35 protein-coding genes and 1 tRNA gene (1 of these 36 running past the window's edge) are annotated in these 57,671 nt (G+C 40.5%); 26 read left to right on the forward strand and 10 right to left on the reverse strand.

Annotated features, from left to right (window positions below):
* Nucleotides 1–1,000 precede the first annotated feature (1,000 nt).
* Nucleotides 1,001–1,303, forward strand: a complete 303-nt coding sequence (locus FA048_RS06465) for a hypothetical protein (RefSeq protein ID WP_136839431.1) — start codon at nucleotides 1,001–1,003, stop codon at nucleotides 1,301–1,303.
* Between the two features lie 276 nt (nucleotides 1,304–1,579).
* Here FA048_RS06465 and FA048_RS06470 read toward each other — a convergent pair whose 3' ends face one another.
* Nucleotides 1,580–1,984 carry a hypothetical protein gene (locus FA048_RS06470; protein WP_136839432.1) on the reverse strand — a complete coding sequence of 135 codons (405 nt, stop codon included), beginning with the start codon at nucleotides 1,982–1,984 and terminating at the stop codon, nucleotides 1,580–1,582.
* A 178-nt stretch (nucleotides 1,985–2,162) separates the two neighbouring features.
* On the opposite strand from FA048_RS06470, the gene FA048_RS06475 reads away from it, so the two are divergent.
* The 7 genes from FA048_RS06475 (at nucleotide 2,163) to FA048_RS06505 (ending at nucleotide 8,389) form a co-directional block, all read left to right on the forward strand.
* Nucleotides 2,163–3,329 (forward strand): CHASE2 domain-containing protein, encoded by a 1,167-nt coding sequence (locus tag FA048_RS06475; protein WP_136839433.1) that lies wholly within the window; start codon nucleotides 2,163–2,165, stop codon nucleotides 3,327–3,329.
* Complete coding sequence (locus tag FA048_RS06480) at nucleotides 3,322–4,188, forward strand: hypothetical protein (RefSeq protein ID WP_136839434.1); 867 nt, start codon at nucleotides 3,322–3,324, stop codon at nucleotides 4,186–4,188. Before FA048_RS06475 ends, FA048_RS06480 begins: the two co-directional genes overlap by 8 nt.
* 139 nt (nucleotides 4,189–4,327) lie before the next feature.
* Nucleotides 4,328–4,401, forward strand: a tRNA-Arg gene (locus tag FA048_RS06485).
* A gap of 411 nt (nucleotides 4,402–4,812) precedes the next feature.
* Nucleotides 4,813–5,493, forward strand: a complete 681-nt coding sequence (locus FA048_RS06490; protein ID WP_136839435.1) for a hypothetical protein — start codon at nucleotides 4,813–4,815, stop codon at nucleotides 5,491–5,493.
* Between the two features lie 322 nt (nucleotides 5,494–5,815).
* A complete protein-coding gene (locus FA048_RS06495; RefSeq protein WP_136839436.1) occupies nucleotides 5,816–6,100 on the forward strand; it encodes a hypothetical protein in 285 nt (94 codons plus the stop codon).
* 243 nt (nucleotides 6,101–6,343) lie between these two features.
* Nucleotides 6,344–7,126: a hypothetical protein gene (locus FA048_RS06500; protein WP_136839437.1), complete on the forward strand. Its 783-nt coding sequence runs from the start codon at nucleotides 6,344–6,346 to the stop codon at nucleotides 7,124–7,126.
* A gap of 333 nt (nucleotides 7,127–7,459) precedes the next feature.
* Nucleotides 7,460–8,389: a hypothetical protein gene (locus FA048_RS06505; protein WP_136839438.1), complete on the forward strand. Its 930-nt coding sequence runs from the start codon at nucleotides 7,460–7,462 to the stop codon at nucleotides 8,387–8,389.
* A gap of 237 nt (nucleotides 8,390–8,626) precedes the next feature.
* Here FA048_RS06505 and FA048_RS06510 read toward each other — a convergent pair whose 3' ends face one another.
* The 3 genes from FA048_RS06510 to FA048_RS06520 form a co-directional block, all read right to left on the reverse strand.
* Nucleotides 8,627–9,196, reverse strand: coding sequence for a PAS domain-containing protein (locus FA048_RS06510; protein ID WP_136839439.1), 570 nt, complete (start codon nucleotides 9,194–9,196; stop codon nucleotides 8,627–8,629).
* A gap of 345 nt (nucleotides 9,197–9,541) precedes the next feature.
* Entirely contained in the window at nucleotides 9,542–10,354 is an 813-nt protein-coding gene (locus tag FA048_RS06515; protein WP_136839440.1) for an MOSC domain-containing protein, read from the reverse strand.
* A 107-nt stretch (nucleotides 10,355–10,461) separates the two neighbouring features.
* Nucleotides 10,462–10,977 (reverse strand): hypothetical protein, encoded by a 516-nt coding sequence (locus tag FA048_RS06520; RefSeq protein WP_136839441.1) that lies wholly within the window; start codon nucleotides 10,975–10,977, stop codon nucleotides 10,462–10,464.
* A gap of 355 nt (nucleotides 10,978–11,332) precedes the next feature.
* Between FA048_RS06520 and FA048_RS06525 the strand changes: the two genes are divergently transcribed.
* Entirely contained in the window at nucleotides 11,333–13,165 is a 1,833-nt protein-coding gene (locus tag FA048_RS06525; RefSeq protein ID WP_136839442.1) for a phospholipase D-like domain-containing protein, read from the forward strand.
* Nucleotides 13,166–13,521: 356 nt separating this feature from the next.
* The gene (locus FA048_RS06530; protein ID WP_205943443.1) at nucleotides 13,522–14,271 is read left to right on the forward strand and encodes a diguanylate cyclase; all 750 of its coding nucleotides are present in this window, start codon (nucleotides 13,522–13,524) and stop codon (nucleotides 14,269–14,271) included.
* Nucleotides 14,272–14,466: 195 nt separating this feature from the next.
* On the opposite strand, the gene FA048_RS06535 is transcribed toward FA048_RS06530, so the two are convergent.
* Nucleotides 14,467–16,818 carry an outer membrane beta-barrel family protein gene (locus FA048_RS06535; RefSeq protein WP_169306822.1) on the reverse strand — a complete coding sequence of 784 codons (2,352 nt, stop codon included), beginning with the start codon at nucleotides 16,816–16,818 and terminating at the stop codon, nucleotides 14,467–14,469.
* 176 nt (nucleotides 16,819–16,994) lie between these two features.
* Between FA048_RS06535 and FA048_RS06540 the strand changes: the two genes are divergently transcribed.
* The 12 genes from FA048_RS06540 (at nucleotide 16,995) to FA048_RS06595 (ending at nucleotide 46,023) form a co-directional block, all read left to right on the forward strand.
* Nucleotides 16,995–17,228 carry a hypothetical protein gene (locus FA048_RS06540; RefSeq protein ID WP_136839445.1) on the forward strand — a complete coding sequence of 78 codons (234 nt, stop codon included), beginning with the start codon at nucleotides 16,995–16,997 and terminating at the stop codon, nucleotides 17,226–17,228.
* 341 nt (nucleotides 17,229–17,569) lie between these two features.
* Nucleotides 17,570–18,502, forward strand: coding sequence for a helix-turn-helix domain-containing protein (locus tag FA048_RS06545; protein ID WP_205943444.1), 933 nt, complete (start codon nucleotides 17,570–17,572; stop codon nucleotides 18,500–18,502).
* A 247-nt stretch (nucleotides 18,503–18,749) separates the two neighbouring features.
* On the forward strand, nucleotides 18,750–19,328 hold the full coding sequence (locus FA048_RS06550) for a phage tail protein (RefSeq protein WP_136839447.1): 579 nt from the start codon (nucleotides 18,750–18,752) through the stop codon (nucleotides 19,326–19,328).
* 9 nt (nucleotides 19,329–19,337) lie between these two features.
* Entirely contained in the window at nucleotides 19,338–19,844 is a 507-nt protein-coding gene (locus FA048_RS06555) for a phage tail protein (RefSeq protein ID WP_136839448.1), read from the forward strand.
* A gap of 24 nt (nucleotides 19,845–19,868) precedes the next feature.
* Nucleotides 19,869–20,402, forward strand: a complete 534-nt coding sequence (locus FA048_RS06560) for a phage tail protein (RefSeq protein ID WP_136839449.1) — start codon at nucleotides 19,869–19,871, stop codon at nucleotides 20,400–20,402.
* A 69-nt stretch (nucleotides 20,403–20,471) separates the two neighbouring features.
* Nucleotides 20,472–35,270: an MBG domain-containing protein gene (locus tag FA048_RS06565; RefSeq protein WP_136839450.1), complete on the forward strand. Its 14,799-nt coding sequence runs from the start codon at nucleotides 20,472–20,474 to the stop codon at nucleotides 35,268–35,270.
* A 23-nt stretch (nucleotides 35,271–35,293) separates the two neighbouring features.
* Nucleotides 35,294–36,172, forward strand: coding sequence for a PorP/SprF family type IX secretion system membrane protein (locus tag FA048_RS06570; protein WP_136839451.1), 879 nt, complete (start codon nucleotides 35,294–35,296; stop codon nucleotides 36,170–36,172).
* Between the two features lie 467 nt (nucleotides 36,173–36,639).
* Nucleotides 36,640–39,714, forward strand: coding sequence for a SusC/RagA family TonB-linked outer membrane protein (locus tag FA048_RS06575; protein ID WP_136839452.1), 3,075 nt, complete (start codon nucleotides 36,640–36,642; stop codon nucleotides 39,712–39,714).
* A gap of 10 nt (nucleotides 39,715–39,724) precedes the next feature.
* Nucleotides 39,725–41,344 carry a RagB/SusD family nutrient uptake outer membrane protein gene (locus FA048_RS06580; protein ID WP_136839453.1) on the forward strand — a complete coding sequence of 540 codons (1,620 nt, stop codon included), beginning with the start codon at nucleotides 39,725–39,727 and terminating at the stop codon, nucleotides 41,342–41,344.
* Nucleotides 41,345–41,367: 23 nt separating this feature from the next.
* Nucleotides 41,368–42,507: a SusE domain-containing protein gene (locus tag FA048_RS06585; RefSeq protein ID WP_136839454.1), complete on the forward strand. Its 1,140-nt coding sequence runs from the start codon at nucleotides 41,368–41,370 to the stop codon at nucleotides 42,505–42,507.
* Nucleotides 42,508–42,547: 40 nt separating this feature from the next.
* Entirely contained in the window at nucleotides 42,548–43,705 is a 1,158-nt protein-coding gene (locus FA048_RS06590) for a glycoside hydrolase family 76 protein (protein ID WP_136839455.1), read from the forward strand.
* Between the two features lie 92 nt (nucleotides 43,706–43,797).
* Nucleotides 43,798–46,023, forward strand: a complete 2,226-nt coding sequence (locus FA048_RS06595; RefSeq protein ID WP_136839456.1) for a GH92 family glycosyl hydrolase — start codon at nucleotides 43,798–43,800, stop codon at nucleotides 46,021–46,023.
* A 134-nt stretch (nucleotides 46,024–46,157) separates the two neighbouring features.
* Here the strand turns inward: FA048_RS06595 and FA048_RS06600 are convergent, their stop codons facing one another.
* A complete protein-coding gene (locus FA048_RS06600) occupies nucleotides 46,158–47,291 on the reverse strand; it encodes a PAS domain-containing sensor histidine kinase (protein WP_169306823.1) in 1,134 nt (377 codons plus the stop codon).
* A 547-nt stretch (nucleotides 47,292–47,838) separates the two neighbouring features.
* On the opposite strand from FA048_RS06600, the gene FA048_RS06605 reads away from it, so the two are divergent.
* Both FA048_RS06605 and FA048_RS06610 read left to right on the forward strand, forming a co-directional pair.
* On the forward strand, nucleotides 47,839–50,571 hold the full coding sequence (locus FA048_RS06605) for a PAS domain-containing sensor histidine kinase (RefSeq protein ID WP_136839458.1): 2,733 nt from the start codon (nucleotides 47,839–47,841) through the stop codon (nucleotides 50,569–50,571).
* 54 nt (nucleotides 50,572–50,625) lie between these two features.
* Entirely contained in the window at nucleotides 50,626–51,174 is a 549-nt protein-coding gene (locus tag FA048_RS06610) for a biliverdin-producing heme oxygenase (RefSeq protein WP_136839459.1), read from the forward strand.
* A gap of 29 nt (nucleotides 51,175–51,203) precedes the next feature.
* Here the strand turns inward: FA048_RS06610 and FA048_RS06615 are convergent, their stop codons facing one another.
* The 4 genes from FA048_RS06615 to FA048_RS06630 all read right to left on the reverse strand — a co-directional run bounded on the left by FA048_RS06615 (nucleotide 51,204) and on the right by FA048_RS06630 (nucleotide 54,878).
* Nucleotides 51,204–53,441 (reverse strand): ATP-binding protein, encoded by a 2,238-nt coding sequence (locus FA048_RS06615; RefSeq protein WP_136839460.1) that lies wholly within the window; start codon nucleotides 53,439–53,441, stop codon nucleotides 51,204–51,206.
* 104 nt (nucleotides 53,442–53,545) lie between these two features.
* A complete protein-coding gene (locus FA048_RS06620) occupies nucleotides 53,546–54,010 on the reverse strand; it encodes a DUF892 family protein (RefSeq protein WP_136839461.1) in 465 nt (154 codons plus the stop codon).
* A 2-nt stretch (nucleotides 54,011–54,012) separates the two neighbouring features.
* A complete protein-coding gene (locus FA048_RS06625) occupies nucleotides 54,013–54,597 on the reverse strand; it encodes a PRC-barrel domain-containing protein (RefSeq protein WP_136839462.1) in 585 nt (194 codons plus the stop codon).
* A 26-nt stretch (nucleotides 54,598–54,623) separates the two neighbouring features.
* On the reverse strand, nucleotides 54,624–54,878 hold the full coding sequence (locus FA048_RS06630) for a hypothetical protein (protein ID WP_136839463.1): 255 nt from the start codon (nucleotides 54,876–54,878) through the stop codon (nucleotides 54,624–54,626).
* 231 nt (nucleotides 54,879–55,109) lie between these two features.
* Between FA048_RS06630 and FA048_RS06635 the strand changes: the two genes are divergently transcribed.
* A complete protein-coding gene (locus FA048_RS06635) occupies nucleotides 55,110–55,814 on the forward strand; it encodes a FadR/GntR family transcriptional regulator (RefSeq protein ID WP_225872497.1) in 705 nt (234 codons plus the stop codon).
* Between the two features lie 176 nt (nucleotides 55,815–55,990).
* Nucleotides 55,991–57,671 carry the 5' portion of a SusC/RagA family TonB-linked outer membrane protein gene (locus FA048_RS06640; protein ID WP_136839464.1) on the forward strand. Its footprint extends 1,559 nt past the window's final position, so the window shows 1,681 of its 3,240 coding nt (coding positions 1–1,681); its start codon is at nucleotides 55,991–55,993; its stop codon lies off the right edge, out of view.

Consider the following 57,671-nt stretch of genomic DNA (forward strand, 5'->3'; position numbering starts at 1 on the left):
TTTCCTGCCCTCAAAGCCTTCATTTGCCAGTTTTTCTTCCGTTGCTGGATAAGCCTTGCGTGCTATCAATGTTAGAAGAAGGGAGGAGTTGCTACATTAAACAGCAGACTACAGGTTGAACCCACAGTTCATTGCAGGAGCCGTATGGTCCGTAAACTAAAGTACCAATTATCCTATTCCCCACTGCCCCAAGAGCGTTGGATGAAAGAACGGCGGGCCATGCGTAGGCCTGTGGGCGGAAGCATCGTTCTTTCTTGATGTTTTTGGTACTTTTTTCATCAAGAAAAAAAGGACTAGGGSTTTCGGCGCCCAWGAGCCGAGGCAAGGCTGTGCGTTGGTGTTTTAACAAAAAGAGTGCTTCGACAGGCTCAGCATGACAACTAAATAACAACTCTAAACGCTCTTTGCCGCGAGGCAACCTTCTTTGAGGGGCAAAGAAGGCAAACCCTTCGGCTTCTCCTAGGCAACCTTGCGCTCTAGCCCTCTCACAAAACTGGCAAACACAGGCTACGGTTTTGCTGAAGGGCAAAACAGCTATGCCTTTTCCTGCCCTCAAAGCCTTCATTTGCCAGTTTTTCTTCCGTTGCTGGATAAGCCTTGCGTGCTATCAATGTTAGAAGAAGGGAGGAGTTGCTACATTAAACAGCAGACTACAGGTTGAACCCACAGTTCATTGCAGGAGCCGTATGGTCCGTAAACTAAAGTACCAATTATCCTATTCCCCACTGCCCCAAGAGCGTTGGATGAAGGACTAGGGGTTTCGGCGCCCAAGAGCCGAGGCAAGGCTGTGCCTTGGCATAATAAAAAGTGCTTCGACAGACTCAGCATGACAAACTATAACAGCAAGAATGAGATTGCGAAGCCGATGAAAAATCGGCTTCGCAATGACGGGTAATGGGAGCGGAGGAATACTTAAACCAACAGCACCAAAATTACCCTATTTAGCACTGCCCCAAGAGCGCTGGGCTGAAAGAACGGCGGGCCACGCGTAAGCCTGTGGATGGAAGCATCGTTCTTTCTTGATGTTTTTGGTAATTTTTCATCAAGAAAAAAAGGATTAGGGGCTTCGGCACCCATGTGCCGAGGCAAGGCTGAGCGTTGCCATTTAACTAAAGAATGCTTCGACAGGCTCAGCATGACAAACTATAACAGCAAGAATGAGATTGCCACAGCCGATGAAGAAATCGGCTTCGCAATGACGGGTAATGGGAGCGGAGGAATACTTAAACCAACAGCACCGAAATTACCCTATTTAGCACTGCCCCAAGAGCGCTGGGCTGAAAGAACGGCGGGCCACGCGTAAGCCTGTGGATGGAAGCATCGTTCTTTCTTGATGTTTTTGGTACTTTTTTCATCAAGAAAAAAAGGACTAGGGGTTTCGGCGCCCAAGAGCCGAGGCAAGGCTGTGCCTTGGCATAATAAAAAGTGCTTCGACAGACTCAGCATGACAACTGAATAGGAGAGAGCAGAGTCAAGCCTGTGTTGATTATAGTGACTGATGAAGATGTAAATTAAAAACAACCCATAAAAAAAGGCTACTCAATTGAGCAGCCCTTATATGTTGAGAACGATTTAGTAACTATCTCAATGAATAAGTGTAACCCCCTTCGCAGTTGCCGCTAGCATTCCACTCTCTAGTACCACCAGCACTTACACAATAAATTTTAGTATAACCACCAGCTACAGTTACAGTTCCAGCACCCCAAGCATCTAAAGTGCCTTTGTAATAACCATCAACATAAACTTTAATGTAAAGACCAGTATAGTTGTCAAATTTAACTGTACAAGCAGCACCACGAGCTTTAGCTACTGGTTTAGCATCTGAAGTAGGAGCATCCATTTTAATGTTTGGATTAGCGCCCCTAGTTTTAACAGCTGCAGTAGATTTTACGTCTACTTTCTTTTGAGCAAAAGCACTGGTTGATGAGAATGCTACTGCCATAAATGCGATCATTGCGCACACAATTAAGTTTTTTGTTTTCATTTTTTTAATTCTTTAAAGTTTAGCTAAAACTACATATCATTTATACTCCAAAAAATACCAACTTATAGGTATTTTTCTGAAAAAAAAATAAGGTACTTTAGCTTAAATTTGGTTGTAAAGCGCATATCTCTATCTTTCAGTACTTCTTAAATTTAATAGCCTCCTAAAAATAAATACCATGTTTAAATACCTATTTAAAAGAGACACTTTATTTGCTACCATCGCTGTATTTTTGGTAATGGGAATGTTCTCTTTTATTCCAATTAACACCCACTTTTTAGATCCCATACATTTAGCGCTTGCCGATTTTGATTACAATGATCTAGCTTATGCCAAAATGCATAAAAATGAAAGCACACCAGCAGATACCAACATTGTTGTGGTAAATATTGGCTATGGCAATAGACAAGATCTTGCAGCCATGATTAATAAGGTAAATAACCAAAACCCGAAGGTAATTGGAGTAGATGTTTTCTTTAAAGCGCAAAAGGATGCGGTAGGCGACAGCTTGTTGTTAGACTTGTTTAGTACCAATAAAAAGATCGTAACTGCATTTAATTTCGGTTCAGATAGCACCAAAGGATATTTTTACAAGCAAAGTTTAAGTAAAGGTTATGCCAATTTTGTGGGCGAAGAAGAAGGTGTAATTAGGCAATTTAGTCCGATTTTAAAAGAAGGTGACCAGTTTATAGCAGCATTTGCAGTAGCTGTAATGAGAAAAGCTGACGCTAAGAGCTACAACAACTTTATTAAAAGGAAACAGCTAACTGAAATTATCAATTACACCCGCAAAGCAGATAAGTATTTGGTAATTGATGGAATGGATTTAATTAACGGCAAAGCCGATAGCTCTATTTTAACTAATAAAATTGTACTGTTGGGCTATGTATCAAATACTGTTAATGATATAGAAGATAAACACTTCACTCCGATGAACGTAAAGTATACTGGTAAGTCATTACCAGATATGAATGGAATTTTTATCCATGCCAATATCATCAGCATGATTAAAGACCATAATTATATCCAAAAAATGCCAATTTGGTTAATGTGGATTATTGGATTTGTGCTGTGCTGGTTACACATGGCGCTGTTTATTAAAGATTACTTAGAAAATCACATCTGGTTTCACTTGTTAGCTAAAATAGCGCAGATTATTTCAGCAGTATTTTTTGTATACCTAGGTTTGTTGTGCTTTCATCAGTTTGATTTGAAGGTGAACATGACAGCAACATTGGCAGCAATTATTTTGGCTGTGGATGTACTCTATTTTTATGAGGCTTTTGCCATTTGGATGCATAAGAAAAACGGATTTAAAACAATTTTTACGCATAAACATGATTAAGTTGATCAAATTATTATCGATACTGTTGCTTGGTTTTGGCCTAAAAACTTTTGCAGCCGATCCAGCTTTTATTGTTTTTTACAATAGCGGTAAAGCAACTAAAACTGTTGCAGGTAAAGCTGTAGTATTAAAGAAAGGCGATCATTTGCAAAGCACTGATCAAGTTGTAATTCCAGAGAAAACCCAATTGGTATTGGTTTGTGCCAACTTCGCGGTAGTACAATTAAAGACCAAGGGCACAAAAGAATTAAAAACACTCTTAGCGCAATGCAATCAAAAAGCTGTATCTGCTTCATCAGCTTATTTTAAGTATGTATGGAATTCATTTTCTCATGCACATAAAGCTCCAGAAAAAGACCCAAGAGCCTACATGAAAACATACGGAGCTGCAAGTAGGGGAAAAGGCAGTTTAATTACCAAACTATATGTTGATACCATTCATTACTATACCGGGGCATTAACCATTGCTTGGACACCTATCAAAACTGTACCTAGCGAATTTTATAAGGGTGCTGTTGATGGTGATGCGGTATTAGTAGGTAAAGCCTCCAAATATGCTAAAATAGACTCTATTTCCACAAAATTAAAACCAGGCGTTTATTACTGGGACATGCAGGGGCAACAAAGTGCCAGAAGAAAGTATTTAAAATTATGGACGAAAGATGCTTATCAGGCTGCGGTTACTAAAATTTTAAATGGGATTGTGGCTACAACACCTGCTGAAAAGGCCTACCTAACAGGTTTTATTTTAGAGGAGCAACACTTTTTAGCAGAGGCGGCAAAATATTACCACCAAGCTGTAAACATGGCGCCTGCTAACCAAATTTATGTAGCTACGTTAACCAGGTTTAAACCGTAATCGCTTAACAATCAATAGTAATTGCTTGTTTACATTGTTTTAAGTAGGATAATTTAAAAAATTATTCCAATTATCCTTAGGAAATTATATCTTTGCACCGTTAAGTAGAAATGATTAATCATATCTTTTTATTTGATATGCATCCATAGCTCAGCTGGATAGAGCACCGGTTTTCTAAACCGTAGGTCATAGGTTCGAATCCTATTGGGTGTACAAATATTGTTAGTGCTTGTCAACAGGATTGTCAAGTAAATAGAAAAGCCAATAGAGATATTGGCTTTTTTGGTTTTTAATTATTTAAAATGTATATAGTGCTGGTACAAATAGTTTTGATTGTGGAAAGGATTATATCTAAAAATACTAGGAATTCGCTCCTCCTTCACGAGCAATTCTCGGAAACTATTTTCTAAATGCCCCTCAATCATTACTGTTACTGGCTTTGCCTTTTTTGCCCTTCAGCCTGCCTTATGGATTGCCTGATACTGATGGTTTAAATGCCATATATGGGGTTCCTATTGTTTTTTTATTGATAATCAGAAATAGATATAGAGGGGTGGATGCCGTAGTCTTGTGGCTTACTAGAATTAGTTAGTATATTGTCGGCTTTATTTTAAAGATAAATTAATGGATAATAGACTTCAATTCTTTACCGAATGGTATCATAAGGAAAATGAGCGACAGCAATCGCTAAATGAATCAATTAGTATTCCAACTGGGATTGTTTCTGCTATTTCGGTAGCATATTATTTTTTGATTTCTGAGTTCAGATTCGAAAGCAAAATTGATAATTTCATTGAATACTTATTTATTGGATTAATATTTACCTCAATTATTACATGGTCTTATACTGTTTACAATCTTTTTAGAGCATATAACGACCTATTTAAAGGATTCACTTATAAAGCAATTAATTTTCCAACTGTACTTAATACTTATTATGATCAATTAAAAGATTATTCAGATGATTATAATAAGCTTTATGAAGAATACTTATTGAAAGTAATTTCTGAATCGTTAGAACAAAACATTATTAATAACGATAGCAAATCAGGGTATTTACATTTGTCAAAAAGATATTTATTAATTACCTTGGTTCCATTGCTCATATCATTAGGGCCATTTGTATACAATTTTTTTAATACAGAAAAAGAACCTTATAATATTTCAATTGTTAACCACCAACCCAATAAAATAAAAATAATGGCAAAACAAACAACCAAACCAACTACCCCGCCTGCTCAACCAGGCATAAGACTTGTTAAGGAAGGGTCTCAAAAGCCTAGCCCTAAAGGAGGTAATAAATAAAGTCTTGAAGTCTAAATACTTCCTACTTTATTAGAATGACTCTAAATCGGCAAGACTGAACACAATGATTTTTTCTTGTTGATGCAGGCTAGGTATTTATTTTCAAAGTTGTGGGTTAAACATAAGAAGTCAACAACAATCCAGAAGGTAAGTATGTAATTGGTATAAACAAATATTCGCACTATATCGGATATTCGAGTGTAAACTTATAAACCAAAAAATTTAAGTAAGAATCTATTTTTCAATAAATTACAAGTTTTCCACCTACTCAAATAATTGATTTAAAGTTACCTACTTTCGACCTAACAAATAAAAATTAATTATGGAAGATAGTAATAGGGCATTACGAATTCTTCTCAAAGGAGAGAAGTTTGTAAATATGGAAGATGAATTTAATGTTCGTATGGGCGAAATCGAACTGGAACACTCCGATTGGTTTGAGAAAAATGAAAACTTTCATTCATCTTCTGAACTTGACACTTTAGGCAACCATTGGGTGTTGTATGATGATGGAAGTCGCTTAATGTTTAGCTTCATGCCTGAATCTAATCTTCCTGCAGTGATAAGGAACAAGTGTCAAAATGCCTTTTCTGACACATATAAATAAAGGCTAAATATCCCCTTAATTGAAATAAACAAGGGTTATGTGTGCAAACTGTTTTTATAAATCATAATTAGCTTTTTAACCAAATAAAATCCTTATTTACCTCTCTTAAGTTTAAAGCAGCCATCAATGCATTGTTTAGGCAATACTTTTGAATGATTTTACTTAGTTACTGAAGTGCAGTTGGACGAAATATTAAAGAAGTATACCGACGTAAAAATTAACATAATTAAACGAGAATTAATTATGTTTGGAAACAACCTTACTAATCTCAGTCTTCTTAGTTACAATATGAGCTATTTTAAGAAAATTGTAAAAGATAATATTTGGCTTTTTATTAAAGTGTCAACCCTTACCTTAATTGTTGCAACTGCGCTGTATTTAAAAGGTTGGACGTTAGCTCCTGAGGTTTGGGGTACAGTTGCAGACTGGATAATGATTATCGTTACTGGATTAACTGCAATTTTTCTTTACCAAAGTTTGAAGTCTCAACAAGACGTTCAAAAAATGCAGCAGTCGATTACCGTATTGGAACAGTATAGCCACATTCTCAATATCAGACCAGATTTTAAATGTTCAGTGAAGTGGTTGGATCAATCCAAAGAATTTTATATTGCAGACTTAACATTAGAAATTACTGAGAATATTCCTTTTAAGTTGAAACATAAATTTGTACAGACAAGTGAGGATTTTGAAGATATATCTGGTCACAAAGGGATGATTGATTGGCAGTCCACTCAAGTAGGATCGACAATACCATTTAGAATTAGGCTTAAAACTTTATCAGATAAAAATGGCTTAGTCTGTTCACTTGACTTATTCTTTGAAGATGCGATTGGTACAGGATATCTTACAAAGTTTATGATACTTTCAAATTCGCCAAATGGCACAAAAGCTGGTCCAATGATAGAGTATTTTCCAGAATTTATTATTTCTGACAAGTTAAAAAACCTATTAAGGGGGAATACACCTGAACAATTAGCTCAAGCTAAAAAGATAGAGGCCGAACTTAACGAACGTTTAAAGTAATCAAAAAGCAAGTTTTGAGGTATATAAATCGTTTCAGTAACCTGTAGCTAAATTATAATAGTATTAGATTGCATATTGAGAGGGTTAGTTAAACTGAACCAATGTATTAAATATAAAATTAAACTGAGAAAATGTTAAAAGAAAGAACATCTTGGATATCCAATAACTAAAAGAGTTATACGTTGACAGCTCTTTTCTCTCATCTAATAGCATCATATTCTAGTATTATATACTCTAGTCTTGTTCCTGTATGCCATTCCACCTCGGACAAGGAATTGAATAATGTTAATTAAAGCCATTTTTGATATTTTAGTTAAATAATAAGACCTATTAATGAATGAATTTATAGATTGGCTCTCAAAGTATCTTGGAATTGAAAAGAATCCAACTGCGACAATTATTGTTTCACTATCTGTTTTTTGTTTAGGTATCGTAATTAACGAGCTTCTAAAAGCAATAGGCAGATTTAGAGAAAGACGAGCTATTAGAGAACTAGTGCGAAGAAATTATCTGATTTTCCATAAATACCTATACCAGCAATCTCAAAGTTTAAAATTATTTGAAAGCCTTGTTACTGTTAAGGGTGGTCCAAATTTTAATGTGTATGTAAGACCTTGCTCAGCATTGGATAACTTTAAAGATATTTCATATAGTAACAGTTTCAAAGCTTTCTTCGTGGGCTTTGAGAATATTAAGCTTAAGGGAAGAATCAAACGTATACAGGCATTTGATAATCTTTATCATTGCATATCTACAATTAGAAAAGAGCAGGAAAAAATGTTTCCTATTATTGGTAGTTTTAAGGACGAAGCTGTTCAAATTATTAATAAATTGAACAAAAGTTTGAAAGAAGCATTTGAGGTAACAGCAGACGTTGCAGTTGAGTTAAGTAGCAAGCCCCCGAACCTAGAATTAAATAAATGGTTAAGTCACCGCCATAAAATATATCAAGCTTGTTTTTCTAAGGGAGATCCAAGTGATGTAAATGAAGTAAGAAAATACTTTATAGAAATTCTTGATTTCGAAACGGCTAATAGTAAGCCCATTACCACAATTATGAATTCGAAAGAATTTTGGTATTATCATAAAAAAATCCATAGCGCTTTGGGCGATATAGATTCATTGAATACATTAGTAAGCAACACAAAATCGTATTGCAAAACAATAAGTGATAAATTCGAATACACAGCTCAAGACCTCAAACATATTATCAACCGCTATTTAACTGAAAACTTAAATAAAAAGTACATTAACGTTGATTAAAAAAGTCGTTCAAAGTTTGTTCACCTGTGATATTCAAAATGTGCCTTCAGGCTTTCTCAAGGCCGAAATTCTCTGTAAATCTGAAATCAAATCCGCTAGATTAAAGTTTCCGGGGGTACCAAACCGGACAGGGATTTCCGCAAATCTTTCAATAATTGGTTTGAAGTGGGTTTTCCTTCGAGTACAGATTAGTTGGTGCTTGTCAATAGTATTGTTAAGTAAAATAAAAAGCCACTTTTAGAGGAATGGTTTTTGTTTTGATGGCTTGATGAATTCATCCAATTCAGAAACTCCAGTTCGTATCATTTCAATAATGTTTTGTGTTTCCAATGGAAGGGAGTGGTCATGGAGCAGTTCGGTCAATCCTAGTAAGTTGGCGATTGGTTTTCTGATCACATGTGACTGGATATGTTCCATCTGTTCAAGAGCAGCGGAGCTAAGCATAAACGCTGTGATGTCATAGCCAATGCAAAATACTCCCGCAGGATGGCCTTGCTGGTCGAACATGGCTTTGTAGTCCCACTGAGTGGCTATATAGCCACCCTTGCCGTCATGTTTTCGGATGGTTGCCGGAAAAATCTGCTGAGGGTTCGCAAAACATTGTGCAGAAACCTCGGAGCAAATGGCCATATCTTCCTGGTGCATGGTGATGGCATAATGCTGGTTTATCAAATCCCCATGCTGGGCTTCAAAAATTTTTTTATAATGACCGTTGAGGTAGCCGTATCTACTGTCCATCTTAACCGAAATCAGGTAGAAGGTGGTGGAGTTATCCAATAGTTCTTTTATAGCACTGAAATTTTTCATCGGAAAGTTAATAGACAGGTTTAGGGTTGTAGGTGTGCGGTAGTTGCTTTGATAACACGATTAAACCGAATATTGTTTAGATTTAAATAAAGGGGGCGTTTTATGGGAGTAATGAAAATAATGGGTCATCCATTTTCACACTATTACTGTAGCTAGAATTGGATTCAATCGTTCAAAATTTGTTCGCCTGGGATATTTACAATATGCCTTTAGGCTTCCCTAAAGCCGAAAATCGCTGTAAATCTAAAATCAAATCCATTAAATTCAAGCTCTCCTAGAGTACAAATAAGAAAAAAGCTTCCCGTATTGGAAGCTTTTTTAGTTTTAAACCGCATGTCGGCTTAATTATCTCTTTTTACTGATCTTTAGCTCATCGCCAATGCGTAATAAACCTAGATTAGTATGCATTATATTTTGCCCGAATAGTATTTTTTGACCGAAATTCCTGTAGGTAGAAAGTGTTTTTAATGGCTCTTGACTTTTTTCTCCTGTCTGTTGATCTACGGTAATCATTACACACCGGGTACAAGGTTTAGCGCTATAGAATTGAACCTCACCGATAGAAAATTCAGTAAACTCATCTTCAAGATGTGCATCACCGCCAGTAAAGACTAGATTAGGGCGAAAACGGTCCATGCCAATTCGATGTGCTAATTTTGTGTTCAATAGGTCTAATGAAGATTGGCCAATCATAAGGCTAGGGTATGCATCTGCAAAACCTACAGTCCCGTCATGAAGGGCATACCTCGGATCAACTTTACGCTTTTCTATTTGTGGCATTTTTACCAGTTTAGCATCCATTTGCAAGTAGGCCGAAAACCATTTGCTCACTTCGTTACTAACTTCCAAACCTGTGCAATGGTCATCCCATATATTTACCGCAATTGGTAAATCGAGGCTTTCAGTTATCGAAAAAGAGATGCTTTGATTTGGGTTGTGTTTGTGTTGAACAGTAATTGTGGTAGCAGTAATGCTGGTTTGAAGGAGCGCAAGCTGCGGGTATTTTCGTTGACTAATGAACGTTCCTACCCGGTCAATTAGCATCCATTCTCGGTCATGTTCAAGTCCACGGTTACTGATATAGCCCTGCTGAAGCGCAATGCCCCCAAGCGATTTGATGGGGTAAATGAATAGCTGTGAAAGGTGAAGTTTATCCATTTTTAAAGATAACAAGATTTAGCAGATATAGCTCGTCAGATGAAACTCAATAGATGAGCAAGCTAAAATAAGCCTTATTTATGGGTTTTAAGCTCAGGGTTGAAAGACTAAAGCCTAAAGGGGTGTATAAAGGATTTAAGTTTTTCAAAAAGTCTAGTGGAGTTTTTGAATTCTGTTTCATCTGATTCGTTTACAACCCAACTACTAGCTCTATGTTCCATGAAAATATGATGATTTCTTTTTTTGATAGCCTTAATTGCTCGCTTGCAATCTTTTTGTGTTTCTAAATCTGGGTGGTTTAAATTTTTCTTCAAATATGGAATGGCGTCTTCTCTTAGCGAATAAGCTAAAATGCAGGCACCTCGATATCTAACCAAAGTTGCTTTATCGCTCAATGCCAAAATTCCAAGTTTAAATGCGTTTTCATTAATACGTGCATACCTAATGCAAGAAAAGACTAAATGAACTCGACCCTGCCATTTTCTGAATTTAGGGTACGCCTGAAGGAAATATTTGGTAAAATCTATATTAAGTTCATGAATTTCTGACCAATATTTCTCTTGTTCTAACAAGTTTGACGTGTCTAATTTAAAGATTTGTGAGAATATAGAGTCATCAGTCATAAATTAATTCATTACACGATCTAAGGTATTGATTTTAGAGCAATTTTAAAATTGGTTCGAAAACTGTCCTACTGGGTTACATTAAAACTTCTCAAACGAAGCAATAAGCATTAAATCTCCTAAATAATTGGTTCGAACTTGATCCTTATCCTTTTATTTAAAGAGAATCTCGAATTTCCCCCTATAATCCATTCGCTTATTTGTTTTAATTATTTGATTTTCAATATTTTAACTTTTAATGTTCTTAGTCATTTTATAATAAAGTGTTCAATCTTTTTACATCTTCACTCTTTTCAATATTTATAACTAGCTTTAATAAAGCTATTTAAGTCGTTAACCTCTCAAATCTAAAAAAATGGAAAGAAAAGCTGTTGCTTTCTCCAACAATGATGTAATTACCATTGCATGGAGCTTTGATAAAAAGCCTACAGGATGCCTAGGCTTCGCTATTTATCGCATAGACCACCAAGGAACTGAAACTCCTTTGCCCAATAAGGCTACATTTCCTGACACTGAAAAAGACGTAAAGGATAAGTCATCTAGAAAATTTCCGATCCAGAAATTCTATTGGAAGGATGTATATGCCAGAATGGTAGCAGATAGTACTCAGAACCGTCTTTTCAGCTACAGGATTGTGCCGTTACAGGGTACTCCAGATAATTTGGTAGAGATGGACTTGGGGTCTTTAGTTTCTAATGTAGTGGAAATTTCTCCGGAAGTAGGGAGTAACATGAAAGCATATTTTAACCGTGGACTAATCTCTACACAAAAGGTAGCTAACTTTCTTGACGGCAATCTTGACGTTGATGGACTGAGAGCTCGTGTGGAAGATTTTGAAGGAGACGCTCGGCTACGCAATGATCTTTCTGGCGATATGGTTGAAGCGCTTACAGGGTTTATGAAAAAGGCAGAAAATTCAGGACGAATTTATGCAGGCCTGTATGAACTTGGCGACAAAGAACTGATCATGAACCTGGTAAACTTAGGTAGCAAGCTGAGTATCATACTTTCTAACTCGGTAAAAAAAGAAGATGATCTTGATAGGGAAATGTACATCCCAAAAGGCAAAACTAAGCCTGTATATCATAAAAAAAGTACCGATGCGAATGATAGTGCAAGAGAAAAGCTTAGGGCAGCAGGGGCAGAAGTCTATAAAAGAAATATGCCAGATGGGCATATCGGGCATAATAAATTTCTTATTTATGTAGATGGAGCCGATGTTCCAAAAGCGGTATTATTTGGTTCTACCAACTGGACACCTACTGGCCTTTGTACCCAAACAAACAATACCGTGGTAATTGAAGATGAAGCCTTTGCCCAGCGTTACCTAGATTATTGGGTTCAAATAAAAGCTGACAACAATGCTGCGGGAGAAGATAGAAAAAAACTACAAGCAGCTGATTTTAGGAAATGGAATTCTTCATCTGGTTCATTTGATATTGGTGGTGCGAAAGTGCAAAGCTGGTTTTCTCCAAATACACCAAAGGCCAGAGGGACGCGTGGACCGAATGAAGCTGTTCCAGTAGACATGACCGAGGTTATTAAAGTAATTGATGGGGCAAAACATGCTATCCTCTTTCTTGCCTTTTACCCGGGGGCACCTTCACTTGCGAACTGGACCGCCAAGGCCTTTAAAAAGAACAAGAACTTATTTGTTAGAGGCATGGTGACAAATGACAGTGCATCGGAAAATTTTTATTATGACCTAGTTGGTGGAACTCTACCCAAAAGGGAAAAAGGCAAATATGTTCCTGTTAAAGAAGATTACCGTGTTCGCTCTGCCGATGCATTTAATGGAACCAAAATACCAGAAGGTTGGAGGAAGGAAATATTAAGTGCAGGCTTTGCGATCATCCATGACAAGGTAATGGTAATCGACCCCTTCTCGAAAGATTGCGTTGTGGTTACGGGAAGCCACAACCTGGGACATAAGGCATCCTATGACAACGATGAAAACTTGGCAATTATTAAAGGGAACAAACGCCTAGCACTTGCCTATGCAACACACGTACTTGATATATACGACCATTTCTCCTTTAGGATCAATTATAAAAAATATGGAAACGGAAAAAATTTTTTAGAAACAGACTCTGAAAAATTCATGGGCAAGTATTTTGATTCCAATGGAGCTATCAAGAACGAACAGCTCAACTTTTGGTTGGATGGTGCGAAAAAAGGTTTATCTTGATTTTTAGATCAACAGTATATGCACGCTCATTTCCGATTGGACGCAAGTCAGGGTCATTCCTATTCAGGATGCATAAAATCGCATGGAAACAACTTTTTTGGTTCGATTACGACTAAGGGACGGCTGGAAAAAGAGCTAGACTTGCTGGTCATCTCCATTTTGAATTTAACTAATAAATAATATGTTTATAAAACGTGTTGAGCGCTGTTTTATTTGTATTTTCACACAAAATTGTATAAGTAGACGATGTTTATTAACTCAATAATGAATGTTCCTGTTTTTTTACAATGGAATAGTTATCACCTTATAGTAATTCGTAATTATCACTTGCCTCTTTTGAATTATTGACATTGACTATGAATAGAGAGAAAGATCTCATAAAAGCCAACAAAGAATTGGCCTTCCAAAACGAAGAAAAGGAAAAGCGTGCCGCCGAACTGATCATTGCCAATGTAGAACTTGCATATCAGAATGAAGAAAAGGAAAAACGTGCAGCTGAATTGATCGTTGCTAATGTTGAACTCGCTTTTCAAAATGAAGAAAAGGAAAAACGTGCCGCGGAACTGGTTATTGCTAACAAAGAGCTGGAATTTCAAAATAGGGAGAAGGAGAAGCGTGCAGCAGAATTAATTATTGTTAACAATGAACTGCTGTACCAAAACGAAGAAAAGGAAAAACGGGCAGCGGAATTAATAATCGCGAATAAAGAATTGATATTTCAGAATGAAGAGAAAGAGAAACGTGCAGCCGAATTGCTTATAGCAAACCAGGAGCTGGTATACCAAAATAATGAAAAGGAAAAAAGGGCTACAGAGTTAATAGTTGCCTATAATAAAATTAAAAAGGCGGAAGAATTTTTAAAGGAATACATTCGCGGACTGGAAGAGATGATGTTTATGACCCAGCATAAAGTAAGGCAGCCCATAGCCAATATTATAGGCATATCAAGCCTGTTAGATAAATTTATTGATACACCCGAAATGCTCAAGAAAATGATAGATTATTTGAAAGAGTCGGCAGTATCACTTGATGTATTTACTAAAGAGTTAACGGAATATATTGGTGAACTTGAAGAGAAAGGAAAGAATAAAAATATCACTAATTAGCAAACAGGCTATCGACTTTAAAATCTGAATCTATTCAAATCTGCACTTAGCAAATATATAACAATGGGATTCCCATCATTCTGTTTGGATTCTCCAAAACTCAAAAATAAGCTATTAACCGCATTCGTTTAAAATTTGGTTCAATTAGTTTTTCATCGAGTACCATTATTCATTCTATTTAAAGCTGCTAAATGGCTATAAAAGGTCATCATTGCTGACTCCTTTTTTACGCGAAACATTTTCTTTTAACCTGCCAAACTTATAAGTTAAGCCAAAATAGGTAACTCGATAAGGGCTCACATTGCTATTTACCTGTTCAAATGCATCTGTTTGCACATAGGTTTTATTGTTGAAATCTTTTTTAAAGAAATTATTAAAGTTTACGGTGCCAGATAGTTTGTCTTTGATGAGGGTATAACCTACATTAACTTGATAGGGTATAAAAGACCCACCTCTGCCCAAAACTGAATAGGACTGTTTCAAAAAACCACCACTTCCACTCAAGTTAAACCAATTGTTCAGTTTGTAGTTTCCATTAAAAAACAAATTGCCACTAAAACCTTCTTGTAGCACAGGTAGGCCACTATTGGTTTGTACGCTATTGTAACGCACAATGCTGTTCAATCCGAAGTTCAGTTTGTTGATCTTGGTACTAAAACTCATGATTACACTTATCTGTTTTTCTTTTCCAATATTTCCGCTAGTAGTGGATGTAACACCAGTAGAGGGGTCGAAAAGTGCATATTGGGAAATCATGTTATTGCTTAAACTACCATACAAAGTTAATCCGGCGAAAGTGTTTCCTTTAATAAATCGGGTTTGCAGGTTCACATTATGGAAGGTTTGGGCACCCAAATTTGGATTACCGAAAGTGATATTTAAGGGGTCTGTATTATATATGAAGGGATTTAAATTGGTAATGGATGGACGCTGTAGTCGGATGGTATAGCTCAGTACCGAACTTAATTTATCATTCCATTTATAGGTAGCCTGCAAATTCGGAATAAAATTGGTATAAGATTGGGTGATGGGTTTGCTAGTTGTGATAAAATTGCCCTCTACTGCAGTATATTCTGTTCTTATACCTGCCCTCAGGGCATAACTGCCTAGTTTAAAATTATAAGAGGCATATGCACTGTAAACATGCTGCCGATATCGAAAATTATTGGTATTGGCCGGATTGGGTAGATATGGATCTGCCGTATTCGTTCTAAACAGACTTTCGTAATCAGAGACAGCTTTTCTGGCGATAACTTTTATCCCTGTTTCTAGTTTCTGAAGTGCAGAAATTGGTTTTGAGTAGTCTGTTTGAAAGGTATATTCCGCATTTTTTTCTCGGTTGTCATTCATCAGGTCAAGTGACGCCAATGCACCGGTTTGGAAACTTGTAGTTATGGTTTTGCTTTTAGAGAGCTGGCCATTAAAACGAACGGTGAATTCTTCTTCCTTATTTTTTTTACCTTTTTTAATGTAATCTAAGCCAAAACCATCTGTATCTGTTCCGCCATCGGTAATCAGATTTAAACTTCCACCACTATTGGCATCACTTGTAACAATAGTATTAATGCTTTGATTAAGTGTAGAATTACGGCTGCTGGTGCCTAAACTCGCATAAGCACTTAATGTATTTACACTGTCAATATCATAGCTAATTTCTAGTGTACCAAAAGTGCCCAGGTTTTTCCCCGCTCTGTCACCAGTTAAAATCCGCTGTGCATATGGCATGCCATTAAAAGTTCTGGTATTGCTTTGGGTACTGCTCTGTATCGGTGAAAAAGAACCACTAGAACTTAGCATGGAAGTAATCCCGATTTTCCCGGTTCGAACGTTAAAGTTGGCACTTCCTTGGTAGTTAGTTAACGTGCTATAGTAACTGGAAACAGAACCGTTGCTGCCAGCAATTTTTTTATCGGTAATAATGTTAATGATACCTCCAATCCCTTCTGCGTCATATTTTGCAGATGGACTGGTAATAATTTCTATCTTCCTAACCAAAGCACCAGGAAATCCTTTCAGTGCATCTTTTAAGTTAAGGGCAAATAATGATGTTTCTTTTCCATTTAACAATACTTTGAAATTACTTTGCCCGTTGAGCTGGATATTATCATTGCCATCAACAGTAACAAATGGAGTTTTTCTGAGCAGGTCTATTGCATTCGATCCCTTTGCGGCCGCATCATTCTCTGCATTATAAATAATCTTGTCATCAGTAGTTTCGATGAGTGGCTTAGTGGCCACAATTTCTACTTGTTTGAGTCGGGTAGAGGTGGCGGCTAATAAAACAGTACCCAAATCTAGTATACCAGAATCTATTTTGTTAATGGGTACTATCCTAGTTTTATAGCCCATGGCTCCAATAGAAAGTTTGTAGTTTCCAGCAGGTATAGCTGTTAATGTAAAGCTTCCTTTTAAATCGGTTAAGCCTGTTTTAATGGTTTTTAAAGTTTCAGCATCTTGCAGTAACAAGGCCGCATCGACTGGTGTTTTAGTAATAGAATCAACAACACTGCCTTTAACCATAATCAAATTCTGGGCAAATGGTGTCATGCAACAGCAAATAAGAAATGTGGTAAGTAAAAATTTCATAAGGGTTATATCCGTTTTTTTTGATTATTTAATTTGGGTTTAGATAGTAGACGGCACAAAATGCAGAAAGTTGCATTAAGTACGAAATATTTCGTAACATAAGTGTTATGATTGGATATACCTAATAGTTGAGTTATGTGGTTGCGCTTGGCGAAGTGGCTACCATAAAAAATGTATTGGTAGGTTTTAAGATCCGTCCGCAAGCTGTAGCGCCAAAAAGTACGCGGCCAATAGAACTTGAAAAGCTGGAATTTTTCTACAAAAAATATCCATTTAATGTCGAGTTTGCACGTCCAATGGCTATAGCTGAATTGGCCCAACCTAAGGATGCGATAGCATTATTGAAAAATCTATCAATTCAGATAAAGTAGCACAAACCAGAGCAGCTATATTAAATGCATTAAAATCACATGGACGAAAGTTAACACCGAAGTGAAGGTTGATGAAATAGCAACCAATGCAGAAAATATTTTATTAGCTCCTCTAATAATCAAGTACAGTTATTTGGAAAAAGCATATATTTTGACTTAAGGGTACGATTTTTTCCATCAAATAAATTTTCAGTTAAATTCGATAGCATATTTCAGATTATTTTCAGAGATTTACGGTTAACATCCATTAATTGCTCAACAATCACATCCTAATCATGCCTCATCCAATCTCTAAAAAGGCGAGTCAAGCTAAGATAGATTATCTTATTCACCTTTTGAATATGATGTATCCGATCAGCGAATTGCTGAAAGATGAAATCAGTCAACATCTGGTCTCTTTCCAGGTTAAAAAAGATGAGGTTTTGGTTGAAGAAAACGGATACTGCCATTACATGTATTTCATTCTTAAGGGAGCATTAATGGGACGTACTGTATACAATAAAAAGAAAATTGTAACCTATATGTCGATAGAGAACGAATTTGTAAGTTCTATTTCAGGTCTTTATGGTACAAATGTTTCAAAGGAAGAAATTAGTGCTATTGAAGATTGTTCGTTAATCGCTATACATAACGATGTGTTAAAACGACTTTTTTTGACCCAGTTTGACTTGAATTTTTTATTTAGGGTAATGATAGAAAAATATTATACAGATGCACAAGAACGTACGCATATTGTAAGGGTTGGAAGCGCGAAAGAACGTTTTTTGTACTTTACGCAGACGAAGCCAGGTTATATGGAGCGACTACCTTTAGAACATATTGCATCGTTATTGGACATGAAACCGTTTACGTTGATCAAGATTAAAAAGCAATATGCATCAAAATTTTTTAAGGATAGGGAAACCGAAGAACTTTGTATCGCTATCGAAAAGTGCATGGTAGAAAACCAGCTATTTAAGGATAAAGAAATTAGTTTATACAGTTTAGCTAAGCATCTTAATTTTTCGACACATAAATTATCGGCTCTACTCAACAACCAGTTCGAGCAAAAATTTATGGATTTTGTAAACTTCTACCGTATCAATTATATTAAAGAACAGATTGCAATTCCAGGTTCTTTACAATATTATACCATCGAAACTTTAGCCAATAATGCGGGTTTTTCTTCTAGAAGTGCATTTTACAATGCTTTTAACAAAGTGGTAGGAATGAGCCCAGTTGATTATTCGAAAAGTTTGGTTGGATCAGTTGAAAGAGTCAATAGCTGTCAATAGCTTTTAAATACGCATCCACTAAGCAAATTGCATTATTTCTAAGTCCTTACCGGCCTAATCCTAATTCCTATCGCTCTTTATTAAGTACAACTTTCCGCTCTAATCTACCCTGTTTTTTTGTGTAGGTTTATAACTAAGGACAAAAACACGGAATCGTAAACCGTTGATTTATGATAGATTAGGTATCTTGGTGGCGGATTAAATTAACTAAAATTCAACCTCTTAACCAAACAAACAAAATAAATTTATGGAAACTACAATTGGAGAAATCCGAATGTTCGCCGGGAATTTTGCCCCTGCTGGTTGGGTAATTTGCGATGGATCAATATTAGATGTGTATCAATATGATATGCTCGCGTTGGTATTGGGCAGTACCTATGGTGGCGATGGCATGGAGACCTTTGGTGTGCCAGACTTGCGTGGACGTGTACCACTACATGTTGGCACTGCACCAGCGATTGCGCCAGTTAAGCTGGGTGAACTGGGCGGGAAAGAGACAGTAACCTTAACTGCAGATAATCTTCCTACGCACACCCACGGTCTTAAGGTGTTACAGATGCAAGGTACAGACGCTGATCCTGCAGGTAAAATGATGGCGATATCAGATGCTGCTTCCCCGGGTTACGTATCAATGTATAAGCCACTTCCAAAGCCAGATCCTTTGCCAGATCCGCCGCCAGCTGACGAATTTCCGACGCCAGTAGCGATGCAGGCCGGAAGCATATCATTTTCACCAGGTAAAAATGGACCGCTACCCATTATGCAACCATTTACTACAATTAATTTTATTATTGCTACAACAGGTATAATGCCTTCATTTAATTAAGACAAATAAATGGAACCATATTTAGGAGAAATAAGACTTTTTGGATTCGGATCGATACAAAAAGGATGGGCAGCCTGTGATGGGCAAATTTTGCAAATAGGCCAGAATAAACTTTTGTTTTCATTGCTAGGTACCCAGTATGGAGGTAATGGATCAACTACATTTGCTTTGCCAGATCTGCGTGGTCGTGCCCCAATGCATTTTAACGCATCTTTCCCTCAGGGAACGCCATCAGGTTTTAATGGGGCAACCCTTAAGTTTGAACAAATGCCGCCACATACACATATTGTGATGGTTTCAAATGCAGTGGCCAATAGTCCGGTTGCCGCGGGGAATCTTCTGACGATGATGGGTGATAAAAATTTTGCCGTTTCGCCAAAAAATCCCTCGGAGTCGATATTAGCGGGGTCTTCTGTAGGTAATACGGGTATTAGTTCACCAGTAAGCAATATGCAACCCTATAGCGGCATTATGTTCTGCATTTGCACAGATGGTATATTTCCATCAAAACCATAATTTATAAACTTTAGAAAAAAAAACATGGACGGATATACAGGAGAAATAAGAATTTTTGCGAATACTTTTGCCCCTATGGATTGGGCAATGTGTAATGGCCAAGCACTAAGTGTAAGGGCTTATCCAAAGCTTTTTGCGATAATAGGAATTACTTATGGTGGCGATGGGAAGAATAGTTTTAACTTGCCAAATTTACAGGGACAACTACCGATAGGCGTAGGAACAGGTCCTGGATTATCCGAGCGCAAGCTTGGCGGCACGAGCCAACAAAGCAACTACATTATTACTGAGGACACCATGCCACCACATACCCATACCTTAAACGGTACACTTTCCATCGTATCAGATGTTTCTCCAGCTAATGCCTATACTGGGAGCTACCTTAATTCAAGGACATCAAAAAATAAATACGTGAGTGGTAGTACGCCAACTGGAAGCTTAGATCCGGGTACGTTAACTACCGTTGGTTTTAACGGCAATCCAGTTTCGGTAATGCAGCCTGCTTTATCTTTGTGCTTTGGGATATGTATAAATGGCGAATATCCCACAAAATCATAATCATTAACCGGTAATATTTACCGGTTAATTATGGCTTGTCTGGCCATTATATAGCCTCTACCAACTGATATGAAAAGACTACTACAACGCATTTTATTTACAATTCTATTCATAAGCGTATTTAGCAGTATGGCTTCTGCAGTTGTAATTATTGCTACGGTAAATAATGGAGATTTCAGAACAGGATCTACCTGGTCCGGCGGAGTAGTTCCCACTACTGGAGATATAGCTATTATTCCTTCTGGTATAACAGTTGTATTTACCACAGCCTATGGAAATGGTGGTAATGACGATTGGTTTCAACCAGCCATTTATATTTATGGTACTTTAAAATTTATAAGCGCACAAAACGGTGCAGTTTACAGCCTGATGGCTCCACAGCTCAGGAATGCAGCAAATCTTTATGTGTTTTTAGGGGGAACTATTTTAGACAATCAATTTCCAAATGCTTTTTATCTACGGAACGATCTAAGTATTTATAATTATGCTGGATCTTCATGGACAATTGTTTCTACTGCAACACCACCTTGGACTACAACTGAATTTTCGGTTAGCCCTGAAAATACTCCCGTAAATTTTGTGCCCCCAGTTCCAGGAACAGTTACTGGGAGGATCCCTGTAAATGCAAATAATCCCAACAATTTTATTGTACATAATTCTAATGCTCCTCCAGTTATCGTACCTGTTGCCGTTACGAATACCGCTACAAGTGTGAGTTCTTCGTCGGCTACTTTTAACGGTGCGCTTTACTCAACCAGCGTAGCAACAAGTGGTATTCTTTTTCGTTACAGTACTGCTTCCAACCTTTCTGGCAGTAGTACGATAAACACATCAACTACATCATTAGCTATAAATGCAGCGGCAACCTCACTTACTGCAGGCCCTACTTTATTAGGCGGAACAACTTATTATTATAGATTAGAGGGTACCAATAGTGCTGGCACAGCAGTTGGGGAAACACAAAGCTTTTTAACACTACCATCTACCCCTGCAACACCTACTGTTTCGGCAAATGGAGCTAATGGTTATACTTTAAATTGGAGCGCTGTAACAGGAGCAGCAAGCTATCGACTCGATATAGCTACAGATAATGGCTTTACCTCCATTCTTGGTTCTTACAATAATCTTACAGTAAATAGCACTTCCCAAGCAATTACTGGTTTAACGGCCAATACAACCTACTATTTTAGGTTACGTGCAGTTAATGCAACAGGTACAAGTTCAAACTCAACAACAGGCAGCCAGATTACTACTCCAGTAGCGCCAAGCACTCCAACAGCATCTGTGATTGGTAGTGGAGGGTTTACCATATCATGGTCTACTGTTACTGGCGCAACAAGCTATCGGCTTGACGTAGCTACTGATAATGGTTTTGCTGCTATTCTTGGTTCTTATAATGATCTTACAGTAAACGCCACTTCTCAGGTTGTTACTGGCTTAACCGCAAATACGACCTACTATTATAGAATACGTGCTGTTAATGCAGGAGGTGCAGGAGCAAGTTCTACTGCTGGTAACCAGCTCACCCTTACCGCAAATCCCACTATACCGATAGCGTCTACAATTACTACAACGGGTTTTACGGTTTCTTGGACTGCCGTTACTGGTGCAACCTCTTATCGTTTAGATGTAGCAACTGATAATGGTTTTGCTTCTATTCTTGGTTCTTACAATGATCTTACTGTAGCTGGAACTTCGCAATCGGTGAGTGCTTTATCGGCAGGTACAACTTATTACTTCCGAGTGAGGGCGCTTAACAGTGCCGGAACTAGTGGAAATTCGACCACTGCTAGTCAAATCACTTTGCCAACAACCCCATCAACCCCTACTGCTTCAGTAATAACTGCTACAGGTTTTACTGCGAATTGGACTGCGGTTACAGGAGCTGCCAGCTATCAACTTGATGTATCTACAGTAAATAACTTTGCCAGCTTTGTATCTGGATATAACAATCTTTCAGTTACTGGAACATCTCAATCCATTACGGGCTTAACTGAAGGTACAACTTATTATTACAGAGTAAGAGCTGTAAATGCAGCTGGTAACAGCGCATACTCAACTGTAAGTAGCGTAATTACACTTCCCGCAACCCCAACAACACCAACAGCTTCGGGTGTAACAACAAGCGGTTTTACAGTTAATTGGTCAGCAGTTACCGGAGCTGCAAGTTACCGATTGGATGTTTCTACTGATGGGTTTTCGAGTAACGTTGTAGGTTATTCAGATTTAACTGTAAATACGACTTCTCAGGCGGTTACAGGTCTTGCTTCAGGAAATTACTCATTTAGAGTTCGTGCTGTCAACGCATCTGGTGCTAGTGCAAATTCCCCAGTAGGTACACAATCGCTAAACTCGCCACCAGTTATTGGTGGTATGGCAGCAGGACAGGCCGTAACCGATAAAACAACGGTATTGCCATTCTCAACTGTTACCATTACTGATGCAGAGACTGCACAAACGCAGAGTATAAGTGTAACTTTAGATGTAGCGGCAAAAGGAAGTTTTACCACACTTAATGGATTTACAAATGCAGGTAGTGGCATCTATACCTATTCTGGTAATGCTGCGAATGCGCAAACAGCAATTCGGGGGCTGGTATTTACGCCAACGCCAAATAGGGTTGCCGTTGGAAGCACTGAAACAACTACATTCACGATTTCGGTAAATGATGGTGTAGCATCTGCAGTTACCAATAATACGACAACCGTAGTGAGTACTTCTATAAACGATGCGCCAGTTCTAGCTACCGGAAGTACACTTACCTATACCGAAAATGCTGCTGCCACTGCGATCAATACAGGTATCACGGTCTCTGACCTGGACCATGCCACGTTGCCATCGGCTTCAGTTTCTATTTCTGGGAATTACCAGAATGGCCAAGACCTATTGTCATTTACCAACAATCCTGCCACCATGGGCAACGTATTGGGAAGTTTCAATACCACCACTGGTGTGATGACCTTAACTTCGTCTGGAAACACGGCAACTTTAGCACAATGGCAGTCGGCCCTTCGTGCTGTACTTTATTCGAATAGCTCAGAAACTCCTTCCACATTAGCAAGGACTGTCGACTTTACGGTAAGCGATGGTTCACTAAACAGCAATACGGTTACAAGTACCATCAATATCACCGCTGTAAATGATGCACCTGTTTTAGCAGGAAGTGCAACAGTAAACTACACTGAAAACGCTGCGGCACTTGCTATCAATAGCAACATTACAGTTTCAGATGTAGACCATGCTACACTATCTACTGCAGTAGTTTCGATAACTGGCAATTTTAGCAACGGACAGGATGTACTTTCATTTACCAACAATCCCGCCACCATGGGCAACGTATTGGGAAGTTTCAATACGACCACTGGTGTAATGACCTTAACTTCGTCTGGGAGCACGGCAACTTTAGCACAATGGCAGTCCGTCCTTCGTGCTGTACTTTATTCGAACAGCTCAGAAACTCCTTCCACATTAGCAAGGACTGTCGGCTTTTTAATAAGCGATGGTGCTGTAAATAGCAATACGATTACGAGTACAATTAACATATCGGCCACAAACGATGCGCCAGTTCTATCTACCGGAAGTACACTTACCTATAGCGAAAATGCTGCTGCTACTGCCATCAATACGGGCATCACGGTCTCTGACCTGGACCATACCGCACTGTCATCGGCTTCAGTTTCCATTTCCGGAAATTACCAGAATGGCCAAGACCTATTGTCATTTACAAACAATCCCGCCACCATGGGCAATGTATTGGGAAGTTTCAATACCACCACTGGTGTGATGACCTTAACTTCGTCTGGAAACACGGCAACTTTAGCACAATGGCAGTCGGCCCTTCGTGCTGTACTTTATTCGAACAGCTCAGAAACTCCTTCCACATTAGCAAGAACTGTCGACTTTTTGGTAAGCGATGGTGCTGTAAATAGCAATACGATTACGAGTACAATCAATATCACTGCTGTAAATGATGCACCTGTTTTAGCAGGAAGTGCAACAGTAAACTACACTGAAAACGCTGCGGCAATTGCTATCAATAACAGCATTGCAGTTTCAGATGTAGACCACGCTGCGCTCTCTACAGCAGTAGTTTCGATAACTGGCAATTTTAGCAACGGACAGGATGTACTTTCATTTACCAACAATCCCGCCACTATGGGCAATGTATTGGGAAGTTTCAATACCACCACAGGTGTAATGACCTTAACTTCGTCTGGGAGCACGGCAACTTTAGCACAATGGCAGCTTGCACTACGTGCGGTACTGTATGCTAATTCTTCAGACAATCCATCAGTACTACCTAGAACAATTTCTTACGTTATAAATGATGGCGAAACAAATAGCAACATTATCGCTAGCACAATTAACATCACGGCAGTAAACGACCTACCTACAGTAGCGAATATCATTCTGCCGCAATTAGCCACAGCAACTTTTACGTTTAACTTTGCTTTTGCCGCAAATACGTTTAACGATATCGATAACTCTTTAACTTACACTGCTCGTTTAGTAGGGGGAACCTCCTTACCAACCTGGTTAACCTTCACAAATGCTACAAGGAGTTTTAGTGGTACGCCAAATGGTTCAGATGTGGGTATGTTGGCCATTGAAGTAATTGCGAACGACGGAACTGCAACCATCGCTACCAATTTTAATTTAATGGTTGACCCCGCTAACCGCAATATTACTAGTGCAACCTATAACGGTATTTCTGGCATATTAACTGTAACTGGAACCTATTTCAAAGCTAATACTGGAGGAGCCGATATCAATCTTTCGAAATTCACTATTACAGGAGAGGGGGGTGCAACGCATGTTTTAACTTCTCCAAATGTTGAAATTACCAATGCTACTACTTTCAGTGTTAGTGTAAATACTGGTGATAAAACTGCACTAGCTGCAATTTTTACCAAAAACGGAACACTATCTAGAAATGGTACAACCTATAACATTGCAGCTGCAGCAGACTGGATTACCGCTGCGCCTGGCTTTGCTGATTTGACTGGTAAACCAATTACTGTTTCAGATGTAACCGAAATACCAGTTCCATTAATAACAGCACCTACTGGGATTACGCCTTATGCTGCCACCATAAATGGAACAATTGATCCTAAATTGGGCAATATTACTGCAGGAGCTTTTGTGGTTTCAAAAAATGCTGACCTAAGTAATCCAATCAGTGTACCCGCATTTTCGCCCGTAAATACTTCGATTACCAGTAGTATGCCAGCCACGGCTGTAAGTACTTCATTAACAGGCTTAACTACCAACACGACTTATTATTATCAACTTTCAGCTACAAACAGTTCGGGTGAAGGTAAGAGTGCAATCCAATCCTTTGCAACCTTACCATCTCTAAATGCATACTTAGCCAACCTAACTGTTGATAACGGTGTTGTATTGGATCCCACATTTACTAGAACAGGTATCAGTTATACTGCTGCAGTAAGTAATGCAATTAACAGTTTAAAGGTTACACCAACTTTAGAAGAAACTACGGCAAGCATTAAAGTAAACACGGCTACGGTTACGAATGCCACAGCTTCATCAGCAATTGCATTAGCTGTGGGTTTAAATACCATTACTACTGTTGTTACGGCAGAAGATCTATCAACTACCAAAACCTACACCATTGCTATAAATAGAAGGGCCGCACAAACCATTACCTTCGCTGCAACAGCAAGCACAACATACGGTACGGCCGATTTTGATCCAGGAGCAGCCAGTACCAACACAGGGATTGCAATTGCTTATTCTAGTTCTGATACAAATGTTGCCACCATCGTAGCAGGCAAGATTCATATCGTTGCTCCCGGCACAGTAACCATTTTAGCCAATCAAGCCGGTGATGTAAACCATGATGCGGCATCAACAGTTAGCCAAACGCTAACGATTAACAAGGCAAGTCAGGTAATTAGCTTCGCCGCGCTGGTTAATAAAACCTATAACGATATACCGTTTAATCTCAACGCAACTGGTGGAGGATCTAACAATAGTCTTACTTATGTAAGTTCAAATACAAATGTAGCCACGATAATTGGAAACGAAGTGACCATTGTTGGGGCCGGAACAACGACTATTACTGCCTCGCAAGCAGGTAATAGTAATTATCTTGCAGCTGTTGATGTAACACAATCTTTGGTAGTGAATAAGGCAGCAGCTACGTTCAGTTTGGCTGGATTGACCCAGACCTTTGATGGGACTGCAAAGGCTGTAACCGCTACAACAGCCCCTGCAAACCTCACTGGGGTTGCCATCACCTATGATGGAAGTACGACTATTCCGGTCAATGCTGGAACATACGCAGTTGTAGCCAGCTTAACAAATGATAATTATACTGCAGTAAATGCGACTGGAGCATTAGTAGTTGGCAAAGCGGCACAGGTTATTACCTGGACTGCACCATCGAACATCACTTATGGTACCACACTTTCAGCAACTCAACTTAACGCAACAGCAGAGGGAACATTGACATATACCCCGGCACTTGGAACGGTACTCGGTGGGGGAGCACAGACTTTAAGTGTAACAGCTGCTGCAACTACCAACTATGAGGCTGCAACTAAAACGGTATCAATTACGGTTGACAAGGCTGCACAGGTTATTACCTGGACTGCTCCGGCTAACATCGTATATGGTACTGCTTTAACTGCTACTCAGCTGAATGCAACCGCAGAGGGAACATTGACCTATACACCTGCCTTAGGTACTATCCTTGGTGGGGGAGCACAGACGTTAATCGTAACCGCTGCCGCAACTTCGAACTATGAAGCTGCAACCAAAACGGTATCAATTACTGTTGACAAGGCTGCACAGGTTATTACCTGGACTGCTCCTACTAACATCACCTATGGTACTGCATTAAGTTCAACACAGTTGAATGCAACCGCAGATGGAACATTGACTTATACACCTGCCTTAGGTACTATCCTTGGTGGGGGAGCACAGACGTTAAGCGTAACTGCTGCTGCAACTTCGAATTATGAAGCTGCAACCAAAACAGTATCAATTACGGTTGACAAGGCTGCACAGGTTATTACCTGGACTGCCCCTGCCAACATTACCTATGGTACTGCACTTTCAGCTGCGCATTTGAATGCAACCGCAGATGGGACGTTGACCTATACACCTGCACTTGGAACGGTACTGGGTGGGGGAACCCATACATTAAGCGTAACCGCTGCTGCAACTTCGAATTATGAGGCTGCAACCAAAACAGTATCAATTACGGTTGACAAGGCTGCACAGGTTATTACCTGGACTGCCCCTGCTAACATCACTTACGGAACTGCATTAAGTGCAGCACATTTGAATGCAACCGCAGAGGGAACATTGACCTATACGCCTGCACTTGGAACGGTGCTGGGTGCAGGAGCCCAGACATTGAGTGTAACCGCTGCCTCGACTTCAAATTATGAGGTTGCAACTAAAACGGTAGCTATCACGGTTGACAAGGCAGCACAGACTATTGTTTGGACTGCACCAGCTAACATCACTTATGGTACCGCACTTTCAGCAACTCAACTTAACGCAACTGCAGAGGGGACATTGACATATATACCGGCACTTGGAACGGTACTGGGTGGGGGAACCCATACATTGAGCGTAACCGCTGCCGCAACTTCAAACTATGAAGCTGCTACCAAAACGGTAGTTATCACTGTTGACAAGGCAGCAGCTATTATCAGTTTGGCCGGACTGGCGCAGACCTTTGACGGGACTGCAAAGCCGGTTAGTGCAACGACAGCACCTGCTAGCCTGACTGGAGTTGCCATCACCTACGATGGAAGTACGACTATTCCGACTAATGCCGGGACATATGCAGTTGTAGCTAGTTTAACAAATGATAATTACACTGCGATAAATGCGACCGGCACTTTGGTTATATCAAAAGCCGCACAGGTTATTACCTGGACTGCCCCAGCTAACATCACCTATGGAACTGCTTTAACAGCTACCCAATTGAATGCAACCGCAGAGGGAACATTGACCTATACACCTGCCTTAGGTACTATCCTTGGTGGGGAAGCACATACATTAAGCGTAACCGCTGCCGCAACTGCTAACCATGAAGCCGCAACCAAAACGATCGCTATCACTGTTGACAAGGCGGCACAGACGATTGTTTGGAATTTACCTGCTAATATCACTTACGGCACTGCACTTTCAGGGGTACAATTGAATGCAACTGCAGAAGGAACATTGACCTATACACCTGCACTTGGGACGGTGCTGGGTGCAGGATTACATACCTTATCTGTTACCGCTGCTGCGACTTCAAATTATGAGGCTGCAACGAAAACGGTAGCTATCATGGTCGACAAGGCTGCACAAACCATTGTTTGGACTGCCCCAGCTAACATCACTTACGGCACTGCACTTTCAGCAGCACAGTTAAATGCAACTGCGGAGGGCGCATTGACCTATACACCTGCCTTAGGTACTATCCTTGGTGGGGGAGCACAGACTTTAAGCGTAACCGCTGCCGCAACTTCGAACTATGAAGCCGCAACCAAAACGGTCGCTATCACTGTTGATAAAGCTACACAGACAATTGTTTGGAATGTACCTGCTAACATCACTTATGGCACCGCACTTTCAGCTACACAGTTGAATGCAACTGCAGAGGGAACATTGACCTATACACCTGCACTTGGAACGGTATTGGGTGCGGGAGCACAAACATTGAGTGTAACCGCTGCCACAACTTCGAACTATGAAGCTGCAACCAAAACGGTATCAATTACGGTTGACAAGGCTGCACAGGTTATTACCTGGACTGCCCCAGCTAACATCACCTATGGAACTGCATTAAGTGGGATACAGTTGAATGCAACTGCAGAGGGGACACTGACCTATACACCGGCACTTGGAACGGCATTGGGTGCAGGAACACAGACTTTAAGTGTAACAGCTGCCGCAACTTCGAACTATGAATCTGCAACCAGAACGGTATCAATTACGGTTGACAAGGCTGCACAAACCATTGCTTGGACTGCCCCTGCGAACATCGTATATGGAACTGCTTTAACAGCTACCCAATTGAATGCAACTGCAGAGGGGACACTGACCTATACACCGGCACTTGGAACGGTGTTGGGTGCAGGAGCCCAGACATTGAGTGTAACCGCTGCCGCGACTTCGAACTATGAGGCTGCAACGAAAACGGTATCAATTACGGTTGACAAGGCTGCACAAACCATTGCTTGGAATGCCCCAGCTAACATCACTTATGGCACCGCACTTTCAGCTACACAGTTGAATGCAACTGCAGAGGGAACATTGACCTATACACCTGCACTTGGAACGGTATTGGGTGCGGGAGCACAAACATTGAGTGTAACCGCTGCCTCGACTTCGAACTATGAAGCGGCGACGAAAACGGTCGCTATTACGGTTGATAAAGCTACAGCTACTATCAGTTTGGCAGGATTGGCCCAGACCTTTGATGGGACTGCAAAGGCTGTAACCGCGACAACAGCTCCTGCAAACCTGACTGGGGTTGCCATCACGTATGATGGAGGTACGGCCATTCCGGTCAATGCTGGAACATATGCGGTTGTAGCTAGTTTAACAAATGATAATTATACTGCTGTAAATGCGACCGGCACGTTGGTTATATCAAAAGCCGCACAGGTTATTACATGGACTGCCCCAGCTAACATCACCTATGGAACTGCCTTAACAGCTGCCCAATTGAATGCAACTGCAGAGGGGACACTGACCTATACACCGGCACTTGGAACGGCATTGGGTGCAGGAGCACAGACTTTAAGTGTAACAGCTGCTGCAACTACCAACTATGAAGCTGCAACCAAAACGGTATCAATTACCGTTGACAAGGCTGCACAAACCATTGTTTGGACTGCCCCAGCTAACATCACTTACGGCACTGCACTTTCAGCAGCACAGTTAAATGCAACTGCGGAGGGCGCATTGACCTATACGCCGGCGATCGGAACGGTACTTGGTGGGGGAACTCATACATTGAGCGTAACCGCTGCTGCAACTTCGAACTATGAAGCTGCAACCAAAACGGTATCAATTACGATTGACAAGGCTGCACAGGTTATTGCTTGGAATGTCCCAACTAACATTACCTATGGAACTGCGTTAAGTGGAACACAGTTGAATGCAACCGCAGATGGGACGTTGATCTATATACCAGCGATAGGCACTATACTTGGTGCTGGTACACAGACCTTATCAGTAACCGCTGCCTCAACTTCGAACTATGAGGCTGCAACTAAAACGGTCGTTATTACGGTCGATAAGGCAGTACAAACCATTGCTTGGACAACCCCAGCTAACATCACCTATGGAACTGCATTAAGTGGGATACAGTTGAACGCAACCGCAGAGGGGACATTGACCTATACACCTGCCTTAGGTACTATCCTTGGTGGGGGAGCACAGACATTAAGCGTAACCGCTGTCGCAACTTCGAACTATGAAGCTGCAACCAAAACGGTATCAATTACGGTTGACAAGGCTGTACAAATCATTACCTGGACTGCCCCAGCTAACATCACCTATGGAACTGCATTAAGTGCAGCACATTTGAATGCAACCGCAGAGGGAACATTGACCTATACACCTGCACTTGGAACAGTGCTGGGTGCAGGAGCCCAGACATTGAGTGTAACCGCTGCCTCGACTTCAAATTATGAGGCTGCAACCAAAACGGTATCAATTACTGTTGACAAGGCTCCACAGGTTATTACCTGGTCCGCCCCCGTTAACATCACCTATGGTACTGCATTAAGTGGAACACAGTTGAATGCAACCGCACAAGGCGCACTGACCTATACACCTGCTTTAGGCACTATACTTGGTGCAGGAAGCCATACACTATCCATAACAGCTGCCGCAACTACCAACTATGAAGCAGCAACGAAAACGGTAGTTATGACGGTCGACAAGGCAACGGCTACTATTAGTTTGTCTGGACTGGCGCAGACATTTGATGGGACTGCAAAGCCGGTTAGTACAACTACGGTACCGGCTAGCCTGACTGGAGTTGCCATCACCTACGCTGGAAGTACGGTAGTTCCGACCAATGCTGGAACATATGCAGTGGTAGCCAGCTTAACAAATGATAATTATACTGCGGTAAATGCGACCGGCACGTTGGTTATATCAAAAGCTGCACAGGTTATTACCTGGACTGCACCATCGAACATCACTTATGGTACCGCACTTTCAGCAACTCAACTTAACGCAACCGCAGAGGGGACATTGACATATACCCCGGCACTTGGAGCGGTACTGGGTGGGGGAACCCATACATTGAGCGTAACCGCTGCCGCGACTTCAAATTATGAGGCTGCAACCAAAACGGTATCAATTACGGTTGACAAAGCTGCACAGACTATTACCTGGACTGCCCCAGCTAACATCACCTATGGTACTGCCTTAACAGCTACCCAATTGAATGCAACTGCAGAGGGAACATTGACCTATACGCCTGCACTTGGAACGGTGCTGGGTGCAGGATTACAGACCTTATTGGTTACCGCTGCTGCAACTTCGAACTATGAAGCTGCAACCAAAACGGTTTCAATTACGGTTGATAAAGCTGCACAGACTATTGTTTGGACTGCCCCAGCTAACATCACTTACGGCACTGCACTTTCAGGGGTACAGTTGAATGCAACCGCAGAGGGAACATTGACCTATACACCTGGCTTAGGTACTATCCTTGGTGGGGGAGCACATACATTAAGCGTAACCGCTGCCGCAACTGCTAACCATGAAGCCGCAACCAAAACGATCGCTATCACTGTTGACAAGGTGGCACAGACGATTGTTTGGAATTTACCTGCTAATATCACTTACGGCACTGCACTTTCAGGGGTACAGTTGAATGCAACCGCAGATGGGATATTGACATATACACCAGCACTTGGAACGGTACTGGGTGGGGGAACCCATACATTAAGCGTAACCGCTGCCACAACTTCGAACTATGAAGCTGCAACCAAAACGGTATCAATTATGGTTGATAAAGCCGCACAAACCATTGTTTGGACTGCCCCTGCCAACATCACCTATGGAACTGCCTTAACAGCTACCCAATTGAATGCAACTGCAGAAGGAACATTGACCTATACACCTGCACTTGGGACGGTGCTGGGTGCAGGATTACATACCTTATCTGTTACCGCTGCTGCGACTTCAAATTATGAGGCTGCAACGAAAACGGTAGCTATCATGGTCGACAAGGCTGCACAAACCATTGTTTGGACTGCCCCAGCTAACATCACTTACGGCACTGCACTTTCAGCAGTACAGTTAAATGCAACTTCGGAGGGCGCATTGACCTATACACCTGCCTTAGGTACTATCCTTGGTGGGGGAGCACAGACGTTAAGCGTAACCGCTGCCGCAACTTCGAACTATGAAGCCGCAACCAAAACGGTCGCTATCACTGTTGATAAAGCTACACAGACAATTGTTTGGAATGTACCTGCTAATATCACTTACGGCACTGCACTTTCAGCGGTACAGTTGAATGCAGCCGCAGATGGGACGTTGACCTATACACCAGCGATAGGTACTATACTTGGTGCAGGGTTACAGACCTTATCGGTAACTGCTGCCTCAACTTCGAACTATGAGGCTGCAACTAAAACGGTCGCTATTACGGTCGATAAGGCAGTACAAACCATTGCTTGGAATACTCCAGCTAACATCACCTATGGAACTGCATTAAGTGGGATACAGTTGAACGCAACCGCAGAAGGGACATTGACCTATACACCATCGATAGGTACTATACTTGGTGCAGGATTACATACTTTGTCAGTAACTGCTGCCTCGACTTCGAACTATGAAGCGGCAACGAAAACTGTAGCTCTCTCGGTTGACAAGGCGACAGCTACTATAAGTTTGACAGGATTGACGCAGACCTTTGACGGGACTGCAAAGGCTGTAACCGCTACAACAACCCCTGCAAACCTGACTGGGGTTGTCATCACCTATGATGGAAGTACGACTATTCCGACCAATGCCGGGACATATGCAGTTGTAGCTAGTTTAACAAATGATAATTATACTGCGATAAATGCGACCGGGACGTTGGTGATCGGAAAGGTTACCCAGACAATTACGTTTGCTCCATTGCCTAACAAAACGTTTGGCGATTTCAATTTCAATTTAACCTCTACTGGCGGGGCGTCTGGAAATGCCGTTAGCTATACCAGTTCCAATCCGCTCGTAGCAAAGGTTTCTGGAAATACTGTAACCATTGTTGGTGCTGGAACGACCACAATTACGGCAAATCAGGCTGGTAATATTGACTATGCTGCAGCATCAAATGTTGATCAAGTATTAACGGTGCTTCAAAAACCGGTAACAGGAGCCTTTACTGCTGCCAATAAAATCTATGATGGTACCGTTTCAGCAATAATTACAACAAGATCGCTTATTGGAGTACTCAGTACTGATATGGGCAATGTTACGCTAATAGGAGGGACTGCAATTTTTGATAATATCCAATCGGGAACTGCAAAAACCGTAACTTCAACGGGTATGACTTTAGCAGGTATAGGAGCAAGTAATTATCAACTATCATCTGTTTCTGTAGCTATAGCAGACATCAGTTCCAAACAAATTACGGTTACAGCAGATGCAAAAACCAAAACATATGGCGATGCTGATCCTGTTTTAACCTATACGGTTCCTGCGGGTTCGTTGATTGGAACTGATGCAATTACAGGTGCATTAACAAGGGCAACTGGTAATGGAGCTGGAATCTATGCCATCAACATAGGAACTATAACAGCGGGTAGCAATTATGCCATCAATTATATTCCCGCTAATTTTACCATCTCTCAGAAAGTGTTAACGATTACTGCTGATAATCAATCGAGGTTATTCAATACGGTCAATCCGACACTTACGGCAACCTACAATGGTTTTGTAGGTGCAGAGCATGTGGCAACGTTAACAACTTTGCCAATACTTACCACTACTGCAGTAATTTCATCGCCAGTTGGCAATTATCCGATTATTGTTAGTGGAGCAGCGGCTACCAACTATAGTTTTAACTACGTAAATGGCACGTTAACTATCATCAACAATACACAATCGATTACTTTTGCTGCATTGGGTGATAAACTGTCAACTGATGCTATTTTCACATTGAATGCGACATCAAGTGCAGGGTTAACCATCACTTATACAAGTAACGACCCAACTATTGCGAGAATTGTTAACGGTAACCAAGTTGAAATCTTAAAAGCCGGAACAGTGAATATAACGGCAAGCCAGTTTGGAGATGCAAATTATGCAGCAGCAGTGCCGGTGATACAGTCACTTCGCATATTGGATAACCCAGTTCCAGTAATTGCCATCACAAGCGATCTTGGCACTAGTATCAGCAAGGGAGAAACAGCGAAGCTAACGGCCACAGGTGCCACTACTTATGTATGGAGCAATGCAAATGGGGTTATTGGCGCACAGAACACAGCGGTACTTACTGTTAGGCCCTTGGTAAATACTATTTATACGGTTACCGGAGCTAATCAGTTCGGAAGAACTAGCACGCAAACTATTGCCCTTACGGTAAAGGAAGATCTTCAATCAGTAGTAATAGCACCATCGGCAACTAATATTATTTCTCCCAATGGCGATGGTGTGAACGATTTCTTCACCGTGAAGAACATTGATGCCTATCCGAACAATACAATGACCATTTTTGACCGTGGAGGTAAAACATTGTACAAAGTGAAGAGCTATCAAAATGATTGGGATGGAAAAATTAACGGATTGGCATTGGAAGAAGGCACTTACTACTATATTGTCGAATTTGGCGATGGAAAGACCAACGCCAAGAAAGGTTTTATAACAATAGTGAAAGAATAGCAATTAGAATAACGGACCAATTAATGAAAATATATATATTACTTGTGGTAGGATTGATGACAGGGTTTGTTGCAAATGCACAGCTAATGCCGCTGGGGGCAACGTTCTACTTTAACCAATACCTTGGTAATCCAGCCATGGCAGGTTTGAACGAGGGGCTTCACTTGAACGCCGGACTCAACCAGCAATGGAGTGCAGTTCCAGGATCTCCATCTGCCCAGTACATCACAGTTGATAGGAGATCGAACAAGGTTGGCCTTGGCCTAAGCCTGTATGCCGACAAGGCTGGGTTACTTAAGCGTACTCGGGTAGTGGGCAGCTATGCTTACCATCTTCCGCTCAATGCAAAAAACGATCAATTGCACTTCGGGATTTCCCTTGGTGCACTTTCAGAAAGATTGGCAACCGAAGAGATTAACGGCTCGATATCCGACATCGCTGCTCAGCGCTTCAACGAACGGGACGCGGTACTGGATGGCGATTTTGGAATGGCCTATACCACAGGAAAAATAACCATTCAGGGAGCGATTCCAAACCTTAAAAATTTCTTGAAAAAGGAACAATACAACACGGCCAATTGGAATACTTTCTATACGGCAGTGAGCTATAAGTTTATGACGGATAGTACAACGAGGGCATTTATGATAGAACCTAAATTGAGCTTTAGAGGAGTGAGGGGCTATGAAGACGTAATTGATGCTGGAGTGAATGTTGCAACGGCATCAAATAAATTTTACGCTTCCAGTATATACCATAGTACCAAGAGCATTTCTTTTGGAATGGGCTTCAACTACAACAATTTTGCCATTCTGGGGATGTATACTTCGGGTACTTCGGCTTTGAAAAACTATTCGAGTGGGAACTTTGAAATAGGATTAGTATATAGTTTTAAAAAGAATTAATAGTAGTTTTTTTCACTAATTTCCTAGCAATTTCAACCCATATTTTGTTCGAATTATGTCTGTTTGGGTTTGTTTATACAAGGACGCCTAGGTAATTGCGGTTTAAAAATACGCTACCAACAATAGCAGGGTGTATGAATTCATCCCAGATATATTCCTGTCTATTCGTTTATATTTCTTTTGTCTGCGATCCCTCAGAATGTAATCAAACATTGTATTAACAAAGTATTAAAAATTTATTAAAAAAATATGATAAAATATTTGACTAAATCCTTTTAGTGATTATATTTGGTCTATATATGTGTGTACATCTTATAATGTTGATCACATATTAAACAACCAGATATAAACCAATAGATTAGACGGAAGTCAGAAGTTACGTCCTCAACAACGTACTATCGCGTGGCTTTCCAGTCAATTTTGGTGAATATTATTAAGCATTGACCAAACTTAATATATAAACCCGTATGAGAGTTTTTGCCCATGTAAACAATTTGTCAATTAAGGCAACCTTGAGGTACCTGTCTATTATTTTATTGATAGGTGTTTCAGTTCAAGGTTATGCCCAATCCACACGTATACAAGGTAGCGTGGTGGACGAACAGAACCTGCCCGTGCCAGGAATAAGCATAAAGGTAAGGGGTACTACGCAAGGTACCACCACGGGTAGTGATGGAAAGTATGTGCTAACCCCGGCCGCAAATACTGGTATGCTTGAGTTTTCTTTCCTAGGTTACATCACTCAAGAGAAAGCCTATAATGGTTCACAAACCATTGATGTAAAAATGGTTCCGGCTCAAAATAACCTAAATGAAATCGTAGTTGTAGGTTACGGAACCCAACGAAGGCTTAGCGTTGTGGGTGCAGTAGATCAGATTACGAGTGCAGCTATTGAGGGGAAACCCGCTCCTAATCTTATCACAGCTTTGCAAGGTGTTTCTCCAAACCTAACCATCCAACAGCGTAGTAATGAACCAGGACAGCCTTTAAATATTAACATCAGGGGAGTGAGCACCATGGGTGACAATTCGCCACTGGTTGTTATTGACGGGCTAGTTGGTGGAGACATCAATTTGCTGAATCCTAATGATGTGGAGAGTATATCCGTATTGAAGGATGCTGGAGCTGCCGCAATCTACGGATCTAGGTCTGCAAACGGCGTATTATTAATAACCACTAAAAAAGGAAGTAAAAATTCTAAAAGCCGTATTAATTACAATGGCTTAGTGGGTGTGCAAACGCCGAAGGTTTTCTGGGAGCCAGTAGCTGGTTACCAGAATGCAATTTTACGCAATGAAGCGAACGTAAATGCAGGCCAGCTACCTATTTATAGTCCAGAACAAATCAGGAACTTCCAACAACAGGGAGACACAGAGTATTTCTTGGATGGGATTTTGAAAGATGCCCTACAGCAAAACCATAGCATCAGTCTTTCTGGTGGTTCAGAGAATTCATCTTATTTGGTCTCTGCCGGATTTTTGGACCAAAGAAGCAACTTGGTTGGTCAGAACTTTGGCCTGAAAAGGTACAATTTCCGTTTAAATATGACTAATGAATATGGACGTTTAAAGCTGACAAGCATCTTGGCCTACGCCAAATCTAACATTTTTGATCATTCGTCCAACACCTCTACATTGATCGTGGATGCAAGCCGTGTCCCTTTGTACTACAAACTCAAAGATGAGCAGGGCAGGTATTTAACTAACGATGTGTTAAGTGAGTTTAATCCTCTCGGCCAGTTAGAAGCTGGAGGATATCGCAAATACAACAACGACAACTTATTCGGAAACTTGAATGCAGAATTTAGGATTATAGACTTTTTAAAATTGAGAGGAGTTGTTGGTGGTACCTTAAACGCCAATCATCAGCATGCAAGAACACTGCGGGTAGACTACTTCCCAAGTGGTGTGTCGGGTGCAGATAGAAATACCAATGACGATAATTTTAAGGATCTCCTGATCAATACCCAACTCTTGGCAGAGTTTAGTAAAACGTTTAACCAAAAACACATCGTCTCCGCGTTGGTGGGTGTTACGAACGAATCGTATAAAAGTGAGAGCAATGCCATCTACCGCAAGTTCACCGATCCTGAGTTGGGTACTCCAGTTACAGAAACAATTATCGACCCCAATTCTGCAAACAGTAACCAACGTACAAATGAGACCAGCTTAAATTCAATTTTAGGCCGCGCAAACTACTCCTATAATGATATCTATTATGGCGAGTTTAGTTTTAGGTTGGATGCCTCGTCTAAATTCTCACAACAAAATAGGTCGGCATTCTTTCCATCTTTCTCTGTAGGTTACCGTATCAGCCAGGAGGCGTTTATGGAAAATTACAGGAATAAGATCGGTAATTTGAAAATTAGGGGCTCCTATGGAATCTTGGGTAATCAAAATGTTGGCAACTACCAATACCAAACGACCTACTTTTTTTATAACAATGCCTACGGATTTAACAATACTGCCGTAAATGGAACGGGAATTAATTTTGCCAACAATAATTTACGTTGGGAAAAAGCAGCTACGCTTAACATAGGGGTGGATGCCTCATTCTTTAAAAATACGTTAACAGTTTCTTTAGATTATTTCAATAAAAAAACCAGCGATATCCTGATCCCACCAATCGTTCCTGGTGCTTTCGGTTCTGGTTTGCCAACTTACAATGCGGGCGAGATGAGAAATGAAGGTTGGGATGCCAGTATCAACTATAGAATAGATGGTAAAGTTTTAAAGCATACCATTGGCCTTAACCTTGCCGATAGTAAAAACAAGGTGTTGAAAATTGATGGTGGTACTCAATTCAATAATTCAGATGAGATGACTTATATCACCCAGGTTGGCCTGCCATTTCATTCTTATGTTGGCCTCAAACGAGATGGTTATTTTCAGACACTTGAAGAAGCAGCCGTGGGTCCTAAGCCAGCAGGTTTAAATGTTGGCCCAGGCGACATTAGGTTTGTTGATGTGAACGGAGACAATGTGATTGATGACCGAGACAGGTATGTGCTGGGAAATCCATTTCCAAGATATACGTTCGGTATTAATTACAACTTGCAGGTCAAAGGCTTCGATTTAGGTATCTTCATTCAAGGTGTGGGACGCAGGAGCGCTTTTGTGAGGGGAGAACTCATCGAGCCATTCCACTTTAATTATGGCCAAACAGCTTACAAAAACAACTTGGATTACTGGACTCCTACCAATCCGAACGCAGCTTATCCGCGTCTATCTGCAAATGGAAGTGCGTCTAATACCAATAATTTCAGACGTGGCTCCGATCTGTACTTGTTTAACGCTGCTTATGCACGCCTTAAAAACGTTCAGCTGGGATATACCTTACCTACAGCTACTTCAAAAAAGCTGGGAATGCAAAAATGTAGGGCTTATTTTTCTGGTACTAACCTGTTGACCTTGTCAAAGCTAGGTTTCTTGGATCCAGAGGCTACAGAGTTTAATAGCAATCTACAAAGTGGTGGAGCAAATAGTGGCAGGTCATATCCAACCCCAGTTTATATCGGATTTGGACTTGATGTAACTTTTTAATTCGTGCAATATGAAAAATATAAAAATAATCAATAAAATCATGGTGCTTAGCACACTGTTTGTCGTTTTCGGTTGCAAGAAGCTAGATTTGGCACCAGTAAATACTTTTACAGACCTAAATTATTGGACAACGCCTGCAAAGGCGGCAAGTGTTTTGAATACTGCATACGCCCAAATGTTCGACAACAATAGCTTCTTCCTGAATGAAGCATTTTCAGATAATGCATATAATGGACGCGGCGATGCAGAAGGTGCAGCTTCGATTGCAGCAGGCACCTACGATCCATCACTTCAACGCTTTAAAGATGAATGGGGTCGCAGATATGGGGCCATAAAAACTGTCCATATCATATTAGAGAATATAGAAAAGGTTCCCAACATGGATCCTAATCTTCGTGAACGAATGAAAGCTGAGGCTCGTTTCATTAGAGCATTCCAATTTTTTCAATTGACTACCTGGTTTGGAGATGTTCCTTTATTTCAAAAAGATTTAACAATCGAAGAATCCAAAACAATTTCTCGTTCATCTAGGTCGGAAGTATTGGCATTTGTTTTAAGTGAACTAGATGCAGTTTCAGCAATACTACCAGTATCTTATGCAGATGTAGACAAAGGTCGAATAACCAAAGGTGCTGCGCTGGGGATGAAAGCTCGTGTTTTGCTTTATGATAGCAGATGGCAGGAATTAGCAACCACTTGCGAACAGATCATGAGCGCAAATACATACAGTCTTTTTCCTTCGTATGAAGGGTTGTTTTTACCACAAAATGAAAACAATAGTGAAGTAATTTTTGATATGCAGTACGTACCCTTACTACGTACCTATAGTAATTTCTTCGATTATGCACCGATATCTGTAGGTGCCCGTTTGAACAATTTTGCACCAACCCAAGAACTGGTTGATAATTATGTGATGCTGAATGGTAAGGCCATTGGAGAAACTGGTTCGGGTTATGTAGAAGCTGATCCATATGTTAACAGGGATCCTCGTCTCTCAAACACGGTGGTATACCATTTGTTCAAATGGAAAAAGCCTGATAACTCCCTGCAGACGATTTATATCAAACCAGGTTCTGATCCAAATCAAGCTACAAAGTTAGACGAGTATGCACCAGGTTCGGTAACATCTCCAACAGGCTATTATCTGCGCAAATATTATGATCCTAATTCAGCTAACAATTTCCAGTCGGGTCTGAATTTAATTCTGATCAGGTATGCAGACGTATTGCTCATGTATGCAGAGGCAAAAAATGAGCTTTCACAGTTAACTTCGGCTGTTTGGGACCAAACTATAAAACCATTGCGCACAAGGGCTGGCTTTACAGATCCTGCAGCACTTAACTTTCCATCTTTGGCTCAAGGCCCGATGAGAACTTTGATTCGCAACGAGCGTAGAAGCGAATTGGCCATGGAAGGGCTGCGAATTTTTGACATTAGAAGATGGCGTACTGCTGAAACCGTTTTGAATGGCTTTGCCCATGGTGCGAAATTCGGTCCGCCTTCTATCGATAATGGTTACATCCGTGCCAACCAACGTGTGTTTGACCCGGCAAGGAATTACTTGTGGCCAATCCCTCGAGATGAGAGAGCGATTAACTCGAACCTTACACAAAATCCTGGATACAACTAACGAAAAACTTAGCTATAAAAAAAATGAAAAGAATTTACGGTAATATGTTGATGCTTATGGTAATAAGCTTAACTGGATTAACCTTTTCCTGCAAAAAGGACAAAGAAATTAATACGAATGTGGCACCAGTTGCTATCCTTTATGGGCCAGACAATAACAAGTACATTAAACTGGACCCAAAAGCTGGAACCCAGGTATTTGAATGGCAACAAGCCCGTGCTGAAGACGGTGGATTAGTATTGTACGAAGTGGTTTTCGACAAGGAAACAGGTGATTTCTCAAATCCATTGTTCTCTATGGTTTCAGATGAAAAAGGGCAGCGTACTAAATTAACTATTTCAGACGCAGATTTAAATAAAATAGCCAACAAGGCTGGTATTCAAGCTTTGGGTAAGGGAAAATTGAAATGGACAGTTTGGGCATCAAAAGGGGTGAACGTGGTTAAAGAATCCGTATCAAGATTGATTGAGGTGGAGCGACCATTGGGATTTGCCGAAATACCTGCAGATTTATATTTAACGGGTACAGCAACAGAGGGTGGTGCTGATTTAGCCACTGCTTTGCGTTTCAAAAAAACTGGTGTGGCAAGCTTCGAAATTTATACCTCACTAAAGGCAGGAACTTATCGCTTTATGGGAGGTAACAGTGCAAATGCCAAAGCCTACTCAATTGCCAATGGGAACTTGGTAGAGGGGGGAGAGGTAACAGTTACTGGAGCTACAAAAGTCTATCGAATTAGGCTAGATTTTGAGAATGTGGTAGCAACCTATACGGAGATTACCTCAGTTGGCCTTTGGTTTGCTCCAAATAACAACATCATGCATGTTTTGCCGTATACGGGTGGAGGAATCTGGAAGATAGCCAATGCACCAGTGGTCTTTAGGCAAGAGAGCTGGGGTAGGGACGAACGTTATAAATTTCGCTTAAGTACAGTTAATGCAGCGGGTACGCCTGGTGTCGAGAATTTTGGCAGTTCTAACAGAGACAACCAGCGCGCTGATGCAAATTCGCCAGCATCTTATTTTTACTTACTTCCAGTAGATAATAGTCAATGGGATAACACTTATAAATTTGCTACTGCGGCCGACAATAAGAACTGCGATATTATTGTTAATTTCAGTTCTACAGTATCAAATTACACCCATTCGGTAACCGTTAAATAATTAATAGCTTCATCACAAATGAAAACAAAATTATAAACAGATGAAAAATACTAAAATAGGAATAGTGTTGTTTGGTGTTGCAAGCGCCATTACTTTGTTGAGTTCTTGTTTAAAAGACGAATCCTTCCCACTTTACCCGGGCAAGGAAGTGGTAACTGTAAACTACAACTGGAGTTTAACAGCAGATTCATTACAAGATAAACTTACCAGCTCTTATCTATCGGCAAATGGCAAGTATTATAAAGCTGACAATGCTGGGAGCACGGTCTTCAACTATTGGCCAAATGCACACGTGATGGATGTGCTTAACGATGGCTTTGTGCGAACCAAAAATGACGTTTATAAACAAAGAATGGTGAGCTTGTTGGCTGGGATTAGGGAAACCAATGGCAATACTTTGTCGAATAATTTTTATGACGACATGGAATGGCTATCTCTTTCCACTTTGAGGGCATATCAGACCACAGGTGATGTTAATTTTTTAAATGCAGCAAAGGTTTTGTGGACAGACATCAAAACCGGGCGTAATAATATTCAGGGCGATGGGATTGCGTGGCGTAAAACCCAACTTTATTACAAGAACACACCTGCTAATGCGCCAGCAATAATCTTTGCAGCCAGGCTATACCAATTGGAAAAAGATGCTGCAGATCTGCAGATTGCAAAAGAGCTTTACACCTGGTTGAAAGGAAAACTCATCGATCCTGCTTCAGGAATTGCATGGGATGGTGTTAATGCCAATCAAAATGGTGAGATAGATAAGAACTTATATACCTATAACCAAGGCGTTTTTGTTGGGGCCGGGCTAGAATTGTACAAGGCAACAGGAGAGATTGCGTATTTAAATGATGCTATGAGAACAGCGAACGCAACCATGAAGAACTTATCACTCTCTCCAGGTGGTTTACTGAAAAATGAAGGTCAGGGCGATGGAGGATTATTTAAGGGAATTTTGGTGAGGTATTTTACCCTATTGGTACAAGAACCAGTACTTTATAAAACCGATAAGGATGCACTGGTAACTTTCCTGAAATTCAATGCGCAAACATTGTATACACAGGGTATAGCAAGGCCTGCACTTAGCATCAATTCCGATTGGAAGAGCAAACCAAGTGCTAGTGCTGATTTAACCACCCAACTGAGCGGTATGATGATGCTCGAGGCTGCTAGTACACTGAATGCACTGAAATTATTTTAAACCGTTTCCGCTTTGGGCAAATGCTGTTCCAAGTGGAACCACAATAGTCTCAAGTAATAATTAAAATTTACGCTACACCATTATCCAATCAAATGACGAGCAAATTTAAATGCATACTAACTGTGGTCTTATTAGTGTTTGCTTCGGTTTCTGTTAGTAAAGCGCAGCAGACTAAGGGCTATGGGAAATATGTAAACACTTTTATAGGTACCGCTCCCCTTAATGATCCAAAAATTCTTGGCTATGAGCTGCCGAAAGGATGGAGGTCTTGGGCTGGGCTAACCTTCCCAGGCAGTTCGATGCCAAATGCAATGGTACAATTAAGTCCTATAACAGAATATGGTTCTGGTGCAGGATATGAATATGAAGACGATATCATTTATGGTTTTGCCCATACAAATAAAGGGCACTGGAATTTGTGCAACATTCCAATTATGCCCATATGGGAAGGAGGAATTGAAGCTGCTAAAGCTGCAATTGAAAATTCTAACAACACCATAGAAGGCAAGGGCCGCAATCCTAAGGAATTCGGTTCGAAATTTTCCCACAAGATGGAAAATGCTGCGCCAGGCTTTTACCAAGTATACCTTGAAAATTATAAAGTAAAAGTAAGTCTTACTTCTACTTTGAGAAGTGGATTTCACAGATACGAATTTGCCCACAATACTGGCAGGCAAATTATATTCGATCTGGGCAGGGCTAACAATAGGATTTCTAATTGGGAGATAGAACAAGTGGGCAAAAACGTATTGAAGGGAAGCCAGCTCCCTGGCGAACGCGTTTACTTTTATGCGATATTAAATACAGACATTGTCTCGCTAGAAAAAACAGGTGAAGACAAAGCTGGTGGTTATGCTCGTGTGAAGTTATCAGCTACAAATAAAGGGGCTGTAGAAGTTAAGATAGGTCTTTCTTATGTAAGTACAGAAAATGCAAGGGAGAACTTGGAACAGGAAATTGGCCATAAAACATTTGAGTTGGTACGCCAAGAGGCTACACAGACATGGGATGAGATTCTTTCTAAAATTGAGCTAAAAGGAGGCACGGAAAAACAAAAACAGCTGTTGTACTCTAGCTTATATCGCTCATTGCTTTGGCCTGCATTGCGTAGCGACATTAATGGAGAATACATAGATGCCAAAAGGAACCGCACCAAATCCACAGATTTTAATTACTATACAGAACCCTCACTTTGGGATACCTACCGTAATAAAGATGTGTTACTTGGCCTAATATCACCCAAAGTAGCACTTGATGTAATTAAGTCTATGAAAGATGTAGGGGATAAGACTGGTTTTATTCCAACTTTTTTTCATGGGGATCATGGCGCTTCTTCTATCGCAGGAGCTTACCTCAGGGGTATAGATAATTTTGATGTAAAGGGTACTTATGCTATTTTGTTAAGAAATGCAAATGTATCACCAGGGGCACGTCCGCACTTGGCAGAATATATAACAAAGGGATTTATCTCCGATCCAGACATTCGCAATCCTGAGGTGGAAACAAAAGCAAAAGCAGGGGTTTCCAAAACTTTGGAGTATGCTTACGATGATTATTCTCTTGCGCAGATGGCTATAAAACTTGGCGATACAGCCAATTACAAGATACTGATGGCGCGGTCTAAAAACTATAAAAATATGTTCGACCCAGCTACCAGATTTATGAGAGGAAAATTGGAAAATGGTGAGTGGATTAAACCTTTTGATCCTCAATATCCATATTATGAATATATGTACCGAGAGGCTAATGCATGGCAGGTGTCTTTTTTTGCACCACATGACATGAAGGGACTTATTGAATTATATGGTGGTCCTGCTGGTTTCGAATCCAAACTGGATTCTTTATTTACACTGCCATGGAACCCCAAGCATATCGCAAGAAACGTAGAGACCTTTATAGGGCAATACTGCCATGGCAATCAACCTGATCACGAAGCGCCATTTGCCTACACTTTTATTGGGAAACCTGAAAAAACACAAAAGGTACTGGACAATATCCTAAACAACCTCTATGGTATTGGTGATAAAGGCCTAGCGCTATCTGGAATGGATGATGCAGGCGAAATGTCGGCCTGGTATGTGCTTACTGCATTGGGCCTGTACACTTTTTCGGCAACCGACCCCGAGTACTTGGTCACAGCACCGCTCTTTGAGGAAGTGAAATGGAGCACAAGTAGTGGTAAAACTTTAACGATCAAGAAACCTGGAGGTGGAAGAGGAATCACCGCTATTAAAGTAGACGGCAAATTGATTAATGGTTATTTTATATCACACGATTTATTCAAGAACGGTGGTACGATAGAAGTGGTCACAAAATAAGGTCTTGAGCATTTGTAAAATGGAGTTGCTTTGAGGTGTGTTTCAACAGCATCAAATAAGTTTATACTTTTATTATATACCATAGAACCAAGAGTATTTCTTTTTGAATTTATATGGTTTCGTTTATCTTTTGGTTATTGGGATTGCTGAGCTGGGCTTTGCTCTTCATTGATGGGCAGCAGAAAGTGGAATGTGGATCCCATTTCAGGGGAACTTTTAACTTCGATCTTGGATTTGTGGTAACGAAGGATTTCGGCCACAAGGTATAGGCCAATGCCAAATCCAACGGTATGCTTGGTTTGCTGGCTCTGTACGCGGTAGAAGCGTTCAAATAGTTGCTTCTGGTCCGCCTCACCGATTCCTATGCCATGATCGGTCACGTAAATTTTCACTGCTGTTCCGTGCAGTTGGTAGCCGATGGTTATGCTGCTCTGGGGAGGAGAGTATTTAATGGCATTGTTAATCAGATTGACCATTACCTGGTATATCTTGGCACGATCGGCCACTATCGTTATAGGGCCGTTATGGATAAGGTTGATGTTGTGGCTGTGGCTGATGAGCTGGATTTCCTGTATCACCTCTTGTAGTAGGATATGCAATTGGAAGGTTTCTAGGTTGAGTTCTATTTTAGCCACTTCGAGCCTAGAGAGGTTGAGGAAGTCTTCGATCATCCTGATCATACTCTTAGCCTGGTTTTCAGTTTTGGCCAAGGCCATACTGATAAAGGGATCGCCGGAATTTTTCGTTTTTGAAAGCATAACCTGCAGGTAACCTAGGATAGAGGTCAAGGGTGTTTTCAACTCATGGCTAACCATGGCTACAAAATCGTTCTTGCGTTGTTCTTCCAGCACCATTGCGGTAATGTCCCTGGTAAAGCAGCGGGTATGGATGAATTTTTCCTCTTTTCTGAGCACGTTTGAACTGATCAGCACGTGTTTGATGCTTCCATCCTTGCATTTCAGCCTCGCGCTGTAGTTGTGCAGGGTCTCGTTATTGATCAGCCTTGTCAGGATATCTTCGATCGTGCTTTGGTCGGCATGGAATTTGGCGATGGGCTGGCCAATGTATTCCTGCTTTTCATAGCCAAGAGCAGTAAGTTCGGCTTGATTGGCCCAAGTGATGATGCCCTTGCCATTCACCCAGTGCAAGGGAATGGCGGCATTTTCGATGAAATCGGTCAGCTCTTCATTGAGAAGCGACAGTTCGTTTACACGGGCCTTGCACTGCGCTAATTCCTGCTGGATTTGCTGAAAAGATCTATCTTCCACTGGTTTTGGTTTTATAATCATCCTAAAAACTCGGTAGCTTTGTCCGCTATGGACGATAAGTTAGTCAGGTTATTTTTGTAAAAAAAAACAGTCTGATTTGATTGGCTTTGTCGGTACCATGTTAACAGTTTTAGACTGGAATGGTTTTTATTTTCTTTAGCCTTGGTCTTTTTACTTAAGAAAAGCTAATTGTTAGTGCTGCTATTGGTGTATACCTTATGTATTTTAGTGTTCTTAATTCTATTTCTACAAGAAGTGCTTTCGGTTTTCCATTTATTCTATAAATAAGAAACATCGAGAGATGAGCCGACAAAAATCATTTGAATTTTTGTCAGTTTGGTCGACGGCAGGTGTTGGTAAGCTATTCCAAATTCTTTGTAATTTGATTGTTGAGGATAAAACTATTTATGGTACATGACTGTTGTACGTGGAATATAATCCCTATATCAAAATAGAAAAGGCATTATTTGTTCTGTTTGCTGTTTTGAATTTAAGGGGCTTGTAATTAATTTAGCTATGCTTATAACAGTATTATCCTATTATATATATGAACGAACAAGCGGCAAACGATGAGCGTTTCAGGGCGCTTGTAAGCGCAACTTCGGATGTGGTTTATAGACTCAGTGCTGACTGGGAAGTGATGTACGAGCTAGATGGACGTGGGTTTTTGAAGAGCTCTTCGCAACCAATCAGAGGGTGGAGAAACATAAATGTATATCCTTTAGATATGGAAATGGTCAACAACGCAATTTATAAGGCCATCGCTTCTAAATCCATGTTTGAGCTAGAGCACCGGGTGGTTAGAGCAGATGGCTCTACAGGATGGACCATGTCAAGGGCGATACCGATTCTTGGCACCGATGGAGAGATTTTGGAATGGTTCGGGGCTGCAAGCGATATCTCCTTGCGTAAGGAGGCAGAAGAAAGACTCCAAGCGGCAATGAATGAGGAGGTCAGACAAAAACAGGTTTACGAAACCGTAACTTCAAACACCCCCGACCTAGTTTATGTGTTCGAATTGGATTATACCTTTTCCTATGTGAACAAGGCTTTGCTAGAAATGTGGGGAAAAAGTTGGGAAGATGCAGTAGGTAAAGGCCTGCTTGAAAATGGATATGAGCCTTGGCATGCAAAAATGCATGAGCAGGAGATAGACCATATTGTTGCCACAGGAGAAAGGGTACGAGGAGAGGTTGCTTTTCCACACGCTGTACTTGGAAAAAGAATTTATGATTATATCTTAACCCCTGTTTTTGATTCGGCTGGAAAAGTGGTGGCCGTTTCTGGGGTAACTAGGGATGTAACTGAGCGAAAGCTTATTGAATTAGAAAAGCAGCAACTTTCTGATGATTTAGCCACGATCAACGAGGAGATGGCTGCAACCAATGAAGAGTTATTAGCGGGCAATGAAGACCTCATAAATGCAAGGGATATGCTTGGCGGGGCACTGGAGAAGCTGAGCAGAAGCGAAACTAAGCTGCGCTACCTCATTGCCAATGCACCAGTAGCTATTGCCTTGGTGCAAGGTAGGGGAATGATAATTGAAACTGCTAATGCCAAAATATTGGAGATTTGGGGGAAGAGTGATAGCGTAGTTGGAAAGCCCCTTGTAGAGGCTATACCAGAACTTATCGGTCAAGGTTTTCTAGAGCTCCTAGACCAAGTGTTCACTACCGGGGTTGCCTACATAGGGAAAGAGGAATATGCCGTGCTCGAAGGAAGGGAGTGGTTCTTGAGTTTTGTCTATCAGCCAATTACTGGCGAGGATGGAATAGTTGACCATATTTTGATTACCGCAACTGATGTGACCGAACTAGTACAGTCTAGACATAAGGTTGAGGCGGCAGAAACTGCCATGCGACTTGCCATCGAGGCGGCCAATTTCGGGACTTGGTGGATTCATTCCGAGACTAGAGAATTTGTAACTTCAGACCGGCTAAAAGAACTTTTTGGTTTTTATCCTTTTGATCAAGTTTCAATTGCTGATGCGATAGGTCAGATTACCCCCGAATATCAAAACTATGTTTCAGAGAAGCTCGAAGCTGCTATTACAGTGGGCGGGAATTACGACGTAACCTATCCAGTAGTTGGGTTTCATGATGGAGTGCTACGCTGGTTACGGGCAGTTGGTAACTTAAAAGAGGACCCTTCTGGAGGTTTTTCGGCCTTTACAGGTGTAGTGATGGAAATTACCGAATCCTACCTTGCAGTTAAAAATATCGAACGTGCTGAGGAGTCCCTTCGTCTTGCGATAGATGCTGCAGAACTGGGCTCTTTCCAGATTAGTGTAACAGATCGGACCTTTATTGCCTCGCCCAAATTTAAGGAGTTTTTTGGCTATTTACCTGATGATGAAGTTCCCTATGAGGTTGCCATCGAACAGATACATGAGGATTATCGGGAGATTATTGCTAGCAAGATCGAGGATTCTATTGTTAATGGGATTAGGTTTGATACCGAATACCCAGTGGTCGGTTTCCATGATGGCAAGATCCGTTGGGTAAGGGCTATTGGTACCGTGCAACACCAGAATAACGGGGTAGACAGTTATTTTACTGGGGTACTGCATGAGATTACCGAGCGAAAGATGGACGAAATGAGAAAGAATGACTTTATCGGGATGGTTTCCCATGAGCTTAAAACGCCATTGACTTCGCTCAATGGTTACCTGCAGCTGATGGAACGGAATGCAAAAAAGGTGGAGGACAAGTTTTTGATGGGTACTACAGGGAGCGCCTTAAAGCAGGTAAAGAAGATGTCGGGAATGATCAATGGCTTCCTTAATATTTCGAGGTTAGAGTCAGGTAAGATTGTTTTAGAAAAATCACATTTTAACCTCAACGAGCTGATTTTAGAAACTCTGGAGGATACTAGCCAATTGGAATCAAGTGCGAATATTTCCTTTATTCCTTGCGAGCAACTCCCTGTCTTTGCCGATCAGGACAAGATTAGTAGCGTGTTGTCGAATTTCCTTAGCAATGCTGTTAAGTATTCCCCTAGTGGATCAGAGGTAAAGGTAAGCTGTGGGATTTTTGGTGACATGGCACAGGTAACTGTGAGCGATCAGGGGCAAGGTTTAAGAGAAAAGGATTTAGAGAAAGTGTTCGAACGCTTTTATCGTGTAGAGGATAATATCAATATTTCTGGATTTGGAATAGGGCTGTATTTAAGTGCTGAGATTATCCATCGCCATGGCGGGAAGATATGGGTGGAGAGTGAATTTGGTAAGGGCTCTACATTTTATTTCAATATTCCACTGGTGGTTAGCAGCGCTTTGTAAGTTTGGGTGGTAGATTTTTTGTTTTAAGCTTGAGGAATTAGCATCTTTAGAACCATGGAAAACGCATTGAGCGCAGCAATAAAAGAAAATACAACTCCAGAACATCAGCAGTTAGAACAATTGGTAATTTCACATTTAAAGCAGATCCGCTCGGATGCTGATTATGCGCAATTGCTTCGAAACTTTTATGCCTATTTTAGTGCGGTTGAAGCGGTATGTGTACCAAATATTTCAATAACAGGCTTAATCGATCTTTCTTCAAGAAGGGATTCCAGTTTTATCGCTAGGGATATTACCGAACTTGGTGGAAATTTGGATAATTTGCCTGCTGTAGTAGTGCCTGAAATTAATAATCTAGCCCAAGCAATGGGTGCAATGTACGTAATAGAGGGGTCAGTGCTTGGCGGACCATACATTGTAAAAATGCTGGCAAGACTTGGTATTGTTAATGGAGTTTCTTTCTTTTCGGGCTATGGTGCAGCGACAGGCGAACGCTGGAAGGAATTTGTTACCGCCTTGAATTCGCTTTCTGATCCTTTAGCACAACAGCAAGCGATCTTTACTGCAAAGGAGACATTTGCCAATTTTCAAAAAGTATTTTAGGTTACTACAAGCTTGTAAGAAATGGCTTGTTAGTTAGGCCGGTTTGGTTTTTCTAATCTGCCAAAACTCACGAAAAATACAGAACCTTGACCTTCTATGCTGTCTAGCCAGATTTCCCCATTATGTTTTTCTAGAATACGCTTAACAATGGCTAGGCCAACACCCGTTCCTTCAAAGTCCTTACTGCCTGATGCCCTTGAAAACAGCTCAAAGATACTTCCATGTTCTTTCTTTGGAATGCCAATCCCGTTATCAGAAATTGAATAGACCACTTTATCATCAGTGGCAGTTCCAGATATATTAACTTTTGGATTTAGATTTTGTGCCGAATATTTGACTGCGTTTCCTGCGATATTCGAAAACACCTGCATAATCATCAGTTCATCGCCATAGATTTCTGGAGTTTGCTCAATCTCAATTTTTAAGTTGGGATTGTTCGCTGCAACAAGTAGATCATTTTTTAGCTCTTCTAATATCGCTGCCATATTAACAGGCCTCCCTTGAACCTTGGATTGTCCTACTTTAGAATATTCGAGTACCTCATCAATCATTTGTTGCATCTTGTTGGCGCCAACTTCTATTCTTCCTGCCACATGGCTGATCTTTTCTGCTGGCATTCCTCTTTGGATTAACTGGGCGTACGATTTGATGGTAGCAAGCGGGTTTTTGAGGTCATGGGAAATGGTATAGCTGAAAGTATCAAGTTCAGCATAGGCCTGACGAAGTTTTTCATTAACTACGCGAAGTTCGGTAGCTTTACGATTAATCGAATAGTTCACCTCATCTCGAAGGGAAAGTACAGCACTCAGCTCATACATCTTCCATGGGATGGCAGTGAGTTCAACCTGCTGTGACCATTCGTTGAAGGAGTTTCTAGGCGAGATCCTTGCTATTCCACTTTCATCTGTAGAAATGATTTTTTCGGGATTGCCTGCCCATTTAATAGTGCTAACCACTTCTGGTCGAAACCAGAGCATATATTCTCTTAGGTCTTTTCCGAGCCTGCAGGCAAGGAGTCCGCTAGCAGATTTTCTGTATTCGGCTGCTTTTGGATAGGCTAAGGTAAGATTAGTAGTCATAAAGTAACCATCAGTATAGGTCTTTTCGTCAAGCCAATCAATAAGCTTTTCGATAAAACTTTCCTCTGGAACGATACCCGAAGTCTGTAGTTTGCCATCATAGTAAAGCGCTGCACCTGTGCAGTCAATAACTTCGTTTAGTGAACAGTCTATGTTAAATAATGCCTCTTCAATAGTGCTGTTTCTTAGCAAATGGCGGGTAATGGTCTCTATGCATTGACGATGCTGATTGGAGTAGAGCTGCTCTTCTTCCTGTTCGCGAAAACTGATAGCTGAAGATAGTACCTGTCCAATAAGTTTGGCACTTTCGCGCTCAGAAAAGTTAATGAACTTTGGAGTATAGTTATGGCAGGCGATTAGTCCCCATAGCTTGTCTTGGTCCATTACCGAGACGCTGAAGCTGGAAGCTACACCCATGTTCTTTAGGTACTGGATATGAATTGGCGATACCGCCCTTAGGTTGCTAAAGGTTAAATCAAGTGGCTCTGCCTTTCCATCCTTTGCTAAGGTTAAAATGGGTGAGGGTGTGGTGTGCACATCTGCTATGAGCCTTACCAAATTGATCTTATAAAGATCACGTGCTTGTTTTGGAATGTCTGAGGCAGGATAATGTAGGCCCATCCAGGTTTCGATGCTGTCGATCTTAGCTTCTGCTACCACTTCACCATGGCCATCTTCGTGAAACTTATACACCATAACCCTATCATAATTGATGATCTTTTTGATTTGGTTGGCCGCATTGGAGAGCAGGTTCTCAAGTTTTTTGTCTGCTAGGATCTCTGAAAGCGAGCGGCCGATTGAACTCTGCAAGTTCTGTTGGAGCGCTGATGAAGATGGCTCAAAATCGATCAGGTAAAACCCCTTGTGTCGGTTGATGATGATGTTATAGTTGCTGCCGCTAATTTCCTTTTGGAATACGTGCGGGTTACCGCCACCATCGCTTAAATTGGCAAAACGGAGGATGGCCTCAAGGTCATAATCTGCTGAGCAGGTTAGGGTTATGTCTGCTATAGATTTGCCCAATAAGTCTGCAGCTTTTAGACCAGTAAAAGCTTCAATATTCTCGCTACAATGGGCAATTTTATAGGTGCTATCTACGGTAATTAAAAATCCGTGGCTCTGGATGGTGCCCGGAATGTGTATCGGTTCGGTATCGCAATTTTCTAGTGTAATCCCACTCATCATCATTGTCAAAAAAAAGAAAGATAGGATAAATTATATGTGAATATTTGCCTTACTCCTTCTGGGAGTATGGATATTTGTAGGGTTTTGGTTTGGTAATGATAATTTCTTCAGGGTTGAAGTAGATGGGAGCGTGTTCTGCTGATCCAGACCTGAGTATCTTGGTTTTCGCTCATGCACTGTTCTATAAGTTCTGGAGCATGCGCTAATTGTAACAATTGAATTAGCTTAAGGATAAAGTCATACTGGATATTTTGAATTGCGAGTAATTGAAGGGCAGTTTGAATAATTTGAATATCCTGTTCATTGGCTTTATTTTTAGAAAGCTTGAGCGGATTAAAGGTGAATATTAGGCTTTGTTTGCCTGCACTGCCACCGAGTAGTTTTGTTAGCAATTTTAACCTGCCAATATGGTTGTCAATCCCTGTCTGCTCCGGATCTAGTGCCTTCGCAAGTTCTGGTACCTGTGCCGCCTTTGATAATTTGTTGTAAGTCTTTGCGCAAACTTTATTGAATTCCATTTGAGATCCTATGGCTTCACTAAGTATATTGTTCAAATTTTCCTTTCCTTCCATGGCTAATTGGGCGAATGATTGCCGTCTAGATGCCCGTTATTTTGGTTTGGCTTTTCATCAATTTTATTGCCTTCGTTAGGAGGTATGCGCATCCCACTTTCACCAATGGTTTCTTCGGTTTTATTCCTTTTATAAAATTTGCTATCATCGAAATGATGATGGGCATAAAACTGCTGCTGGTCAAATTCTGCTATGGTTTCTTCTAACCTTAATGCAGCTGGACTTCCAATTACGTTTCGAATATATTGTTCGGTATTAGACCCAATTTCATCTTTGTTATATGCTGGAAGGGCAGTAAATTGATCGATATGGAGGTTTGGAAGGATAATTTCATCATCATTTGGATGAAGGCTTGCAATACCTACTGGAATCATGACTTTTTTATCTTCCAGGTTCATGCCGTTAGCAGTGAGGTCGATAACCAGGTATCGCACAGTCATCGCCTGTGTATCATAGAGTAGGTCTGTCACTTTTCCAAGGAAGGCCCCAGCCTCATTTTTTACTTCCCATCCGATTACGTCCTGTTTTGGATTTGGGATGTCGCTTTGTTGAAGTGATTGTAAATAGCTGTAAGTGTTGTTTTCCATGATTGATTTATTTCTAGTGTTGGTCTTTAATTGATTGGGTTGATGGCAATTTTGATGTACTCATTGTTGCCAAACGAATAGAGGTAAAGAAAAAGGTGATCCGGGAAATCTACAGTATCAACAAGTCCTTCGCAAATTTCCATAATAATTTCGTCGAAATTCTGATAAGGAGTAGCATAAACGATTAGGTTCTGCCCAGCGTCAAATTCTGCTGCAATGATATAATCTTCAAAATGGTTTAAGAAATGTTTCCTGTAGCGTTCCAGTCTTGGCCTAATCATGTTTATATTGTTGTGAGCAGTAAAAACAGTTTTTTTTAATGTTTGTTTTTGCAAAGCCTAAAGGAAAAATATTTTTTTGCTTTAATGTTCTGTTCATTCTTATAAACACCTGATATTGTGGGACTAGGTAAATACAATTAAAACTTGATTCTTTAGAGACTGCTGGCCGAAATTTTATCTTTCACTTTTTTATATTTTATTTGTACTACATATTGATGAAAAATCTCATTTTTGAACGATATTAGATTTATGGATATTAATGATTTAAGTAAGGATCTATCACCGATCATTTCCAATACCATGGCAGATTTGGTCGAAGTAAGGCTACGAGAGTACCTGAAAAAGAAATCCTTTAAGCCTGGTGATGCCCTTCCAAAGGAGCTTGAACTCGCAGAGGCCTTGGGTGTAAGCAGAAATGTATTGAGGGAAGCGTTGAGCCGACTGCGTATGTTAGGGATGATTGAGACCAAAAAAAAAAGAGGAATGGTTTTGGCCAGACCCGATATCCTGGGCACCTTTGAACGAGTTCTTGATCCACTAATTATAGACAACAGTACCCTGCAAGATATATTTGAACTCAGGCTTGTACTAGAAATGGGAATTGCCGAATTGCTCTACATCAGGAAAACGGACAAAGATATACGAGAACTGGAAAATATCGCCAAAAAGGAAATCAACCATGATCATTCCTTCCGAATCAAAAATGAGATCGCTTTTCATGGCAAATTGTATGAGATGTCGGGTAACGATACCTTAAAAAGATTTCAGATTATGCTTTTACCAATCTTCGACTACGTGGTTACCCTAGAACAGAAACCTACCCGTGGACTCGTTAGTCACCTAGATCTGGTAGAAATATTAAAGACAGGAACAGTAGAGGATTTCAAGAAGGGTATGCAGGCCCATCTGCAACCGCATTTCAATCGCCTTACATAAAATTACTTTAATCATTAAGTTAAATTATTGCCCGTGGACATTGTTCTCGGGCTTTTTTTGCACTATTGACATTGATAATTAATTTGTTACAGAAAATTTATTTGGATTTTTAAAAAATACTTCCCACATTTGATATGTCCTACATAAAGACTAAATACCAATTATATTAAACTGTTATGAACAAAAAAATTACGATTTGGCTGTTGGCCATGTTATGTCTTTTTGCACTTGAATCTCTAGCGCAAAATCCTGTTTTAGTTTCTGGAGTTGTAAAATCTGGTAAGGAAAAAGAGACACTGCCTGGAGTAGGTGTAAAACTCAAAGGAACAAATGTTGTTGCGGTTACTGATGTAAACGGTAAATTTTCAATCAGTGTTCCTGGTGGCAAGGGAACTTTGGTATTTACTTATATTGGAACTCAAAACAAAGAAGTTGAAATTAACGGACAGACAACCCTAGATGTAGCATTGGAAGACAATGTGAACAGTCTTACCGAAGTGGTAGTAGTTGGTTATGGAGAGCAATCAAGAGCTACGGTTACCAATTCAATTACCAGGATTGGTGCAAAAGAATTCGAAAATGCTCCAGCAGCTAATCCGCTTAACCAGTTGCAGGGTAAAGTTGCCGGACTTTCTCTTCAAGTTTCAAGTGGTCAGCCTGGTGCAAATCCGCAAATATTTATTAGGGGTGGAGCTTCTACTTCGCCAGAAGGAGATTCTCCATTATTTATTGTAGATGGTATTGTGGGTAGCATGAGAAATATCAGTGATATCAATGCAGATGATATCGAATCTATGCAAGTACTTAAAGATGCAGCATCAACTGCAATTTATGGTGCAAGGGCTGCTAATGGTGTAATTATCATCAAAACAAAATCTGGAAAGCTCAATACTAAACCTAGTATTAACTTTAGATATACCACCGGATTTGAAGAGCAGGGGAATGAGTATGATTTTACAAGTGCAGCAGATTATATCTATGTGAGTAGGTTAAATACACAAAAGTTCAATACTAGTAATCCTACACAATTCTTATCCAATGGTACCTATGGCATGTCTACAGGAAATCCAAGAAATAGTAAGAATACCTTAGAGTTTTTAGATACCTATATCACAAATTATGGCAAAGATTATGTTAGCAATTTGATAGATAACCAAGGATGGACTACAATGACCGACCCTGTCACAGGTAAAAAATTATTGTTTAAGGAAACCAATTATCAAAATGAGACTTTTCAAAACGCACGTAGAAATGAATATGATTTTAACGTAAGTGGCGGAACAGAAAAATCTACCTATTACATTAGCTTAGGGCATCTTAATCAAACCGGTATTGTATCTGGAACGGATTACAAAAACTATAATTTTTTAATCAACGGAACTTATAAACTTAGCGATAAATGGTCGTTGAATACAAATATCAACTATTTGCTTCGTCAGAGTAATGGCATTGGCAACATTCAGAATGTACTTTCTAGGTCAGTAACCATGCCTTTCACCTATCGTGATACTTATGAAAACGGATTGCCAGCACCTGGAGAAGGGGTTGCTTCATTTAGGAATAGGCAGCACGAAATCTATTACCGTGATCAGTATAGCGATAATAAAGTTTATCGATCTACTTTTAACTTAGGAGCAACTTGGGATATCCTTCCTGGTCTAAGTTTTAAACCAGCAGTATATTGGTTTACTACCGAAGGTCTTACCAATTCCTTTGAAGCTTACAATGAGGTAAACATCAATAGAAATGCAGCCTCAGAACATACTTTTATCAGGCAGGCACAGGTAGATGGAGTGCTTAATTATGTAAAGGATTTTGGCAGCAAGCACCATACGAGTTCGGTTCTTGGTACCAGTT

Source organism: Pedobacter polaris (genome assembly GCF_005116505.1).
GTDB classification, from domain to species: Bacteria; Bacteroidota; Bacteroidia; order Sphingobacteriales; family Sphingobacteriaceae; genus Pedobacter; species Pedobacter polaris.

What these genes read in the sequence shown, in the direction of transcription:
- FA048_RS06550 (WP_136839447.1), top strand. Translation starts at nt 18,750, where the DNA reads ATGGAAACTACAATTGGAGAAATCCGAATGTTCGCCGGGAATTTTGCC.
- FA048_RS06630 (WP_136839463.1), bottom strand. Translation starts at nt 54,878, where the DNA reads ATGATTAGGCCAAGACTGGAACGCTACAGGAAACATTTCTTAAACCAT.
- FA048_RS06570 (WP_136839451.1), top strand. Translation starts at nt 35,294, where the DNA reads ATGAAAATATATATATTACTTGTGGTAGGATTGATGACAGGGTTTGTT.
- FA048_RS06625 (WP_136839462.1), bottom strand. Translation starts at nt 54,597, where the DNA reads ATGGAAAACAACACTTACAGCTATTTACAATCACTTCAACAAAGCGAC.
- FA048_RS06595 (WP_136839456.1), top strand. Translation starts at nt 43,798, where the DNA reads ATGACGAGCAAATTTAAATGCATACTAACTGTGGTCTTATTAGTGTTT.
- FA048_RS06615 (WP_136839460.1), bottom strand. Translation starts at nt 53,441, where the DNA reads ATGATGATGAGTGGGATTACACTAGAAAATTGCGATACCGAACCGATA.
- FA048_RS06465 (WP_136839431.1), top strand. Translation starts at nt 1,001, where the DNA reads ATGGAAGCATCGTTCTTTCTTGATGTTTTTGGTAATTTTTCATCAAGA.
- FA048_RS06500 (WP_136839437.1), top strand. Translation starts at nt 6,344, where the DNA reads ATGTTTGGAAACAACCTTACTAATCTCAGTCTTCTTAGTTACAATATG.
- FA048_RS06470 (WP_136839432.1), bottom strand. Translation starts at nt 1,984, where the DNA reads ATGAAAACAAAAAACTTAATTGTGTGCGCAATGATCGCATTTATGGCA.
- FA048_RS06515 (WP_136839440.1), bottom strand. Translation starts at nt 10,354, where the DNA reads ATGGATAAACTTCACCTTTCACAGCTATTCATTTACCCCATCAAATCG.
- FA048_RS06580 (WP_136839453.1), top strand. Translation starts at nt 39,725, where the DNA reads ATGAAAAATATAAAAATAATCAATAAAATCATGGTGCTTAGCACACTG.
- FA048_RS06520 (WP_136839441.1), bottom strand. Translation starts at nt 10,977, where the DNA reads ATGACTGATGACTCTATATTCTCACAAATCTTTAAATTAGACACGTCA.
- FA048_RS06530 (WP_205943443.1), top strand. Translation starts at nt 13,522, where the DNA reads ATGAATAGAGAGAAAGATCTCATAAAAGCCAACAAAGAATTGGCCTTC.
- FA048_RS06505 (WP_136839438.1), top strand. Translation starts at nt 7,460, where the DNA reads ATGAATGAATTTATAGATTGGCTCTCAAAGTATCTTGGAATTGAAAAG.
- FA048_RS06535 (WP_169306822.1), bottom strand. Translation starts at nt 16,818, where the DNA reads ATGACACCATTTGCCCAGAATTTGATTATGGTTAAAGGCAGTGTTGTT.
- FA048_RS06555 (WP_136839448.1), top strand. Translation starts at nt 19,338, where the DNA reads ATGGAACCATATTTAGGAGAAATAAGACTTTTTGGATTCGGATCGATA.
- FA048_RS06480 (WP_136839434.1), top strand. Translation starts at nt 3,322, where the DNA reads ATGATTAAGTTGATCAAATTATTATCGATACTGTTGCTTGGTTTTGGC.
- FA048_RS06475 (WP_136839433.1), top strand. Translation starts at nt 2,163, where the DNA reads ATGTTTAAATACCTATTTAAAAGAGACACTTTATTTGCTACCATCGCT.
- FA048_RS06585 (WP_136839454.1), top strand. Translation starts at nt 41,368, where the DNA reads ATGAAAAGAATTTACGGTAATATGTTGATGCTTATGGTAATAAGCTTA.
- FA048_RS06510 (WP_136839439.1), bottom strand. Translation starts at nt 9,196, where the DNA reads ATGAAAAATTTCAGTGCTATAAAAGAACTATTGGATAACTCCACCACC.
- FA048_RS06525 (WP_136839442.1), top strand. Translation starts at nt 11,333, where the DNA reads ATGGAAAGAAAAGCTGTTGCTTTCTCCAACAATGATGTAATTACCATT.
- FA048_RS06490 (WP_136839435.1), top strand. Translation starts at nt 4,813, where the DNA reads ATGGATAATAGACTTCAATTCTTTACCGAATGGTATCATAAGGAAAAT.
- FA048_RS06575 (WP_136839452.1), top strand. Translation starts at nt 36,640, where the DNA reads ATGAGAGTTTTTGCCCATGTAAACAATTTGTCAATTAAGGCAACCTTG.
- FA048_RS06565 (WP_136839450.1), top strand. Translation starts at nt 20,472, where the DNA reads ATGAAAAGACTACTACAACGCATTTTATTTACAATTCTATTCATAAGC.
- FA048_RS06605 (WP_136839458.1), top strand. Translation starts at nt 47,839, where the DNA reads ATGAACGAACAAGCGGCAAACGATGAGCGTTTCAGGGCGCTTGTAAGC.
- FA048_RS06620 (WP_136839461.1), bottom strand. Translation starts at nt 54,010, where the DNA reads ATGGAAGGAAAGGAAAATTTGAACAATATACTTAGTGAAGCCATAGGA.
- FA048_RS06495 (WP_136839436.1), top strand. Translation starts at nt 5,816, where the DNA reads ATGGAAGATAGTAATAGGGCATTACGAATTCTTCTCAAAGGAGAGAAG.
- FA048_RS06560 (WP_136839449.1), top strand. Translation starts at nt 19,869, where the DNA reads ATGGACGGATATACAGGAGAAATAAGAATTTTTGCGAATACTTTTGCC.
- FA048_RS06545 (WP_205943444.1), top strand. Translation starts at nt 17,570, where the DNA reads ATGATGTATCCGATCAGCGAATTGCTGAAAGATGAAATCAGTCAACAT.
- FA048_RS06610 (WP_136839459.1), top strand. Translation starts at nt 50,626, where the DNA reads ATGGAAAACGCATTGAGCGCAGCAATAAAAGAAAATACAACTCCAGAA.
- FA048_RS06590 (WP_136839455.1), top strand. Translation starts at nt 42,548, where the DNA reads ATGAAAAATACTAAAATAGGAATAGTGTTGTTTGGTGTTGCAAGCGCC.